Below are 56867 nucleotides of genomic sequence, written 5' to 3' on the forward strand. Positions count from 1 at the left end.
CGCTGGTTATGGACATACAATCACGACCGGCCACACATGGCACTCGGCGGCATTACGCCGATTCAGAAATTGGCCCTCGCCGCATAGCCTCTACTTCTGGTGCGCATCATTAATGGGGGGATTACCGGCGGGCTTATCGGTTTATGAAGCAACTTTGCTACGCCAAAATTGGTACTTTAAGTAATCGCTTAGGGAAATATGCCTGTGTTCGATCTCCGTCTTAATATTTCGCCTTCGTTCCATCGAAACTGTTCAATTCGGATTAAAGGAGAAATCACGGGTACGGCGACGTATGAAGCCGATCCAGCAGGCTTGCTTCCTAGCGTTGCACTTACTTTGCCGGTTGCGCGCGAGCCGATGGCTGCGCTTCGTACTAGTTGTGAACGAATGTTGGCGGCATGGGATGCGAGATGGAGTCAATTTGGTTTAGACGGAATCAGCATTGATGGTATGTTCGACTCCTCGGACTCGAAGCTACAGGAATTTTGCCTATGGAGTCCCCGCCCGGAGACTATCCCTCATATGATGCTAGCTGCTGCCTTCGATTGCTTTCCCTTCGAACATTGCATCGGAAAGGCGGGTGATCAACTCGAAATCCTGAGGAGTTACTTTGACCTGCAGCCGCCGGCCATCGTTATTGGTCATGGGCCAATGCGCCTTCGGCTTGCACCTTGGGTTCATTTTAAAGATGCAAGCGAGATCGAACATCAGGTGACGACGCTTCCTGACGACGGACAGCTTCTTGTTGATGCTTCAGGTGTGGAGCGCTTCGGTGGGGCGTTGGCCCGTATTCTTCCTGTTGAAGACCTGATGAAACGAACTGGAGTGGTAAGCTGGAAAGTTCATGTTGGCCATTTCGATGAGCTCATCCAAGCTGGTGTTGAGCCATCATTAATTGAACTCGTCCATCCTGTCCCACTTTCGCAGAAAGGAGAGCCAATCGTACTCGGCTCAATTTTAAGTTCGTCTTCGGACTTGATCCCAATCGCCAAGGCAGGCAATAAAATTGAATTAGTCCGTGCTTTCAGAAGAGAATATCCTCTGACAATTGAGCAAGCGTTGAAGGCGGCCAGAGAGCTGATGGAAATTGTCGCGCAGGCTCCTGCGCTTTGAGTTGCAGCTCGTGGCGTAACACACTGCAAAATGCTTCGTTGTAACTAATTCGCGGCGTCCGCAATGGGGCGGAAGCGGTCTCCCACTGTTCTATCATTCGCGCATGGTCATCGACTAGCGGGCGTCGCGCGCAGACGCCGCCATGGCGGCCGATGCCGATCCACTGGCGGGCGGCGTGGTCAACGGAGCCCGGCTTTGCTCATTGTTCTCCTGTACCAGCTTGGTCAACAACTCCATGAACTTGAGCTGCTCCTCGCTGGTCAGCGGCGCCAGAAGGCGCCGGCGCAGTCGTTGGGCGCCGGGGATCATATCGTCCAGCAACTGCTGGCCGGCGCGGGTGATGGTCAGCGCGCGCTGGCGGCGGTTGGTCGGAATGACCTTGCGCTCCAGCAGACCTTTTTCCTCCAGCCGCGCGCACACGGTCGCGCCGGTGGAGGTGTCGATGCCGCTGCTGGACGATAGCGAGACCTGGTCGATGCCCGGATTGCCGGCCAGGTTGCGCAGCATCGCGTACTGCACCGGCGTCAATTCTCCGCCCATCTCGTCGTAAAAAATCGAGACCGAGATCTGCTGCGCGCGGCGCAGCAAGTGCCCCGGATGCTCATATAAATTGGTTAGCGTGCTTTCGGTTTCTGGCATGGCGTATTCTCTGCTTGTGCGGCGCAATATGAAAAGAGTTGGGCCTGGGTGTTTACTTCCGCGTTTTCCGGTCTATACTTTACGATATTCAGTGCACTGAATGTTAAGCTGAAAACCAATAAGGAGACAAGATGTATCCAAAAAACACCTGGTATGTGGCTTGCACGCCCGACGAGATCGACGTCAAACCGCTGGGCCGCCAGATCTGCGGCGAGAAAATCGTTTTTTACCGTGGCGCCGAGGGCAAAGTGGCGGCGGTCGAGGATTTCTGTCCGCATCGCGGCGCGCCGCTGTCGCTGGGCTTCGTGCGCGAGGGGCAGCTGGTCTGCGGCTACCACGGCCTGGAGATGGGCTGCGACGGTAAGGTCATCAGCATGCCCGGCCAGCGCGTGCGGGGCTTCCCCTGCATCCGCAGCTATCCGGTCGAGGAGCGCTATGGCTTCATCTGGGTCTGGACCGGCGACAAGGAACTGGCCGATCCGGCCCTGATCCACCATCTGGAATGGGCGGACAATCCGGAATGGGCTTACGGCGGCGGCCTGTATCACATCCAATGCGAATACCGCCTGATGATCGACAACCTGATGGACCTGACGCACGAGACCTATGTCCACGCGTCGAGCATCGGCCAGAAGGAGATCGACGAAGCGCCGGTCAACACTCGCGTCGAGGGCGAGGAAGTCGTCACCAGCCGATATATGGAAAACATCATGGCGCCGCCGTTCTGGCGCGCGGCCTTGCGCGGCAACGGCCTGGCCGATGATGTGCCGGTGGACCGCTGGCAGATCTGCCGCTTCACGCCACCGAGCCATGTGATGATCGAGGTGGGTGTCGCGCACGCGGGCAAGGGCGGCTACGACGCCGATCCGAAGTTCAAGGCATCGAGCATCGTGGTCGACTTCATCACGCCGGAGACGGAGACCTCGCATTGGTACTTCTGGGGCATGGCACGTAACTTCAGGCCCGAGGACAAGGAATTGACGGCGACCATACGCGAGGGGCAGGGCAAGATCTTCGCCGAAGACCAGCAGATGCTGGAGCTGCAGCAGCAGAACATCCTGCGCCATCCCGACCGCAAGCTGCTGATGCTGAATATCGACGCCGGTGGTTTGCAGTCGCGTCGTCTGCTGGACCAGTGGATGGAGAAGGAGAACACGCCACGTAAGCCGGAGCAGGCGGCATGAGCGCCGACCTGCTGAACGTTCGGGTCGAGCGCCGTACCAGCGAAGCGGAGGATATCTGCAGCTATGAGCTGGTCAGCGTCGATGGTTCGCCGCTGCCGGCCTTCAGCGCCGGCTCGCATATCGACGTGCATGTGGGACCGGGTCTGGTACGCCAATACTCGCTGTGCAATCCTCCACACGAAACCCACCGCTACCTGATCGGCGTGTTGCGCGATCCAGCGTCGCGTGGCGGCTCGCAGGGCATGCATGAGAAGATCCATGCCGGAGCGGAGCTGACCATCAGCGCGCCGAAAAATCACTTCCCGCTGGTGGACGCCAAACGCAGCCTGCTGCTGGCCGGCGGCATCGGCGTGACGCCGGTGCTGGCGATGGCGGAAGCGCTGTCCGCGCAGGGCGCGATGTTCGAGATGCATTACTGCGCGCGCTCGCCCGAGCGCACCGCCTTCTGCGAGCGCATCGCGGCTTCGCCGTTCGCCGCTCAGGTGCACTTTCACTACGATAGCGGCGCGCCCGAGCAAAAGCTAGACCTCGCGGCGCTGCTGGCGGGTCTGGACCGTGGAACGCACATCTATTTTTGCGGCCCCGGGGGCTTTATCGATCACGTCAAGGCGACGGCCGCCGCGCAGAACTGGCCGGAGGCGCAGCTGCACCTGGAGTACTTCGGCGCGGTCGCCGTCGATACCGGCGGCGACAAGGCCTTCGAAGTCAAGCTGGCATCCACCGGCGCGAGTTACACTGTTCCCGCCGGAGTCACCGTGATGCAGGTGCTGCGCGACGCCGGCGTGTTTGTGGCGGCTTCCTGCGAGCAGGGCGTGTGCGGCACCTGCCTGACACGGGTTCTCGAAGGCGTGCCGGATCACCGCGATTTGTATTTGACCGAAGAAGAACAAGCTGCCAACGACCAGTTCACCCCTTGCTGTTCCCGTTCCAAAAGCCCGACCCTAGTGCTCGACCTATAAAAAACAAGAAGGAGACACCATGTCAGAGAATATCAATACGCATCGCCGTCACATCCTGCTGGGCGCGGCCGCCTTGTCCGCCGGCGTGCTGCCGGCCGTCGCCGCAGCCGCCGAGCCGTTGAAGGTGGGCCTGATCGTGCCGATGTCCGGACCGTTCGCTTCCACCGGCCGCCAGATCGAGGCCGCCGTCAAGCTGTTCATGCAGCAGAACGGCGCCACCGTTGCCGGGCGCCAGATCGAAATCATCCTCAAGGACGACGGTGGGGTGGCGCCGGACGTCACCAAACGGCTGGCGCAGGAGCTGGTCTCGCGCGACAAGGTGCAGGTGTTGGCCGGCTTCGGCCTGACGCCGCTGGCCTTCGCCGCCGCGCCGGTGGCCACGCAGGCCAAGGTGCCGATGATCGTGATGGCCGCCGCGACGTCGGTGATTCCGCAACGTTCGCCGTACATCGTGCGCACCGGCTTCACGCTGGCGCAGGTGACCGCGCCAATGGCTCAGTGGGCTGCCAAGAACAAGATGAAGACCGTGGTGACCCTGGTGAGCGACTACGGTCCCGGGCTGGACGCCGAGAAGGTGTTCATCAAGGACTTCAACGAAGGGGGCGGCAAAGTGGTCGAGAGCCTGCGCGCGCCGTTGCGCAATCCCGACTACGCGCCGTTCCTGGCGAAGGTAAAGGACTTGAAACCGGACGCGCTGTTCGTGTTCGTGCCGTCGGGCGAGGGCGCTGCGGTGCTCAAGCAGTTCACCGAGCGCGGTCTGGCCGGCGCCGGCATTCGCTTGATTTGCACCGGCGATGTGTTGGACGACGATCTGATGGCGAGCATCGGCCCGGCCGCCGCAGGTGTCGTCAGCAGCCATCACTATTCGGCCGCGCACCCGTCGGCGGAGAACAAAGCGTATGTCGAGGCGTTCGGCAAGGCGAACAAGGGGATGCGGCCCAACTTCCATTCGGTGGGCGCGTACGACGGCATGCATCTGCTCTACGCGGCGCTCAAGAAGACCGCCGGCGACAGCAACGGTGACAAGCTGCTGGCGGCGATGAAAGGCATGGAGTGGACCAGCGTGCGCGGTCCGGTCAGCATCGATGCCGGCACCCGCGATATCGTGCAAACGGTTTATATCCGCAAGGCCGAGGCCACCGGCGGCTCCTTCTTCAACGTGGAGTTCGACAAGATCGACAAGGTGCGCGATCCGGGCGTGTGATGTTTGATCCGGCCGCGCTCACAGCTCATTGAGCTGTGCGTGCAGCTCCTCGATCTTGACCAGTCGCTGGCGGCCGGCTTGGCCGGTCTTGTCGATCAATTGCGACGCCAGCACGTGGCACAGCGCCATCACCGCGGCATGATTGTCCAGCGGGGTGGCGCTGACCGTATCGCACTTCAATACCCATGTGGCGCCAAGGTCGCTGTGATTCGATGAATCGGTGATCAGCACCGTCTTCACGCCTGCCCGGCTCACGGCGGCGATCAGAGCGCCCAGTCCCGGCGTGCGCCGGCGCACGCCGAACACGATAAAAATATCGTTCGGCTGCAATCCCACGAGATACTCCGCCATCGTTTCCCCAGATACCGGAAGTAGATACACGTTGCTGCGAAACTGGATGAACTGCCAGCGCAGGTACGCGGCAAAAAAATAGTTGTTTCGTTGGCCGAACACGCGAACCTGCCGCGCCTTGGCGATTGCGGTGCCGACTTCGCCCACCTGCGCCGCCGACATGCCGGCGAAAGTGCGCTGGATGTTTTGGACGCTGGCCGACACATGGCGGTCGAACGGACCCGCATCCTTCCCTCCCTCGTCCGATTCGCGGCGATCCATCAGATACAGCGGCGAACCCCAGTCCTTTCCTTCGCGCGCCAGGCGGCGCATCTGGTCGTAATTCTCGTAGCCCAGCCGATGGACCAGCCGCGTCATCGTCGCGTTGGATACCCCCGCCATGCGCGTCACCTCCGAAGCCGAATAGCTGGCCAGCTGGCCGGGCGACTCCAGTATCACATTGGCCAGGCGTTTTTCGGCCTGCGGCAACTGGTCCAGATGCTGCTTGATGGTGGTCGAGAGGCTGTCTATGAAAGGAGTTTTTTTTGTCATTGATCGCATTCCAGGGATAAGCGCGTAAGGATCGCGCCCCGCAGCGCCAATATACACCGCCCCGGCGTTTGCGGTTGTCGGCGGAATGCGACTACGCCGCGCGTATTTCGATGCAAAGCGACAGGAAAATGTTGACGCTGGATGAAAAACAATTTTCAATGAATTGGAGGGTGAAAAAAAATTATCAGAGCTGGTCAGGGCTTGGGAAAAGAAACCAAAGGTATTTTTGTGCGTGTTGAATAAATAGGGAGGGATCAGCAATGCGGTTTTTCAAATCACTGTTTGGCCAGATCATCGTCGCAATGTGCGCGGGCATATTGCTGGCGGTGTTCTACCCGGATATCGGCCGGAGTCTCAAGCCGCTGGGCGATGGATTTATCAAGTTGATCAAGATGATCGTGCCGATGATCGTGTTTTGCGTGGTGGTGCAGGGCATTCATGGTGCCGGCGAATTGCGCAAGGTTGGACGGGTGGGCCTGAAGGCCCTGATTTACTTCGAAGTGGTGACGACGATCGCCCTGTTGCTGGGTATCGTGCTGGCTTACGTCTTCCACCCGGGAGCGGGCATGAACATCGACGCCGCCACGCTCGACGCCAGCTCGCTGACCAGCTATGTCGATAACGCCGAGGGCGTGCGCAAGGCCGGCCTGGCGGAATTCATGCTCAAGCTGATCCCGACCACCGTCGTCAGCGCCTTCACTTCCGGCGACGTGCTGCAGGTGTTGCTGTTCTCCGTGATATTCGGCTGCGCCCTGTCGATGATCGGCGAGAAGGCGCAGCCCGTGGCCACCTTGATCGACGGCCTGGCCACCGCGTTCTTCAAGTGCATGTCCTTCATCATCAAGCTGGCGCCGGTCGGCGTGTTCGGCGCGATCGCCTTCACGGTCGGCAAATACGGCATCGGTTCGCTCAAGCAGTTGGCCATGCTGGTGCTGTTGTTCTATGGCGCGGTGATCGTGTTCGTGTTCGTGATCCTCGGCGCCATCCTGCGGGCGGCGGGTTTCAACATCTTCAAGTTGATCGGCTACCTGCGCGAAGAACTGCTGATCGTGCTGGGCACAGCGTCCTCGGACAGCGTGCTGCCGCAGGTGATGCGCAAATTGAAGTTCATGGGCATCAAGGATTCCACGGTGGGATTGGTCATCCCCACCGGCTATTCCTTCAATCTGGATGCGTTCTCGATCTACCTGACGCTGGCCGCCGTGTTCATCGCGCAGGCTACCAACACCCCGCTGGCGATGGGCGATCTGCTGTCCATCCTGGCGATCGCACTGATCACTTCCAAGGGCGCGCATGGCGTGCCCGGTTCGGCCATCGTGATCCTGGCAGCGACGTTGACGGCGATTCCCGCGATTCCGGTGGTCGGGCTGGTGCTGGTGCTGTCGGTCGATTGGTTCATCGGCATCGCGCGCGCGGCCGGCAATTTGATCGGCAATTGCGTGGCCACGGTGGTGGTGGCGGTATGGGAGAAGGATATCGATCGCGAGCGGGCCCACTCGGTTTTAAATGGAAAGGAAACAGCATGAAGAAATCGTTTTTTGCGCTGGCGTTGCTGACGGTGGGCGGCGCGGTGCAGGCTCAGTCCGGAGTTACAGTTTATGGCAACATCGATCTGGGCGTATCGAAGAAGACCGGCGGCGCGTTGACCGAGGGGCGGCGAGATAACAACCGGCTTGGTTTCAAGGGCGTCGAGGATCTGGGCAGCGGCTTGAAGGCCTTGTTCCAGCTGGAGATACGCTACGACCCGGATATCGGCACTGTCGAAGGTGTATCGCGTCCGCTGTTCCAGGGGCAGAGCCGCGTCGGCCTCCAGGGCGATTTCGGTACGGTGCGGATCGGGCGTGGCTTGAGCGCCTATCAGGATTCGAACGTGGCGTTCGAGCCGTTTCGCGGCACGCCCAGCACTGCCGGCTTTGAGACCGACTTGATGGTGGCTGGCTACAACAGCCAGCCGCTCGATCCGGCCGGGTCGTCGGCGAATCGTTTTTCCAATGCGGTGTTTTATAACTCGCCGGTGCTGGCGGGGTTGCAGCTCAATGTCACCGTCGCCAGCAAGGAGGCGCTCGGCAATCCTGTGCTGATCGGGCGCGGGACGGCGGCTGCTCCGCAGTATCCGGCCAATGCGCGCTTGACCAGCAACCCGTACTCCGCGACGTTGGTGTACAAGGCTGGGATGTTCGGGGCGATGCTGGCGTCGGAACGGAATGCCGCTGAAACCCGTTTGTGGTCGGTGGCCGCTTCGGTTCAGCCAAGTCGGGATTTGAAATTGATGGCTTCTTATCAGAGCCAGGATCAGGATCACACGGTGGCCGTGAATTCGGTGACCAAGGCCTGGGTGGTGGGGGCGAATCTGGATATCGGACCTGGGACGCTGTTGGCTGGTTATGGCCGCAAGTCGCCCGACGGTGTCGTGCCAACCAAGCAAATCGGGGTGGGGTACGAATACAATTTATCGACGCGCACGTTCCTGTATGCGGATGCGTCGCAGCGAAAGGCCGCGACGTCGGTTAATTTTTACGGGGTGGGGATACACCATAGGTTTTAAGGCGCCGCCCCGTCTGGTCTAGAGCTCCGCGATGAACGCGCGGACTGTCTGGCTGAATGCTGCCGGTTGCTCGATGTAGCTCAGGTGGGAAGCCTCGCGCAGTATCTCCAGCTTTGCGTTGGGGATGCCGTCCGCCAGCGTTTGCGACATCTCGATCGGCGTTCCCTGATCCAGTTCGCCCGCGATCACCAGGGCTGGAGCCTGGATCGCCGCCAGACGCGCGGTCGTGTCGACCGTGCCGACGGCGTTGCAGCAACCGGTGTAGCCGACAGTGTCGGTCGAGACCACGCGGCGGCGGAAACGGGCCACCGTCGCCGCATGGTCGGTGCGGAAGCCATCATGGAAGTAGCGTCCCATGACGGCATCGGCGATCGCCTCGATGCCGCTCTCGTTCACCGTGGCGATGCGCTGCTTCCAGGCGTCGCGCGCGGCTTGGGGATAGCCGGATGTGGTATTGGCCAGCACCAGCGCGCGCACCAGCGCGGGATGGCGCAGCGCCAACTCCTGGCCGACCATGCCGCCCATCGACAAACCCACCCACACAACCGGTCCGGTGTCGAGCTCGCGCAGCAGCGCGGCCGCGTCGTCGGCCAGATCGGCCATCGTGTACGCCCCCGCCGGCGACTCCGAGCTGCCGTGTCCACGGTGATCATAGGCGATGACGCGGCTATCCTCGGCTAGCTGATTGGCCAATCCATCCCACATCGTCAGGTCGCAGCCGATGGCGTGGCTCAGCACCACGGTGTGGCGCGGTGCCTTGCCGTTGCGCGGATCGCGCACCGTGTAGTGCAGCGATGGGCGGGTTTTGTCACGGCTGTCGGTGCGGCCCTCGCGGCCGATGCCGGGGTGACTGGCGTTGGTGGGCGCGGCAGGTTCCAGCTCGTAGCCGATCTGCGGACCGACTTCGCGCAGGATCGCCAGCGCGTGTGTGAAAGCGGTGTTCGCCGCCGGAACACCGGCGTAGATGGCCGATTGAATCAGCACTTCCTTCAACTCGTCCGGCGTAAGGCGGTTGGCTTCGTCGCCCAGCAGCGCGGCGCGCACGTGCAGGTCGAATTCCTCCCAGCGGCCCAGGGCAATGGTGATGGAGAGGACGATGGCGCGGCGGGTTTTCTGTTCGAGGCCCGGACGTCCCCAGATCTCGTTCCAGGCGAAACGCGTGATCAGGTTCTGGAAATCGGCGTTGAAGTTGTTGGCGTTGCCGAGGGACCGGTCCACCCACGCGTCGCCCAGGATGGCGCGGCGGTTGTTGAGGCCACGTTCGAAGTCGTGGTCGATGGGATCGTAGCTCATGGTGTCTTCACTTTTGGTTGAGCGAGGCGATATCGGCTCGCAGGCTTTGCAGCTGTCGGTGTGCAAGCCGCTGTGCGGGCGCGGTGGCGGCGACCGGATCGAACAGCGTGCGCAGATGGGCCGTGTCTATGTTGGCGCGCAGCTTGTCGTCCTGTTTTACCGCTTCCTCCAGTACGTCGGCGAGGTGGCGCTGGCTGGAAAGCGCCTCGCCGGTCATTTTTTCCAGCAGCGTGTGGGCCGCCTGTTTGCCGATCGTGGCCGCCAGATAGGCAGATGCCGCCTCGGCGAACACCAGTCCTTGCAGCGCGTCGATATTGCGCAGCATGCGCGCGCTGTCGATTTGCAGGCCGGCGAAGGCGTCGTTCAGTGCTTGCAGCGCGCCGTGGGCGCTCAGGAACAGGTTGGGCCACTCGGCGAGTTCGGCCTGCCAGTTCCCCAGGCCTCGTTCGTGCTGTTGGCCCATGCTGGCCAGTAGCGCGGCCGCGTGCTGCGGCGTGCGCGTGGCGGCGGCCAGCGCGATCATCGCCGATACCGGATTGCGCTTGTGCGGCATGGCCGACGATCCGCCGCGTCCATTGCCGGATGGTTCTGCAAGTTCGGCGATCTCGCCTTGCGCCATCAGGCTTACGTCCGTGGCCAGTTTACCCAGACTGCCTGACAACACCGCCACCTCCAGGCCCAGACGCACCCACTCGTCGCGTTGCGTGTGCCAGGCGGCGTCGGCCACCTTGAGTTTCAACGCGGCGGCGACACGGCCGGCGACCGCCGGACCTTGTTCGCCCATCACCGCCAGGGTGCCGACGGCGCCGCCCAATTGCAGCTGCAGCGCGCGCGACGCGCTTTCGCGCAGGCGCAGGCGGGCACGCACGAGAGGAGCCAGCCAACCGGTCAGCTTGAAGCCGAAGCTGGTGACCTGCGCCGGTTGCATCAGCGTGCGCGCCAGCACCGGCGTCGCCAGGTGGCGCTCCGCCAGTTCCAGCAGATGTCCGGTCAGGTCGTGCAGGCCGTCGTCCAGCAGTTGCAGCGCGTCGCGCGTGGCCAGCACCATGGCGGTGTCGATGACGTCCTGGCTGGTGCTGCCCCAGTGGACCTTGCCGGCTGCCTCCGTGTCGTACAGCGCGACGGTCTTGGTCAGTTCCTTGACAAGCGGGATGGCCAGGCTGCCGGCGCGGCGGCCGGCGCTGATGATGGCGGGGATGTCGTAGAGCCGCGCATTGCAAACGCCGGCGATGGCGCGCGCCGCCGAAGGCTCCATCATGCCTTCGTCGGCCTGCGCCTGCGCCAGCGCTTCCTCGAAGCGGAACATGGCCTGCACGATGGCCGCGTCGTCAAACACGGCGATCATGTCGGTGGTGGTCAGGAAGCTGTCGAAAATCGATACACTCACTGCTGCTCCAGTTCTGGTTCAAACATAGTCGAAGAAGGCGGTTTCCTGCGCGCCCTGCATGTGGATGTTCCAGCGGTACTGTCCATCGCCGGCTTTAACCGCGAGCAGGGTGGGGCGGCGTGCCGCCGGAATTTGCTCAAGTATCGCCGATTCCGCCAGTCCGGCGTCGTCTTCCAGGAAAACGGCGGTGAACTGGTGCTTGACCAGGCCGCGCGCGAACACCGTGATGTAGGCCAGCGGCTGGCCCGGCGCCTGAGGGATGGCAGACAAGCGCAAGGTGAACTCTCCCTGGTCCCCGCTCGGCACGCGGCGGAAGCCGGCCACCGGCTGCGACGCTTCCGCGTCGGCGGCGGCTGGCTGCCAGGCCTCGATCTGGGCGTCGTTGATCGCCCCGCCGTCGCCGTCGTAGATAATGCCGCTGATGGTGACGGTGTCGACCGGCTTGGCGGCGTCGCTAAGGTCCACCGCCCATTGCCACGCCTCGTGCGAGAACGGGCCGATGGTCTGTGAGGTGGTGATTGGTTTTGCTGGATTGGTCATGTCGGTTCCCCTCAGATGCCGGTTGGCGTGGCGTCGCGGCCGCGCAGCACGATGTCGAATTCATAGCCCAGCATCTGGTCGCTGACGGTGTGCTCAAGGCTGAAGCGGGAGATCAGCCGCTGGCGCGCGGCCAGGTCCGGAATGCTTTGGAAGATCGGGTCGTACTCGAACAGCGGATCGCTGGGGAAGTACATCTGCGTGACCAGCCGCTGCGCATACACATTCCCGAACAGCGAGAAGTGGATGTGCGCCGGACGCCAGGCCTTGTCGTGGTTCCCCCATGGGTACGGGCCGGGTTTGATGGTGACGAAGCGGTAGCGGCCATCGTCGTCGGTCATCATCTTGCCCCAGCCGTTGAAGTTGGGGTCGAGCGGCGCGTTGTGCTGGTCGCGCTTGTGGCGATAGCGGCCCGCCGCATTGCACTGCCAGACTTCCAGCAGCGAGTTGCGTACCGGCTTGCCGTCTTCATCGAGCACGCGGCCGGTGACGACGATTTTCTCGCCCAGCGGTTCCGCTTCGCCGTGCGCGGTCAGGTCCATATCGTTCGGCAGCAGGATGCGCGGCGACGGCGCGATATTCTGCGTCACCGGGACGGGCGCGACGATGCGCAGCGCCGGCTGCACCGGGCCGCGTTTGACGGTGGATTTATATTCTGGATAAATCAGCTCCGGATAGACGCCGGGCGCGATCGCATCGAATTTCATTGCTGGTCTCCTGATGTTGGTGCCGTGGTTTGTTCTGTCGATGATGGTACGAAAGCGCGCATGCCGTCACAAGCCACTACTGGCGTGTTATATTCGCTATACGCACAATTTGTGCGCATATCGCCCAAATTCGCATTTTTTCTAGTCATGAGCACCGAAAACGACGTTCCAGCCAAGCGCGACATGATCGCCGGCCTCGAAAAAGGCTTGCAGGTGATCGAGGCCTTCGATCAGGAACGCGGCCGCCTGAGCATCGCCGAGGTGGCCGAGCGCACCGGCCTGACACGGGCGGCGGCGCGCCGCTACCTGATCACGCTCACGCATCTTGGCTATATGCGGCACGAGAACAAGCTGTTCTCGCTGACGCCGATGGTGCTGCGGCTCGGCCAGTCCTATCTGCACTCGGCGCGCCTTCCGCGTCTGGCGCAGCCGCTGTTGTACCGGCTCGCCTATTCGGTGGGGGAGGCGGCATCGGCCGGCGTGCTCGATCACGATCAATTGGTGTGCGTGGCGGCGGTCAGCGCCGGCCAGCTGGTTTCCGCCACCCTGCAACCAGGGACGCGGGTGCCCGCGTGGTGCACCGCGAACGGCCGCATGCTGTTGGCCAGCCTGCCGCAAGACCAGCTGGACGCATTTCTGGCCCGCGTGCGGCCGGAGCAGATCACGGAGCATACGATCGTCAGCAAGGAGCGCCTGGCGCTGGAGATCGCGCGCGCCCGCGCGCAGGGCTACGCGCTGGTGGACCAGGAGCTGGAGCTGGGACTGCGCACGATGGCGGTCCCGCTGAAGAATTTTCGCGGCGACGTGGTGGCGGCCATGAACATCAGCGTCCACGCGGCGCGCATGCCGCTCGACCAGATGGTGGAGCGCTGCCTGCCGGCGCTGATCAAGATGCAGGTGGAGCTGAACGCCTTGCTTTAGTCGTTTTTGCGGAATTCCTTGGGCGTCAGGCCCATGCGCTTCTTGAACAGGCGGCTGAAATAGGCCGGGTCCTGGAAGCCCAGTTCATAGGCGATGCTGGCGATGCTGGCGGGGACGTAGGTCAGCTTGCGGCACGCCTCCAGCATCAGCCGGTCCTGGGTGATGTCGAATGCTGATTTGCCGGACAGCTTGAGGCACAGGCGGTTGAGGCGCACCGGCGACGCCTTGAGCACGTCGGCATACTGGCCGACTTGCCACTGCTCCTTGAAGTGACGCTCCACCTCCGCCCTGAAGCGGCTGAACAATTCGAAGTCTCCCCGGCCCGACTGGTCGGCGAAACGGTGGTCCGCCTGCACCCGCACCAGCAGCAGCAGGACGGCGCGCGCCAGCCACTCCAGCATCAGCGTGTGGCCGTATTGCGGCCAGGCCGCTTCGGCCAGCAACTGCTGCAGCAGCGCCTCCAGACGCGCGCGCGCCTCCGGCAGGCCCGCCAGATCGATGGCCAGCGGCTCGACGAACAACGTCGAATACAAATCGCCCTGGGTGTCGGCCGCCGAGAAAATCACATTCTGGTCCACCGTCAGCACATAGCCCTGCGCCTCCGGCGAAAAATCGAAGCCATGCACCACCGAGGGATGGATGGTCAGCACCGCCGGACCGCGCCGCTCCCACAGCGCGTCGTTGACGCTGGCGCGCACTTCGCCGCCGAATAAAAAAAGTACCTGAAACATCCCCGGATGGGTGTGGTTGTCGATATGCCAGTCGTACATGCGGCTGCGCGTTTCGATCAGCTCTATGTGAACGAATTCGGCGTCTTCCGTGCGGGTTTGCTCGCCGTAGAGGGCAAACTTGGGGATCTCGGCGACTGTTTTTTTTGCTGGGGAGGGCATGGTATGGAATCCGGTGTTTGTCGAAATAGTACAAGTTTTATGCCGTTTCATCCATTTTTTTTAGGGCGCGGCGGCGCTACGATGGCGTCATAGATGCATCCATACCGCATTCATAACCACATCGGAGACAACCATGCGTACCCAAGTAGCCATCATCGGCGCCGGCCCGGCCGGCCTGCTGTTATCCCATTTGCTGCACCTCGACGGCATCGAGTCGATCGTCGTCGAAACCCGCTCGCGCGCAGAGATCGAGGCCACCATCCGTGCCGGCGTGCTGGAACAGGGCACGATGGATATCCTGAACGAGTCCGGCGTCGGTGAACGCATGCGCGGGCAGGGTGCGCTGCATCACGGCTTCGAGCTGGCTTTCGGCGGCAAGCGCCATCGCATCGACCTGACGGGATTGACCGGCAAGGCCATCACCGTCTATCCGCAGCATGAGGTGATCAAGGATCTGGTGGCGGCGCGCCTGGCCGCCGATGGCCAGATCCTGTTCGAGGTGAGCGAGGTGGCGCTGCACGGCGTCGACACGCTAAAGCCTTCGGCCACCTTTGTGCACGGCGGCGAGGCGCGCTCCATCGAAGCCGACTTCGTGATCGGCTGCGATGGCTATCATGGCGTCAGCCGTCCCGCGATGCCGGCGCCGGAGCAGCGCAAGAACTTCCAGCGCATTTATCCCTTCGGCTGGTTCGGCATCCTGGTCGAGTCGGCGCCGTCGTCCGAGGAATTGATCTACGCGCAGCATGATCGTGGCTTCGCGCTGGTGAGCACGCGCTCGCCGACCGTGCAGCGGCTGTACTTCCAGTGCGATCCGTCCGATCACGTCGACAACTGGTCGGACGATCAGATCTGGGCGGAGCTGCATGCGCGGCTGGAAAACCACGACGGCTGGAAGCTCAACGAGGGCAAGATCTTCCAGAAAAATATCATCGGCATGCGCAGCTTCGTGTCGACGCCGATGCAATCGGGCCGGTTGTTCCTGGCCGGCGACTCGGCACACATCGTGCCGCCGACCGGCGCCAAAGGCATGAACCTGGCCGTTTCGGACGTCAAGCTGCTGGCGCGCGGCCTGGAGCAGTTCTACAAGAAGGGTAGCGAGGAGCGGCTTGCAAGCTACACCGACGATGCGCTCAAGCGCATTTGGCGCGCCGAGTATTTTTCGTGGACGATGACGCGGCTGCTGCACACCTTCGCCGAGGCGACGCCGTTCGAGCGCGAGATGCAGCGCGCGGAGCTGGAGAATATCGTCACCTCGCGCGCGATGGCGACGGCGCTGGCGGAGAATTATGTCGGAGCGTTTTAAAACCCCACTGGCGGCAGGGTAGGAATACGAGAGGGACAGCGTAGGACTGGGATGACAAAGTGCTATGTTCCTAGCCTACATTAGGCTCCTACGCGCTCCTATGAGCTAGCGCACATAGCGGGGATATAGTGTATCCATCAGGTCGGCAACGATCTATCGGAATAAAACACACTATAAGAGGCTCGCCATGCAACAAGCTACTCACACCAAGATCTCCGGCAACACGGTAATGGCAATGCACGCAGTCACCCCGGCTGCGGCGCCATCGCCCGCCATCAGCATCATCGGCGCACAGCAAAACGAATTGCTGCGGGCCCTGTCGCGTGAGGAGCTGGTTAGCCTGTTCGACCACCTCGAACTGGTGCCCCTGGCCGCCGGCAAACACCTGTTCGACTTCGGCGACAAAATGGAATACGCCTTCTTCCCGACCAACGCCATCGTCTCGCTGCAGTACGTGACCGAGGACGGCGGCGCGACCGAGATCGCTGTCGTGGGCCGCGAAGGCGTCGTTGGCGTGTCGATGTATGAAACCGAACGCGCCAACTGCTCGGCGGTGGTGCAGAGCGCCGGTTACGGCTACCGCATCAAATCGGCCGTGCTGCGCGAGGCCTTCTTCAGCGGCGGCGCACTGGCGCAGCAGTTGATGCGCCATACCAGCGCGCTGTTCGCCCAACTGGCGCAAACGGTGGCCGGTGTCCGTCACGGCAGCATCGAGCAGCGTCTTTGCCGCTGGCTGCTGGAGCGCCTGGACCGCTCCACGTCCAATGAACTGAAAGTGACGCAGGAGATGATCGCCAATATGCTGGGCGTGCGCCGTGAGAGCATCACCTGCTCGGCGGGCAAGCTGCAGGAAGAGGGCCTGATCGAATACCGTCGCGGAACCGTCACCGTTCTGGATCGCAGCGGCATGGAGCGTCGTGCCGGCGGTTGCTACGTCGCCGCTTAATCAGCTTCGCCTCACACCTCTATTAGTGTAGGTACCTCGGCGCATGCTGGAGTTGTTCCAGTTTGCGCTGCACCAGGCAATACCAGGCCATCGCCCATCTGGACGCAAGCATCGATTCCTCCACCGTCGGCGCGGACATGGTCCGCTGAACCGCCATCATCTGGCGATGCAGTGCGCGGGCGGCGGGCGTGTGTTTGGGGGCGTTTGAAGTATCCATGGTTCTTATTGTGGCCTCCTCGCGAAACGCCGGCTGTGCGCTGTACCACGTTGGCGCTAAGCTACTTTCTCTTCTGATTTTCTTCTAAGCAAGCGCGTTTATCTTCGTTTCCCAGTCTTTTTCGGGTCTATATACTGTTTTCTCATGGTATAGGCTGCTTAATAAGGAAAAATGATGGGGAAGAGGGATTATCGGGTCGCGGCCGTGTTGTCGGTTGGCGTCATCGCCGGTGCGCAGGCGCAGAACGCGGCGCCGCCGCAGGAAGGCGACCGGATAGAAAAAGTGGAGGTTACCGCTACGCGGTCCGCCAGCGCGGTCGACGTGCAGCAGGTGCCAGCCGCGATCACCGTGCTCAAACCGGAAAATCTGACCAAATATGGACTTGGCAACCTGACCGACATCGCCGCTCTGGTGCCGGCGATGTCCGTCCAGGAGCAGGGGCCGGGCATCAACAACATCACGATGCGCGGGCTGGTTGTGCGGGGTATCGTCCCGTCCGAGGTGCAGGACGCGTCGCTGGTCGCCGTTTATATCGACGACATGCCGGTGACCTTGAAGTCCTCCAATCCGGACCTGAAGGTGCTGGATTTGGAGCGCGTGGAGGTGCTGCAAGGCCCGCAGGGCACGTTGTTCGGCGCCGGCGCGATGGCGGGCGCCGTCCGCCAGATTACCCGGAAACCCGATTTGACCGATCTTTTCGGCTCGGTGGAGGCGGTCGGCTCCAGTACATCCAAATTTGGTGGTGGAAATCACAACCTGCGCGGAATGGTCAACCTGCCGCTGAAAAGCGATGTGCTGGGACTCCGCCTGACCGCCTACACGGGGAACGATTCCGGCTATATCCGCAACCAATATAACGGCGCCATCACCAACGCCGTCTCCACCAACCAGGGACGGGCCGCTTTGCGCCTGAAGGCCTCGCGCGATCTGGTGATCGACGCCAGCGTCACCGCCTCCAACGTCAAGGCGGGTGTCAATGACGCTTATGGCGATCTGGCGCCGTACACCACCTTTGCCCTGATCCCGCAGACCAGCAACGACAAACTGCAGCTGTATAACGTCGGTGTCAGCTACGATTTGGGCGGTGCGCAGCTGGTTTCCTCGACTTCCTACCTGCATCGCGACACGCTGTACGTGACGTCGGCACAGTATCCCGCGACCGCGTTCATCTTCGGTGGACAGAATCCGCTGATGCAAGCCGCTTACACGATCGGTAACAAGGTCGAGGACTTCGCGCAGGAATTCCGAGTCAACTCCAAGGGCGAAGGACCGTTCAAGTGGACCGCCGGCGCCTTCTTCGAGAAGGGCAAGCGCGATACGCTGCAGGACGAGCCGACCGTCGGTTTCGACGCCCGTTACGCCGAGACCCGCAACTTCCCCGGCTATAACTCGCAGATCAACGAGCTGGCTTTCAATCCGGACGACTTCTTCTCGGGAGCGCAGAACACCAAATCGCGCCAGGCCGCGCTGTTCGCGGAAGCGACTTACACCATATGGGAAAAGCTGGACTTGACGGCCGGCGTGAGGCTATTCCGTGGCACGCAGGACTTCGATCTGCGTTTTAGCGGTTTGTTCGGCAATCTGGTCAACGCCACGCCGGCCGCGCCGGTTGGACAGCCGACGCTCAGCAACAGCAGCGCGACGTCGAAAGGCGCCAATCCACGCTTCGTCGCCGCCTATCGTCTCGATCCGGACCACACCCTGTACGCGTCGGCGGGCAAGGGCTTCCGCTACGGCGGCAACAACCAGCCGGTGCCTTTCAACTTCTGCGGCATCAACGCGCCGACCACCTTTGATTCGGACAGCCTGTGGAACTACGAGGTTGGCTCGAAGAACACGCTGCTCGACCACCGCATGACCTTCAACGCCAGCGCCTACGTCATCGAATGGAAGGACGTGCAGGTCTTCAACCGCCTGCCTTGCACCTACTACTTTACCCAAAACGCCGGCAAGATCCGCAGCGAGGGCCTGGAGCTGGAAACCGCCTTCAAGCTGACGCGCCGCGCATCGGTGGGACTGAGCGCGGCCTACAACCATGCCTACGCCACTCGGACCGTGGTGACCGGCATCGCGGCGCAGAACATCCCCGAAGGCAGCCGCGTGCCGTATGCGCCGCGCTTGTCGGCCACCGCGACGGCCAGTTACAGCATCCCGGTGCGTGGCACGGACGAAGTGGGCATCTCCGCCAGTTATGCTTATCGCGGCGACGCCTACACCAACTTCGCGCCGGAGCAGGGCAGTTATGCGCGCATCCCGTCGTCGAACACGGTCAACGCCACGGTGACTTACAAGACCGGGGCCTACGAGATCGGCCTGTTCGGCACGAATCTGACCAATGGCGCCAAGGTCAACGACGTCGTACCTAACACCATCGCCATCCAACCTGGTAATCTGGTGTACATGGCGCGTCCCCGAACCGTGGGTTTGCGCGTTAAAGCGAGATTCTGATGCTGAAGCAGCGGCCCTCCGAGTATATCGATGCGCGTCAGCGTGGCGAAATCGTCGCGGAACGGGGCCGCTTGCTGTGGCTGGGCGAGTGGCCGACCTGGCTGCTGATCGCCGTCATCCACGGCGGCTGGCTGCTGACGCTTGCATATTGGCGTGAAATCGGCACCGTGCCCGCCACGCTGCTGATGATCTGGTGGTGCGCCTGGTACATGTCGTTGCAACACGAACTGATACACGGCCATCCCACCCGCTGGCCAGCGGTGAACCGCCTGTTCGGCTATCTGCCGCTGGCGGTCTGGTATCCGTATGGACTGTACCGAGACAGCCACCTGCGCCACCACAACGACTTTGATTTGACGATGCCGGCGCTGGACGCCGAGAGCAATTACGTCGCGCCGGCGCGGTGGGCGGAAATGAACAAGCCTTTGCGCGCGCTGCACTGGTTTAACAAGACTTTTTGGGGACGCATGCTGGTCGGGCCGGCGCTTGCCGTCACCGGCACCTGGGCCGAGGCGGTGCGCGAACCGCTGCGCGGCGAGTGGCGCAATGTGCCGATGTGGCTGACGCATGTCGCCTTGCTGGCGGCGATGTTGTGGTGGGTGCGGTCGGCCTTCGGCGTCGAGCCGCTTTACTATCTGCTTGCAATCTCGTATCCGGCGCAATCGCTGGCGATGGTGCGTTCTTACTATGAACATCGTCCGGCTGCGGATCACAAGCAGCGCATCGTGCTCAATGAAGCGGGTTTTGTTTGGCGCGTGCTGTTCCTGAATAATAATCTGCACCTGGTTCATCACGATCTGCCTTCGGTGCCCTGGTATCTGCTGCCGCGCGTCTACAAGGCGCGGCGGCTGGCTTACAATACGCGCAGTGGCGGCTTTCATGTCCAGGGTTATGGACGGTTGATGCGCCGCTTCGGTTTCGGCGCGATCGACGCGCCGGTTCATCCCCATATGCCGGATTAGTCAAATGACCTGGACAGCCGCTCTGCCGATGTACAACGTCTCAGCGCGGCTCGGGCAGGCGTATGAGGCTTTGCTGATCACGCTGGCGGAGGAGGCCGGGCAGGTGGTTTCGCTCGAATCGCCTTCGGACTTGCCGGCGTTCTGGCGGCGGCGGGATCTGCTGCTTAGCCAGACTTGCGGCTATCCTTATATAACCCAGTTGCGTGGCGCGGTCACGCTGGTCGCCACGCCTTGCTATGATTTCGCAGGGTGCTCCGGCAGCGACTATTCGAGCGTCATCGTGGTGCGCGAGGGGGCCGAGGTCGATGTGCTGGCCGATGCGATCGGGCTGGTCGCCGTGGTCAACGATTTGAATTCCAATAGCGGTATGAATGTGCTGCGCCATGCGGTGGCGCCGCTGGCGCGGGGCGGGCGTTTTTTTGGCAAGGTGATTCAGTCGGGCAGCCATGCCGCCAGCGTGCGCATGGTGCGCCAGGGCGCGGCCGATATCGCGGCGGTGGATTGTGTCACCTGGGGGTATCTGGCGCGGGAGGATTCCGGGGCCTTGAGGGGGCTGAAGGTGCTGCGGTATTCGGTGGCGTCGCCGGGGTTGCCGTTGATCGCGGGTGGGGGTGTGGAGGAGGAACTGGTGCTGCGGCTGCGCGGGGCGTTGCTGCGGCCGACCGCGCGGTTGCGGGAGTTGATGGAGGTGCTGAGTATTCGCGCCTTCGAATATCGTGGCGATGCCGATTACGCCCGGATACTGCAGATTCAAACCGAAGCCGAGGCGGTGGGTTATCCGGGGATCACGTAGGGCGGATTAGGCGGGACGACGTAATCGGCCATGCATGCGTTTCGGTAACGCATACATGGCCGATTACGCTACGCTAATCCGCCCTACGTGTCTCCGTGGTTGATGAAACGTCGGGTGCCGGGGGACTTCACTTCGCGCCGCGCCACAACGGCACCGCCGTCGCATCCAGCTTGCGCGGCAGCAGACCCTCGCCATAAAACGCGTCGGCAATCCGTTGCTGCTCGCCCAACGCATCCTTCAGCACCAGCCTGACATCGTAGCTTCGCCGGCTGTTGGCCAATTCCACCGTCTTCGCATCCAACCCCCACGCCGGCGCCAGCAGCTCCGACGCTTCCTTCGGCGATTGCTTTACCCACTTGCCGGTCTTGCGCAAGGCTTCAAAAACCACCGCCAGCACATCCGAACGCGCCTCCGCATAGCTGGTGGCGGCAAGATAGTAGCGCTGATAGTCGGCGATATTCCGCCCGTCCGCCAAAATCTTCACCGACGACTGCCGCTGCACGCCGGCCAGGTAAGGGTCCCAGGTCACCCAGGCGGCGACGCTGCCACGCTCGAACGCCGCGCGGCCGTCGGCAGGCGTCAGGTAGGCCGGTTCGATGTCCTTGAAACGCAAGCCCGCCTTGTCCAGCGCCGCGATCAGCAGGTAGTGGCTGCCGGCGGCCTTGGTCAAGGCTATTTTCTTTCCCTTCAAATCCGCCACGCTGGTGTACGGCGCGTCGGCGCGCACCACGATCGCCTGCGCCGATGGCGACGGTGCCTCCTGCGCGAAATAGGTCAGCTGCGCGCCTGCCGCCTGCGCGAACACCGGCACCGTGTCGGCGACGTCGGCGCTCAAATCCACGCCGCCCACATTGAGCGCCTCCAGCAGCGGCAGGCCGCTGGAGAACTCGTGCCAACTGACCTTGACGCCCAGCGGCGCAAGATCCTGTTCCAGTTGGCCGCGCACCTTGAGGATGGTGAGCAGGGTGGATGACTTCTGGTAGCCGATGCGCAGCGTCGATGGTTTTTGCGCCAGCGCCGGCAAGGATGCCAGTGGCAGCAAGGATGTCAACGCAAACAGGGATAGCACGGTACGGCGGCGCGGGGTGAACATGAAGGCTCCGGAAGTTGGTTATCTTTCGATTGTAGGTCGCGTGCCGCCGGCACCGGAACGAATGGTTTCGCGTTTGGATATAGCGCCAGCAGATATCGTCCACGTAAATACATTATTCTCAAAATTCATATTTGAATATGATAAACAATTAGTTTCTACATAATTGTCCGCGTCATAAGATCGCTCCGACTTAACCAATTTGTGGAGCTAACTTATGACAGTGTCGCGTCGGAACTTCCTTGTGCAGCTTGCTGCGACCAGCGGCTACGCCGCCGCCACCGCAGCGATGACGACCTTGGGATTGGGGGCGCCGGCCATTGCGGCCGCCGGCCAAACCGCAGCGCCGCAGCTCGCCCCCGGCTCGGGGAAGGGCCTGCGCGTGCTGGTGCTGGGCGCCGGCATCGCCGGTCTGGTGTCGGCCTACGAGTTGCGCAAGGCGGGTTATGAGGTGCAGGTGGTGGAGGCGCGCGACCGTGTCGGTGGCCGCAATTGGACCATCCGCAACGGCACCCGCATCGAGTACAACGACGGCACCACGCAGACCGCCGAATTCGAGCCGGACCACTATTTCAACGCGGGGCCGGCGCGTCTACCCAGCCATCATCAGACCATCCTTGGATACTGCCGCGAGTTCGGCGTCGAGCTGGAGGCGGAGGTCAACACCAGCCGTAGCGCCTATTTTCTGCCGGATCCGGCCAAGGGCGGCCAGCCGATCCAGCTGCGCCGCGCCATCAACGACGCGCGCGGCCACATCTCCGAGCTGCTGGCCAAGTCGGTCAATCGCGGCGCGCTCGATCAGGAGCTGAGTGCCGACGATCGCGCGCGCCTGGTCGAATTCCTCAAGGTCTATGGCGACTTGACGCCGAAAGCGGAATTCAAGGGCACCGAGCGTTCCGGTTACAAGGTCTTTCCCGGATCGGCGGAGCAAGTGGGCGAGCGCCAGGAACCGTTGTCGCTGGAGGCCTTGCTCGATCCTGATCTGTGGACCTCGCTGATCTTCGATGAACTGCTGATCTTCCAGCCGACGATGCTGCAGCCGGTCGGCGGCATGGACCGCATTCCGCATGCCTTCCACGAGCGGTTGAAGGATGTCGTGCGGCTGAACACCGAGGTCAAGGCCATCCGCAACAAGCCGGCGGGCGTCGATGTGACGGTGCGCGACCGCGCCAGCGGCAAGGAGCAAGTGCTGTCGGCCGATTTCGCGATTACGACTTTCCCTTTGCCGGTGCTGGCGCTGGTCGACACCAACTTCTCGCCGGAGGTGAAAGCCGCGATCTCCGGAGTTCACTACGACACCGCCAGCAAGATCGCCTGGCAGTCGGGCCGTTTCTGGGAGACCGATACGCATATCTATGGCGGCATCTCCATCGTCAAGCACGATACGGGACTGATCTGGTATCCCAGTGGCGGCTTTCATAAGGCCAGCGGTGTTCTCGTCGGCTGCTACAACATCGGCCAGGTCGCGCGCGATTTCACCGCCCAGCCCTTGGCGGCGCAATTCGCCTCCTCGCGCGGCGTCATCGACCGTGTGCATCCGGGGCGCGGCGCCCAACTGCAACGTCCCGTCAGCGTGGCCTGGCACAAGGTGCCGTACAGCCTCGGGTCCTGGGTGCACTGGGCCACGCCGGCGGAAAAGGAATACACCTTGCTTAATAAGCCGGAGGGCCGCGTCCACTTCGCCGGCGAGTACCTTAGCCAGATCGGCGCATGGCAGGAGGGCGCCGCGCTGTCGGCCCACCATGCCATCGCCGCCATCGCACACCGCGTTGCCACCGGCGCCACCGTTGCCAAGCGCGCCGCCTGATTTTTTCACATCGAAAGAGCACACCATGAAAACCTCCGTAAAAGTACTTTTCGCAAGCCTGCTGTTGTCCACCGCCGCCGCCCAGGCGCAGCAGATCAAGCGCACGCCCATCCCGAATTCCAATTTCCCGATCTCGGTCGCGGTCACGGTGCCGGCCAATGCGGAAACCATCTATTTCAGCGGCGTGCTGCCCGACGTCGCCGACGCCGCCGCGCCGAAAGGAACGCCGGCCGCCTATGGCAGCACCGAGGCGCAGACGGCGTCGGTGCTGCGCAAGCTGCAGGCCGCGCTGGCGGCCGAAGGCCTGACCTTCGGCGATGTCGTCTCGCTGCGGGTGTTCCTGGTGGGCGATCCGAAGCTGGATAACAAGCTCGATTTCAACGGCCTGAACACCGCCTTCGGACAATTCTTCGGCACCGCCGCGCAGCCGGCCAAGCCGGCCCGCACCGCCTTGCAGGTCGCCGCGTTGCCGTTGCCCGGCGCCCTGGTGGAGATCGACCTGATTGCCGCCCGCGTCAAGCCATAACTTTTATATATACTTCAGGAGCTGAACCGCATGAATCAACCATCATCGATCCGACCACGCCTTCGTCCCGTAGCATTGGCTATTTCGCTGTTGTACGCGGCCGCGTCGCCCGCCATGGCCGCTGAAGCCGAACCCGAAGCGGCGGCGCTGGCCGCCGGCATCGTGCAGGACGTCGTCGTTACCGGCACCCGCGATATTCAGCGTTCGGCAGGGGAAAGCCTTAGTCCCATCGATGTGATCAGCGCCAAGGATTTGCAGCGCACCGGCCAGACCGATTTGCGCGATGCCCTGGTCAAGTTGCTGCCGTCGATTAACCGGCTGGCCCAGACCGGCGACGCCGCCAACCTGACCAGCGCGTTGACGTTGCGCGGGCTCAGTCCCAATCACGTTCTGCTGTTGGTGAACGGCAAGCGACGCCACACCTCGGCGAACATCACGGCGGATGCGGGTTCGCAGCAGGGCGCCACGCCGGTCGATATCGACCTGATACCGGTCAGCGCCGTCGATCACATCGAGGTGCTGCGCGACGGCGCGGCGGCACAATACGGTTCCGACGCCATCGCCGGCGTGATCAATGTCATACTCAAATCGTCCAGCCAGGGCGGCAGCGCGACCGCCACGGCCGGCGAATACTACAAGCATGACGGCTTCACGCTGGGCGGCGCGGCCGATATCGGTCTGCCGCTCGGCGCGGATGGTTTCGTGCATCTGAGCGCGGAATATCGCAGGCATGAGCACAGCATGCGCAGTGGCGCCGATGAGCGCACCGGGACCTTCGTCAACCAGACCCTTGGCGATCCGCAGATCCGCCGCGAATCGTTTGGCGCCAATGCCGGAATCGCGGTCAACAAGGACATCGAGCTGTATGCGTTCGGCACCGCCGCCCACCGGGCGGGCGGCAGCTATCAGAACTACCGGCTGCCATCGCGCCTGCCGCAGGTGCATCCGAACGGCTTCAGCCCCATCGAAACCAGCAACGAGACCGATGCCGCGCTGACGGCCGGTATCAAGGGAACCGATCTGGCGGGATGGCGCTGGGACCTGAGCGCCAGCTATGGCATCGACAATGTCAAGATCAACATGGTCGATTCCGCCAACACCGATTTGTATGCGGCCACCGGCGCCACGCCCACCAGCTTCCATCTTGCGCAGTACAAGAATATCCAGCAAAGCGCCAACGCGGACCTTGCGCGCTCGTTCGATACCGGCTTTTTGCCTTCCGCGTTGAGCGTGGCGCTGGGCGCCGAGTTTCGGAGGGAGACTTATGAGGTGGGGGCGGGTGACGAGGCGTCTTACTTCGGCAGCGGGTCGCAGGCTTTGCCTGGCCTGTCCCCGGTCAGCGCCGGCAGGCATTCGCGCAATATCGGCGCCGCCTATGTCGACTTTTCGACCAAGCTGACCAGCCAGTGGGAGGCCGAACTGGCCGGCCGCTATGAACACTACAGCGACGCGGGCAGCACCCGCAACGCCAAGGTATCGACGCGCTATGAGTTCAATCCGCGCTTCGCGGTGCGGGGCACGGCCAGCACCGGCTTCCGCGCGCCTTCGCTGGCGCAGGAGAACTACACCAGCCTTGCCGTCTCGCCCACCACCGCCGGCGGCCAGCTGGCCGTCAATTCGGAGGCGGCCCGCAAGCTGGGCGCCCTGGCGCTGCGGCCGGAGAAGTCGCGCAGTTTCAATCTTGGCCTGGTCGCCGAGCCGATAGAGAATCTGCATGTGACGGTCGACGCCTACCGTATCCTGATTCGCGACCGGATCGTCCAGGGCGGCACCTACACCGGCCAGGCGGCCATTGACGCGCTCACGGCGGCCGGCATCAGCCTGCCGAGCGGCTTGTCGTCGGTGAGCGCGAGTTACTACGCGAACGGTGTCGATACCCGCACGCAGGGTCTGGATTTTGTCGCGGGCTACCCCTCGAACCTGGGAAGCCCGGGCCGCATCGACTGGGACTTCAGCGCCAACATCAACACCAGCAAGGTGACCAAGGTCGCCAACGACGGCAATGGTCAGACCCTGCTCAACGCCCAGCAGGTTGGTTACCTGACCACGGCCACGCCCAAGAACAAGCTGATTATCGGCGGCGTCTGGACGCTGGACGACTGGAGCGTGAGTCTGCACGCCACCCGTTACGGCAAGACCGCGACCGAGGCGACTTTCTTTTCGGGACCGAATATTTATTCGACGACGGTGTTCAACCACATAGAGAACAAGCCGAAGACGCTGACCGATCTGGAGGTGCGCTACGCGGTGACGAAAAAACTGCAGCTGGCCGCCGGCGCGACCAACTTGTTCGACGTGTATCCGACCAAGGTGCCGCCGGCCAGCCGCTATCTTGGGGTGTATCAGTACGACACGGCGGCCGCGCAGATACCGTTCAACGGCGGCTATTACTATGTCAGGGCGAACTACAAGTTCTGATTAGGGGTTAATATGGCGTCTGTTTTTGCAGGGTTTAATTCAATACATGCGTCGATACTTACATGAAAATAGATGACATCAGTGCGTTCGTGGCGGTGGTGCGCAGCCAGTCGGTCAGCGCCGCGGCCGAGACGCTGGGGCTGACCCAGTCGGCGATCACGCGCCGCGTGCAAAACCTGGAACAGGAACTGGGTGTGGAGCTGCTCGACCGCAGCGTCAAGCCGCCCAAACCCAGCCTGATGGGCAAGCAGGTGTTCGAGCAATGCGGCAAGGTGCTGCTGGAAGTCGACCGACTTCGCGATCTGGTTCAGGTGGACCAGGCGCCCACCGGCGTGTTCCGCATCGGCGTCATTCAAACCATCGGCGACGTGGTGCTGCTCGAGACGCTGCAGAATCTGAACCGCACCTTCGACGGATTGCATACCGAAGTGACGTCGGGCTGGGGTTCGCAATTGGTCGAGCGGGTGGCCAACGCGGAGATCGATGCCGCCGTGGCGCTGTTCCCGGCCACGAAAGTGCTGCCCGACGGGCTGCGCGGCCGCACGCTGGGGCGCATCGAGCTGGTGATCGTCGCGCAGAAGGGCGCCATGCCCAAGCGCAGCTACAAGCTGCGCGACATTTTCAGCACCGGCTGGGTGCTCAACCCGGACGGCTGCGGTTTCCGCGCCGGCCTGGCGCGCGCGCTGATGGAGCAGGGCCTGTCGTTCAAGATCAATCTCGAGACCTTCGGCACCGATTTGCAACTGGGACTGGCCGCCAGCGGACTGGGACTGGGCCTGATGCCGCGCCCGATACTGGAGCGCAGCCGCCACCGCGCGCAGCTCGATATCGTCAACGTGGTGGACTTCAAGCCGGTGCTGGATATCTGGCTGGTGCAGCCTTTGCAGCCAGGCCCGGTGCAGCATGCGATCGATTTCTTCGCGCAGGCGGTGCAGCACGCGTTCGCCGAGGCGCCGTTGAAGGCGGTGCCCAAGGTGGCTGCGCGCTAGTTTGTAATTATTCCTGAAAATCATATATCAATAGTCGAAACAATTAGTTTTGACATAATCATTTGCTACCTATACTAGATTTCAACGGCTCGCAAAGCCTTCGAATCCTCAGCATAGGGAAGCAAAGACATGTCGGTTTCAACTCCTGCCTACGGCGGCGCGACAGCACCAGTATCGTCTTCCGATACCGCGCCCGCTAAAACCAAGCCATCCGTTCTGCTGTCTGTGTTGCGGCGCGCCGCCAGCCCGCTGGTGCTGCTCGCGCTGTGGGAAGTGGCTTCGCGCGCAGGCTACCTGCCGGAGCGCGTGCTGGCGGCGCCATCGCAGATCTTTGTCACGCTGGGCGAGTTGATCGCATCCGGTGAAATGGGCAGCAACGTGTGGGTGTCGCTGCATCGCGTTCTCACCGGCCTGTCGGTGTCGCTCACGCTGGGCACCGCGCTGGCGCTGATCGCCGGCCTGTCGCGCCAGGGCGAGGTGGCGGTCGATTCGACGATGCAGATGGCGCGCACTTTGCCTTTCCTTGGCCTGGTTCCCCTGTTCATCCTGTGGTTCGGTATCGGCGAGTTCACCAAGATCGCACTGATCGCCTTCGCCACCACCTTCCCGATGTACCTGACGCTTTACAGCGGCATACGCGGCATCGATTCCAAGCTGGTGGAGGCGGCCCGCCTGTTCGGCCTGAGCTACCCGCAGTTGATCGTCCACGTGATCCTGCCCGGCGCTTTGCCATCCTTCCTGGTCGGCCTGCGCTACTCGCTGGGCGTGAGCTGGCTGTCGCTGGTGGCGGTGGAGCAGATCAACGCGACGGCGGGCCTGGGCTACCTGATCAACAACGCCCGCGACTTCATGCGCACCGACGTGATTGTCGTCTGCCTGCTGGTCTATAGCCTGCTGGGCCTCGCCACCGATCTGCTGGTGCGCGCCATCGAACACTATGCGCTGGCCTGGCGTCCGACTTTCATCAAGGACTGAGCATGCAAACCATACAAATCGATCTGCCACGTGCCGGCATCGCCGCGCGCAACGACGGCGCTTCCAGCTTCCGTCCCGAAGCGCCGGTCGCGTCGCGCACTCCGGTGCAGGCCCGCCTGCTGAGCAAGCACTTTGGCCCGAACGTCATTCTCGACCAGCTCAATCTCGATATCCGCGCCGGCGAATTCGTCGCGCTGCTGGGCCGCAGCGGCTCCGGCAAGACCACGCTGCTGCGCGCTCTGGCGGGACTGGACCGCATCACCTCCGGCACGCTGGAGGTGCCGCAAGCCCGCGCCGCCGTGTTCCAGGAGCCCCGCCTGATGCCGTGGAAGCGCGCCTGGCGCAACGTCACGCTGGGACTGAAGATCGACCAGCCGCGCGAGCGCGCCCGCCGGGCGCTGGCCGAGGTGGGGCTGGATCACCGCGAGAACGCCTGGCCGGCGACGCTGTCCGGCGGCGAGGCCCAGCGCGTGGCGCTGGCCCGTGCGCTGGTGCGCGAACCGCAGTTGCTGTTGCTCGACGAGCCGTTTGCCGCGCTGGACGCGCTGACCCGCATCCGCATGCACCAGCTGATCCTGGCGCTTTGGCGCCAGCACCGGCCATCCGTGCTGCTGGTGACCCACGACGTCGACGAGGCGGTACTGCTGGCCGACCGCGTGCTGGTGCTGGAGAAGGGCCGCATCGTCTCCGACATCGCGATCACCCAGCCGCGTCCCCGCAGCGCCGAGCGGCCGGAGTTCCAGCGGGTCCGCGCCCAGCTGCTGCAATTACTCGGCGTTGAAACCGATGCCCCGGCTCCGGCAGCCGAGCCGGAAGTCCAGGCGCCGGTCCATACCCCATTCAACTTCAGTAACTTCTCGATCTGATCATGACCACATCCGTCCTTCGCCTGCCAGTCATCGATCCCGCCCATCAGCTGGACAGCCCGGAATTCGCCGCGCTGCTGGATAGCCTGAGCGCCGAATTCGCCGCCACCGCCGAACAGCACGATCGCGACGCCAGCTTCCCGCACCGGAATTTCGACCGCCTGCACGAACTGGGTCTGCTCGGACTGACCGTGCCGCGCGCCCTGGGCGGCCTTGGCGCCAACATGGCGCAGACGACGCGCGTGGTGGCCGCCGTGGCGCGCGGCGAGCCGTCCACCGCGCTGGTGCTGACCATGCAGTATCTGCACCATGCGTCGGGCCGGCAGTCCAAGTGGCCGCCGCATCTGCTGAAGCGTGTCGTCGAAGAGACCTTGCGCGACGGCGCGCTGATCAACGCGCTGCGCGTGGAACCGGAACTGGGCACGCCCGCGCGCGGCGGCCTGCCCGCGACCACGGCGCGGCGCACGCCGGAGGGGTGGCGCATCAGCGGTCGGAAAATCTATTCGACCGGCATACCGCGCCTGACCTGGCTGGGCGTCTGGGCCCGCAGCGACGATCCGGAGCCGCTGGTCGGCAGTTGGCTGGTGCGCCGCGACACGCCGGGAATCACCGTCATCGAAAATTGGGATCACCTGGGCATGCGCGCCACCGGCAGCCACGAGGTGGTGTTCGACGATGTGCTGGTGCCGCTCGATCACGCGGTGGAAGTTGCGCCGGCCGGCGCCGCCCCGGATCTGGATGCCTCGCTGCTGCTGTGGATGTCGGTGTTGCTGTCGGCGATCTACGATGCCGTGGCCCGCTCGGCCCGCGACTGGCTGGCCACATGGTTGGAAGAGCGCGTGCCGGCCAACCTTGGCGCGCCGCTTTCGACGCTGCCGCGCTTCCAGGAGGCGTTGGGGCAGCTGGACGCCTGGCTATTCTCCAACCGCGTGCTGATCGACGCCGCCGCCAACGGCGCGGTGCCCGCCTCGGACGCATTCCGCGTCAAATACCTGGTCACCAACCAGGCGATCCAGGTGGTGGAAAAAGCGATTGAGCTGAGCGGGAATCCGGGCCTGTCGCGCGCCAATCCGCTGCAGCGCCACTACCGCGATGTGCTGTGCAGCCGTATCCATACGCCGCAGAACGACAGCATTTTAGTCAACACCGGCAAGGCGGCCTTCGCCGCGCGCGCCGCAAAAAAAACCTCCTCGTCCGGCGTGGCCGGTATTTCATCCATCACTGCAAAGGAAGCATCATGAGCATCGAATTCATCGGCTTTAGCGCCACCCAGGAAGTATCCGAAACCGTGCTGCCGCAAGGTTCCGTCGTCAACAAGAGCTTCCTCGGCGCGGTGGCCCGCGCCCACGAATACGCCGGTTTCGACCGCGTGCTGGTGGCCCATAGCAGCGCTTCGGTGGACGGCTTCCAGGTGGCCTCCTATATCGCCTCGCAGACGCAGAAGCTGGGCATCCTGCTCGCCCATCGTCCCGGCTTCGTGTCGCCGACCCTGGCGGCGCGCCAGTTCGCCACGCTGGACCACTTCAGCGACGGCCGCCTGGCGGTCCACGTCATCAGCGGCGGTGACGACACCGAACAGCAGCGCGACGGCGACTTCCTCGACCACGACCAGCGTTACCAGCGCACCGACGAATACCTCGACGTGGTCCGTAAAACCTGGACCTCGGAAGGACCGTTCGACCACGAAGGCCCGATCTACCGCTTCAAGGGGCAGAACGCCGGCGTGCGTCCGCTGAACAACCAGCACATCCCGGTCTACTTCGGCGGCTCGTCGGAGGCTGCGATCGAAGTGGCAGGCAAGCATGCCGATGTCTACGCGCTATGGGGTGAATCGCTGGCCCAGGTGGCGGAGACGATCGGCCGCGTGCGTGCGGCCGCCGCCAAGCATGGCCGCGCCGACAAGATCCGTTTCAGCCTGTCGCTGCGCCCCGTGCTGGCGGCGACCGAGGATCAGGCCTGGGCCAAGGCCGACGCCATCCTGGCGACAGCCACGGAGAGAGTGAAGGGCAATACCTTCTTTAGCCAACGCCCGCAGCAACCGCAGAACGCCGGCTCCCAGCGCCTGCTCGATACGGCCGCGCAGGGCAGGGTGGTCGACGAACGCCTGTGGACCGGCATCGCCGCGTTGACCAAGGCGGCCGGCAATTCCACCGGCCTGGTGGGCACGCCGGAACAGGTGCGCGATGCGCTGCTCAAGTACTGGGAGCTGGGCGTGACCACCTTCCTGATCCGTGGCTTCGATCCGATCCAGGACGCGCTGCAGTACGGCCGCGAACTGATTCCCCTGGTGCGCGCGGCGGTAGCCGAGCGCGAAGCGCAGCAAGCCGGCCAGCCTTCGCGCCTGGCCGCCTGATACGGAGTAGTCGATGAGCCAAACGACCAGATTAAGGAACGGCGACATCATCGTCGCCAGCCAGTTCGACACCAAGATCAACGCGCTGCTGGCCGAGCGTACCGGCCTGGCCGTGCGCGATGTGCCACCCGGTCCGCTGACGGCGCTGCCGCAGGGCGCCGACGTCCTTTTCGCGCTGCCCGCGCCGAAAGGCCAGACGCTGTTGCAGACGCCGGCGCCGGCCGGCTGGAGCGAGGTACGCTGGGTGCAACTGGCCTCGGTCGGCATCGACTACTACCCCGATTGGCTGTTCGACGGTCCGGTGGTCACCTCCGCGCGCGGCACCGCCTCGGTGGCCATCGCGGAGTACGTGCTGGCGGCGATCTTCACGGCCGCCAAGCATATTCCGGAAATCTGGCTGGACCAGGCCAGCGACTGGCGCCGGCTGACGCTTGGCCTGGTGCAGGGGACGACCTTGGGGCTCTATGGCTTCGGCTCCATCGGCCGCGCGCTGGCGCAGCGGGCGCTGGCGCTGGGCATCAAGGTGGTGGCGCTGCGCCGTTCCGACGAGCCGTTCGGTGTCGACGGCGTCGAGCGGGTCGGCTCGCTGGATCAACTGCTGGCGCGCTCGGACCATCTGGTGCTGGCGGCGCCGTCGACCGCCGAGACGCGCCACGCCATCAGCCGGGCCTCGCTGGCCCATGCCAGGCCCGGTCTGCACCTGATCAATATCGCGCGCGGCAATCTGGTCGACCACCAGGCGCTGCTCGACGCGCTCAACGAAGGAAAGGTCGCGCTGGCGACACTGGATGTGACGGACCCCGAGCCGCTGCCGGCCGGGCATGCGTTCTACGGCCATCCGCGCGTACGCTTGTCGCCGCACATTTCGCCCAGCACCGACCAGATCGTGCCGGCGCTGATCGACAAGTTCGTGCTGAACCTGGACCGCTTCCGCAGCGGCGAACCATTGACCGACGTGGTCGACACCGCGCGCGGCTACTGAACTTACAAGGAACCATCATGAGCAGTTCATCACCACTTTACTCGGCCCCGCTGTCGCGGCCACACCTGCGCCAGGTCGGAAAAAGCACACCGCGTCCGGCGATCTACGCCGCGCCGCGCGACGCCAACGGCAGCGTTATCTTTGCCGAACCACCGCCACCGCCGACCATCGAAGGCCAGCGCCAGTACCGCAAGGAGCGGTTGGCCGTCTCCTTCCGCCTGTTCGCGCGCTATGGCTACGACATGGGCGGGGCGGGACACATCACCGCACGCGATCCGGAGTTCCCGGACCACTTCTGGGTCAATCCGGCCGGCGTCTATTTTGGCCACATTCGTGTATCGGACCTGATCCTGGTCAGCCACGACGGCAAGGTGGTCGAGGGCGACGGGCTGCTGAACCGGGCCGCGTTCGCGATCCACTCGGAGCTGCACAAGGCGCGGCCGGATGTCATCGCCGCCGCCCATTCGCACGGCCTGTATGGCAAAGCGTTCGCCGCGCAGGGCAGGTTGCTCGACCCGTTGACCCAGGATTCCTGCGCGTTCTACCAGGATCACGCGATCTTCTCGGACTTCAGCGGCGTGGTGCTCGATTCGAGCGAGGGCGAACGCATCGCCGCCACCTTGGGCCAGCGCAAGGCGGTGATCCTGCAGAACCACGGCTTGCTGACGGTCGGCGCGTCGGTGGAGTCGGCGGTGTGGCGCTATATCGCCTTCGAGAACGCGGCCCAGGCGCAGTTGTTGTCCGAGGCGGCCGGGCCGACCAAGCCGATCCCGCACGAGGTAGCGCTGCACACGGCAGGCCAGATCGGCTCCGACGCCGGCGGCTGGTTCAGCTTCCAGCCGCTGTGGGACGTCATCACGCGCGAAGAGCCGGACCTGTTCGACTAATCAAGGAGGACCATCATGTCTAGCGCCACACTGTCATTGAACGATGCGTATCTCGCAGGCCAGGCCGACCAGGTGGATGCCGCCGCCGTATCGGTCTCCCCCGGTGCCGGATTCGCCACGTCCTACCTGCAAGGAGCGGCGGCCAGGCCGGCCGGCTGGCTGCGCAGCCCCGGCGCCGCCGGCACGGTGCTGGTGCATGGCGCGGCGCTGCTGGCCATCTGGAGCTTTTCCAGCGCCGTCGTCAAAGCGCCGGCGCCGCCGCCGGTGGTGGAATTGATCCGCCTGCAGCCGGAGCCGAAGAAGGAATTGGCGCCGCCCAAACCGGAGCCTGTGAAGGAAAAACCGGTGCAGCTGGCGCCGCCCAAGCCGGTGGCCCAGCCTTTGCCGGCGCCGAAGACGGTGGAGACCTCGGCCGACAAAGCCGAGACCTACACACCGCCCGCGCCGCCGGTGCAGGCAGCGCCCATCGGACCTGTGACACCGGTGGCGCCGGCGCCCCCGCAGCCGCCGGCCCCCGCGCCGGTGGCCGCCGCCCCCAGGCAAATCAGCACCGAAGGCATTCCGACCGACTATGTGAACCAGGTCTACGCACGTATCAACAGCAATACCGATTATCCGCGCGAAGCGAAGATGCGCCGCCAGCAGGGCAAGGTCGGCTACCGCCTGACCCTCAATCCGCAGGGCGCGATGATTTCCTTCGATATCCAGTCGTCCGGCGTGGAAGCGCTGGACGAGGCGGCGCGCGACGCGATTCGGCGCGCGGCGCCATTCCCCCGGCTGCCCGATCTGGGTGGCAGCACTTATCTGCTGGCCGGGAACATCGTCTTCAAAATTAACTAGTCAAGGAAAACGCCATGAGTGCTACCCAAGTTGTCGCCCAGTCTGTTGCTCATCTATCGCCGTTGCAGCTGTTCGAGCAGGCCGATTTTATCGTTAAATCCATCATGGTGGTGCTGGTCCTGGCGTCGCTCGCCAGCTGGGGCGTCATCATCGACAAGCTGTTGCGCTTCTCGCGCCTGCGCCGCAACGCCATCGCCTGGACCGGCGCGCTGGCCGGACAGCGTTCGTTGGCGCGGCTGGCGCAGGAGCTCAAGCAAAATACGCAGGACCCATTCGCCCGCATCTACCACGCCATCGTCGACGAGTGGCACACCAGCCATCGGCAGCATTTGCATGTCGACGCGGCGGGGCGCGACAGCCTGAAGGAACGCATCAACCGCGTGGGGCAGATCAGCAGCAACGTCGAGGTGGAGCAACTGCAGAAAGGCTTGTCGATCCTGGCGACAGTCGGTTCGGTGGCGCCTTTCGTCGGTTTGTTCGGCACGGTCTGGGGCATCATGAACGCGTTCCAGGGCATCGCCGCCAGTAACAGCACCAGCCTGGCGGTGGTGGCCCCGGGGATCGCCGAGGCCCTGTTCGCGACCGCGCTGGGACTGGTGGCCGCGATCCCCGCCGTCGTCGCCTACAACCGCGCATCCGGTGATCTGAACAGCTATGCCGCCCGCCTTTCCACTCTGGTCGGATTGGTGGAGGTGCAGCTGTCGCGTCAACTGGAGGCGGGGGAGGCGCTGGTGGAGAATATCGACGCGGCGCCGGCCAAGGCCGACCGCGCGGCGCGCAACGTCACGCCGCTGGCGGCGCAGGGAGCCTGATATGGGCGTCCGTCTATCCTCAGGCCCGGCCCATCGCCCAGGTCCGGTCAGCGATATCAACGTCACGCCGCTGGTCGATGTCATGCTGGTGCTTCTGATCGTGTTCATGGTGGCGGCGCCGATGATGACGGCCGGCGTCAAGGTCGATCTGCCGACGTCCAGCGCCAAGCCGCTGGAGGAGCCGAAACCGCCTATCGTGGTCAGCATCGACGCCAGCGGCACGGTGTTCGTCAACCAGACCGCCGCCACGCCGGATACGCTGCTGCCGCTGATGGCCCAGGAAGCCGCCGGCGACAAGGAGCGCCGCATCCACCTGCGCGGCGACCAGGCGCTGGCCTACGGCCGCATCGTCAAGACCATGGGAACCCTGAACGATGCCGGCTACGCCCGCATCGCGCTGGTCTCGGAAGCGCCCGCGCCCTAAACATTCACACATCACAGAGGCTGGAAAAATGGATTCGATCACTTCGAAGGGCGACACTCGCCGTCAATTTCTGCGCCGAAGCGCGCGATTGGGCGCCGGCGCCGGGCTGGCCGCGCTGCTGGGCGGCTGGAGTAACGCCACCCGCGCGGCGGCGGCACAGTTGCGCGACACCACGCTGCGGGTGGGCACTTACAAGGGGGGCGACTCCTATTATTTTAATGAGGCGGGCGTCGCGACGATCCCCTACAAGACGGCGCTGGCTGAATTCGCGGCCGGCAACCTGATCGTCGAAGCGCTGGCGTCGGGCTCCCTGGATTTCGGCAGCATGAGCGAGATCCCTCCGATCTTCGCCGCCGCCAGCGGCGCGCCGCTGAAGGTGATCGCCGTGCTGCGCGGGGACGTCAACAACCAGGTGGTGCTGGTGCCGAAAAATTCTCCGATCACCGATCCTGCGCAGTTCAAGGGCAAGCGCATCGGTTATGCGCGTTCGACCACGTCGCACTACTTCCTGCTGCAGCTCTTGAAGGAAAACGGCCTTGGGTTCAAGGACATCCAGCCGGTGGCATTGCCGCCGCAGGACGCGTTCGCGGCCTTCAAGAGCGGTCAAATCGACGCCTGGGTGATCTACGGCCTGGTGGTGGAACTGGCCAAAAGCCAGGAGGGCGCGCGCGTGCTGCGCACGGCGGACGGCTACCTGTCCGGTAACTACGTCATCAGCACCTCGCCGCAGGCGATCGCCGATCCGCTCAAGCACGCCGCCATCGGCGATTACCTTCAGCGCGTGGCCAAGGTCTATGAATGGATCAACCGCAATCCGAAACCATGGGCGGCCAAGAGTGGGCAGCTCGCCGGCGTGCCGCCGCAGTTCTTCCTCAACCAGGCGACCCAGCGCAGCCAGCCCTACAAATTGGTGGCGGTGGACGACGCGGCGATCAAGTCGCAGCAGCAGGTGGCCGATGTGTTTTCCGATGCTGGCCTGCTGGCGCGCCGCATCGACGTCAAGCCAATCTGGGACCGCAGTTTTGCCAAGTACCTGACCTGAGTACGAAACAACCACAAAAAAACATAACGATAGAGGGAATCAACGCATGCAGCAGTATAAAAACAATCAACCAAAACTGAAGGCCCTGCGCCTGGCGCTGCTGGCGACCGGCCTGTTGGGAGGCGCCAGCGCGTTGGCGCAGACCAGCGTGGGGCAGGTGCAGGACGTGGTGGTCACCACCGGCGTGCGTGGCGAGGCGCGCACCGTGGCGGACAGCCCGGCGCCGATCGACGTGATCAGCGGCGAACAGTTGATCCATACCGGCCGCGCGGAGCTGGCCGAGGCGCTGGGGCGTCTGCTGCCGTCGTTTAACTTCGGCACCAACCAGGCCGGCGTCAACTCGGTGGTGCGGCCGGTCAGCAACCGTGGCCTGGGACCGGCCTACACGCTGGTACTGGTCAACGGCAAACGCCGTCACAATTCGGCGCTGCTGACCAACGGCGGTGGCGATACCAGCGGCGTGAACGCCATCGATCTCGATACCATTCCGCTCAGCGCCATCGACCATATCGAAGTGCTCAAGGATAGCGCGGCCGCGCAATACGGGTCGGACGCGGTGGCCGGCGTCGTCAACGTCATCCTTAAAACGGGTAACCACGGCGGCCAGGTATCGGCCAGCTACGGAGAGTTGAAGAGCGGTGCCGGCGACCTGTCCAATAAGAAGCTTGAGGGCGACGTCGGCTTCGCGCTGGGAGACGACGGCTTCGTCCACATCGCCGCCGCGCTGCGCAAGCGCGGCCAGTCCTGGAACAACTTCCCGTCAACGAACCTGGTCGCGTATTCGCCCGCATCGAATCCCAAGAACGCCACCTGGAACCGCGACGGCGCGCATAACGGCGATCCGGGCATCGAAGCCTACGATCTGGCCTTCAACGCCGAGAAGCCGTTCAACAAGGACATCACGCTGTACGCGTTCGGCACGGCCGGCACCCGCAACACCGTGGCGGGGAATAACTTCCGTCGTCCCAACGGGCTGGCGACGATAGCGCAGGTTTACCCGGACGGCTACTTCGCGCTGAATAATATGAGCGCCTTCGACTTCCAGCTGAACGCCGGCGCGCGCGGGCGCACCGCGGGCTGGAACTGGGATATCAGCACCGGCTACGGCAAGAACCGCGCCCGCCAGTACAGCAACCTGACCCTGAATCCCTCGCTCGGACCAACGTCGCCGACCAGCTTCGATAACCTGGCCGTTTATCAGTTCGAACAATGGACCACCAACGAGGACTTCACGCGCGCATTCGACATCGGCCTGAAAAAGCCGTTGCAGTGGTCGTGGGGCCTGGAACAGCGTGTCGAACGCTTCACCACCTACGCCGGCGATCCGCTGGGTTACGTCAACGGCGGCTACATCTTCAAACCCGGCGACCAGGAAGGCAATCCGAATGTCGGCAAGCCGGCCGCCGTCGGCGCGCAGGCCGGCGTGGCCTTGTCGCCGGCCGACGCGACCAGAATCCAACGCACGGTGCTGGCGATCTACAACGATATCGGTTTCTATCCGGTCGAGAACCTGTTCGTCGACGGCGCGGTGCGCGCGGAGCACTACAACGACAGCGCCGGCAACACCGCCAGCGGCAAGATCAACAGCCGCTACGACTTCTCGCCGAAGTTCGCGGTGCGCGGCACCGTCGGTTCCGGATTCCGCGCGCCGTCGCTGACGCAATCTGGCTACTCGCAGACCGACAACCGCACCAACATCAATCCCGTCAGCGGCGTGGTGGAGCCCAGCCTGTCCAAGCTGCTGCGCAACGATTCCGCGCTGGCCCGCCAGTTCGGCGCGCGCGATCTCGATCCCGAAAAGTCCGTCAACTTCGGCATCGGCCTGGTACTCAAGCCCGCGGATAACATCAACATCACGCTGGACGGCTACCAGGTCAAGGTCAAGGACCGCATCATCCGCACCGGATACATGTTCGGCCCGGCCTTCGCGCCGACGCTGATCGCCGGCGGATTGACCGGCACCGAGTGGGTGCAGTACTTCGCCAACGGGGTCGACACCCGCACGCGCGGCGCCGACCTGGTGGCCGACATCACCAGCGACTACGGCAGCTATGGACTGGTGCGCTGGGGCGCGGCGGTCAACTGGAATCGCACCAGGATCACCAATATCAAGGCCACGCCATCGGAGATCACGGCGTTGGGCGCCAATCCGGGTGGCAGCTCGGTGTGGTTCGGTTACTCGGCCGGTGGCGGCATAGGCGACCTGACCGCGACTCCGAAGACCAAGCTGATATTGTCGGCGCGCTGGTTCATCGGACCGGTGGAGGCGAATCTGCAAACCACCCGCTACGATTCCTCCACCTGGCAAACCACCGCCGATCGCGCCAGGGACTACCATTTCGGCGCCAAGTGGTTGACCGACCTCGATGTCAGCTACGCCGTCACCAAACGCGCCAAGCTGGTGGTGGGCGCGGCCAACCTGTTCGACACCAAGCCGGACCGCAACGGTCCGGGCGACGCCAACTCCGGCAGCAGCGGCTTTGTCTACGGCCCCGCGCCATTCGCGCCGAGCGGCGCCTACTACTACGGCAAGGTCACTTATGACTTCTGATCCCAATCGCATCCGGCGCTTGCTGGCGATGCTGCCGGCGGCCGCGCTGCTGGGCGCCTGCGGCAAGGCCGCCGAGTCGGGGAATTCCGGTGCTTCGGCCGCCCCGGCTCCGGTCGACCTGTCCAAGGTGACCGTGGTGCTGGGCGACCAGGTCAAGCTGCTGCGCACCAAGGCGGAAGCGGCCGGCGTGCTCAATGACGTGCCGTACAAGATCCAGTGGGCCAGCTTCCAGGGCGCCGCGCCGCTGTTCGAGGCGGTGGTCTCGGGCGATGTGGATACGGCGATGGCGGCCGATACGCCGGCCCTTGCGGCGGCGGCGGGAGGCGCGCGCGTCAAGGTGGTGGCGGCCAGCGTGTCCTCGCCGACCGGTGTGGCGATACTGGTCCCCGCAGGATCGCCCATCAAGTCGGTGGCCGATCTCAAAGGCCGCAACGTCATCGTCTCGTCGGCGCGCGGCAGCGTAGCGCATTACCTGCTGTTTGGCGCGCTGCGCGAGGCGGGGCTCAAGCCGGACGACGTCACCACCGGCTTCCTGTTGCCGAGCGACGCCGCTGTCGCCTTCTCCAGCGGGAAGATCGAAGCATGGGCCACCTTCGGCACCTACCAGGCCAACGCCGAAATCCACGGCGCGCGCGTGTTGCGCGACGGAGTGGGCATCAATTCCGGCATAGGCGTGATCGCCGCGTCGGATGCCGCGCTGGCCGATCCGGGCAAGCGCGCCGCCCTGGCCGACGTGTTGCGGCGCCTGGCGCTCTCCAACACCTGGGCCAACGCGCACCCCAAGGAGTACGCCGAAGTGTTCCAGCGGCTGACCGGTTTACCGGCCGACGTGGTCAAGCTGGTGGTCGATCGCGACCGCCCGCAGCTACGCCCGGTCGACCAGCAGATCGTCACGCAGCTGCAGCAGGTGGCCGATACATTTTTTGAAGCGAAGCTGTTCCCGCGCCGGGTCGATGCCAGTCGGCTGGTCGACACCACGCTTTTCCGGCCGGCTTAACTCCGGTTCCCATCCCCGGATCCCATCCCATATCAGGAGCATCGTCATGACTACATCACAAGCATCGCGTCAACTCAAACTCGGTTTCATCCTGCACGGCGTCGGCCCCGGCTGGGGCGACTGGCGTCATCCGGATGCCGATCCAACCGCCAGCACCAATATCGATTTCTACCTGCGGCAGGCAAAACTGGCGGAGCAGGGCAAGTTCGATTTCCTGTTCGTGGCCGACAGCGTCCACATCACCGAGAAATCCAGCCCGCACTACCTGAACCGCTTCGAGCCGCTGACCATCCTCTCGGCGCTGGCCACCGCCACCAGGAACATCGGCCTGGTGGGTACGCTGACGGTCAGCTACAGCGAGCCTTATACGGTCGCCCGCCAGTTCGCGTCGCTGGACCACATCAGCAAGGGTCGCGCCGGCTGGAACGTGGTCACTTCCTGGCTGTCGGGCAGCGCGGAGAACTACGGCAAGCCGACGCACCCGCCGCACGAGGTGCGCTACCGGATCGCCGCCGAGCATCTGCAGACCGTGCAAGGGCTGTGGGATTCGTGGGAGGACGACGCGCTGGTGCACGACAAGGCAAGCGGCCGGTTCATCGACCCTGACAAGCTGCATACCTTGCACCACCAGGGCGAGTTTTTCTCGGTGCGCGGTCCGCTGAACATCAGCCGTTCGCAGCAAGGACAGCCGGTGATCTTCCAGGCAGGCGCCTCGGAGGATGGACGCAATTTCTCGGCGCGCCATGCCGAGGCCTTCTTCACCGAGGGATCGAGCTTCGAATCGTCGCAGGCCTACTACGCGGACATCAAGAAGCGCGCCGCCGCCTTCGGCCGCCCGGCCGGCAAGCTGGCGGTGCTGCCGGCGCTGCGCGCCATCGTCGGCAAGACCGAAGAGGACGCCCAGCGCCTCTACCAGGAAGCGGTGGCGCTGGTTCGCATCGAGGACGCACTGGTGGCGCTGGCGCGCTCGTTCAACGAACATGACCTGACGCAGTACCCGCTCGACGGCCCGTTCCCGGACATCGCACAATACGGCGCCGAAAGCAACCGCAGCGCATCCGAGCGCATCATCCGCACCGCGCGCCAGGAAAACCTGACCTTGCGCGAGACCGCGCTGCGCTACGCCAGCCCGCGCAAGGAGTTCGTAGGCACCGGCGTGCAGGTGGCCAACGCGATCCAGCACTGGTTCGATGGCGGCGCCGCCGACGGGTTTATACTGTTTGAGTCGCTGCCACGCCAGCTTGACGCCTTTGTCGCCGAGGTGGTGCCGGTGCTGCAGCAGCGCGGCCTGTTCCGCCGGGACTATGAACACACCACCTTGCGCGGCAACCTCGGGCTGGACGTGCCGGAAAACCGCAACACCGCCGCCCGCCGCCAAGCCGCCTGATAGGGGTGGCTTAGATGAGGAGACTTAGATGAGTACATCATTGGGTTTTGAAACGCCGGCCCGCCTGTGGCATTTCGTCGAGGCGCTGGACTCCCTGCTGGGGCAGGGCCCCGAGGCGGACGAAACGCGCATCGTCGCGCAGGGCTCCAAATTGCTGCGCGAACTGGTCGCGCATGACGACTGGCTGCCGCAGCAGGCCGCGCTGCCGGACCCGCAGTACTATCGCCAGTATCTGCTGTACCGCGATCCGGCGGCGCGGTTCTCGGTGGTCAGCTTCGTCTGGGGGCCGGGCCAGTCGACGCCGATCCACAACCACACGGTATGGGGCCTGATCGGCCTGCTGCGCGGCGCCGAGATCTCGCAGGACTACCGCCGCCGCGCCGATGGCCTGCTTGAAAAAGTGGGCGAGCCGCAGCGGCTGGAAACGGGCGTGGTGACGGCCGTCTCCCCAACGCTGGGCGACATCCACCAGGTCTTCAACGCCTACGACGACCGCATCTCGATCGGCATCCACGTCTACGGCGCCGACATCGGCGCCGTCGATCGCAGCGTGTTCACGCCGGAAGGCGCGGTCAAGCCTTTCCGCTCCGGCTACGCCAATGCCGCCTGATCGTCCCAAACAATCCAAGGAATCCGAACGCCATGACTAAAAACCTGCTCCAAACCGGCCTGCTTGGCTTCCCTTACCGCAGCCCGCAGCAAGTGCGCGAAGACCTGCTGGCGCGACGAGAGATCGCGCTGCTCGACGTGCGCGAGGAAGATCCTCATGCGCAGGCACACCCGCTGTTCGCCGCCAACCTGCCATACGGCCGCATCGAACTTGATGCCTACGCCAAGCTGCCGCGCCGCGACGTGCCCATCGTCGTGCTGGATGGCGGCGAGGGCCTGGCGGTATCCGCCGCCAGCCGCCTGCGCCAGTTGGGCTACACCGACGTTTCGCTGCTTGCCGGCGGCGTCGCCGGCTGGCAGGCCGCCGGCGGTGAATTGTTCCGAGACGTGAATGTGCCCAGCAAAGCCTTCGGTGAGCTGGTGGAGGCGAAGCGCCACACGCCATCGCTGTCGGCGCCGGAGGTGAAGGCGCTGATCGACGGCGGCGGGGACATCGTCATCCTCGATGCGCGCCGCTACGACGAGTACCAGACCATGAGCATTCCGGGCAGTTTCAGCGTCCCCGGCGCCGAGCTGGCGCTGCGCGCGCGCGAACTGGCGCCGGACCCGAAGACACAAATTATCGTCAACTGCGCCGGCCGGACCCGCAGCATTATCGGCACGCAATCGCTGATTAACGCCGGAATTCCCAATCCGGTTGCTGCACTGCGCAACGGCACGATCGGCTGGACCCTGGCGCGCCAAAAACTGGAACACGGCCAGTCGCGAAGCTACCCGCCGGCGTCCGAAACCAACCGCCTGACAGCCGCCGCCGACGCCAGAGCGCTGGCCGATCGCGCCGGTGTCCGCCGCCTCGATTACGCGGGACTGGACCGGTTGCGGGCCGACGCCACCCGCACCACCTATCTGTTCGATGTGCGCGGTCCGGCGGAATTCCGCGACGGTCGCCTGCCTGGTTTTCGCTCCGCGCCGGGCGGCCAGCTGGTGCAGGAAACCGAACAGTTTGCGCCGGTGCGCGGCGCGCGCATCGTGCTGGCCGATAGCGACGGCGTACGCGCCAACCTGACCGCGCACTGGCTGGCGCAGATGAACCACGAGGTCTACGTGATCGACGGCCTGCAGACCGCCGACTTCAACGTGACGGAGGCATGGACCGACGAACTTCCGCCGCATCCGGAAGTACGCGAGATCGGCACGGAGGCCCTTGCGCAATGGCTCGCCGACGCGCCGGAAGAGACGGTGCTGCTGGACTTCACCTCCGGCGTCAATTATCAAAAGCGTCATATTCCGGGCGCCTGGTTCGCGCTGCGCTCCGAATTGCCGGCGGTCGTATCGAAGCTTTCGCCCGGCGCCAAACGCTATGTGCTCACCTGCGGCAGCAGCCTGCTGGCGCGCTATGTCGCCGGCGACGTGCGCGCGCTAACCGATCTGCCGGTGCATGTGCTCACCGGCGGAACTTCGGCGTGGGCCGCCGCCGGACTGCCGCTGGAAGAGGGGCCGACCCGTCTGGCGTCGCCGTTGATCGACCGATATCGCCGTCCATATGAGGGCACGGACAATCAGGACGAGGCCATGCAGGCCTATCTCGATTGGGAGTTCGGACTGGTCGAACAGCTCGGCCGCGACGGCACGCACGGGTTCGTGGTGGTTTAACTAATCTTCCTTGTAACAAGCGCAACGCAATGCGTCACTTAATGGATGCATGCGTTGCGTTTTGGTTGCGGCGCAGCGTAAATTTCCTCATTGTTGTCGTGTGGTAACAGGGTTCCGGTATACTTAAATGTGGCCGAGCAATAATCGAATCTTTTAACACTTTTATGAGAAAAGTCACCATGACTATTACCAAGCGCTTGATTCTGACCCTGTCATTGGCGCTGCTGGCGCTGATCTTTGTCGGCTTCACCGGACTGAATCAACTGTCGCGCGCCCAAGCGCGGCTGGACCTGGTGCAAACCCGTTTAGACCCTAGCATCGCGGGCCTGAACGAGGCCAAAGGCTACCTCGCGGACAGCCGCCTGGCCGGCTACCGTCTTTCGGTATTCTCCAACCTGACCGATAAAACGGCGCTGGACAAGGCGTACAACGACGCCCATGCCAAATTCGACACGGTCATCGCGACCTACGAAAAAGAACGCATCTTCGACGAGACCGACCGCAAGCTGCTGGAGGCGGACAAGGCCAACATGGCGGCCTATCGCCAGGCGCTGATTCCGTTCCTGGCCGGCGCCCACGCCGGCGACATGGATGCGGTGCGCGCCACGCTGATGCCCGGCACGCCGCTGGCCCTGACGGCCGGCGCGCTCAAAAAAGGCTTCGACGACCATATCGCCTACAACAACAAGCTCAGTGACGATATCCGCACCGAGAGCACCGCCGCCTACACGTTCGCGTTCCGCCTGATGCTGTCGGTGATCGTGCTTGGCCTGCTGGTGACCGGCGCGCTGGCGTGGCAGCTCTACAGCATCATCAAGAACAGCCTTGAAAGCATTCGCAGCACCCTGGTCAACGTCAGCCAGTCGCTGGACCTGACCCAGAAAATTCCGGTCCAGCGCATGGACGAAATCGGCCACACCGCCGTCGCCTTCAACAAGCTGCTGGAGCAGATCGCCGGCGTGATCGACACCGTGCGCGCCGCCACCAGCGCGGTCGGCACGGCTTCGCAGCAGATCGCGTCGGGCACCGGCGACCTGTCGAACCGCACCTCGTCGCAGGCCGCCTCGCTCGAGGAAACCGCCGCCAGCATGGAGCAGTTGACGTCCACCGTCGGCCAGAATGCCGACAACGCGCGCCAGGCCAACCAGCTGGCGCGTTCGGCGTCGGACGTCGCGGCACAGGGCGGCAGCGTGGTCGAACAGGTCGTCGTGACCATGGGTTCGATCAACGAATCGTCGCGCAAGATCGTCGACATCATCTCGGTCATCGACGGCATCGCCTTCCAGACCAACATCCTGGCGCTGAACGCGGCGGTCGAGGCGGCGCGCGCCGGTGAACAGGGTCGCGGCTTCGCGGTCGTTGCGACCGAAGTGCGCAACCTGGCGCAGCGTTCGGCGGCGGCGGCCAAAGAGATCAAGGCGCTGATCGACGACTCGGTAGAGAAGGTTGGCTCCGGCACCAAGCTGGTCGAGCAGGCCGGTTCGACGATGAACGAAGTCGTCTCCAGCATCAAGCAGGTGACCGACATCGTCGGCGAGATCAGCGCCGCCACGCAGGAGCAGAACGAAGGCATCGCCCAGGTGCATCAGTCGATCACGCAGATGGACGAGACCACGCAGCAGAATTCGGCCCTGGTGGAGCAGACCGCCGCAGCCGCGCAAACCCTGCGCGACCAGGCGGACGCACTGGAGCGCGTGGTCAGCGCGTTCACGATCGGCGTGCAACAGGCCAGCTACACGCCGCCGGCACGTCCGGCCGTGCGCAGCGCGCCCGTGGCGAAGAAGCTGCCTCCGAAGCCAGTGGTGAAGGCCGCCGCCAAGCCGCTGGCATCGCCGGTGCAGAAGGCCAAGACCACCGCCGCCGCAACGTCGAGCGGGGAGTGGGAAGAGTTCTGATTTGGCGGCCGACGTGATTTTGTAACCCGGGCTACAATCTGGAACCAATGTTCTGGAGGGTAGCCATGAATCACAATCGCTTAGGAAAATCAGGTTTGCGCGTGCCGGAGCTCAGTTTTGGCACGGCGACTTTTGGAGGAGGCAATGACTTCTTCAAAGCCTGGGGCAGCACCGATGCCGGCGGCGCTTCGCGCCTGATCGATGTTTGCCTTGAACACGGCGTGTCGATGTTCGACACCGCCGACGTCTATTCCGATGGCTTGGCCGAGGAAGTGCTCGGGCAAGCCATCAAGGGCAAGCGCAACCGCCTGCTCATCTCCACCAAGGTCACTTTCCCCACCGGCGACGGCGCCAACGATTTCGGCTCCTCGCGCCAGCATTTGATCGCCTCCGTCGACAAGTGCCTGCACCGCCTGGGCGTCGAACATATCGACCTGCTGCAGCTGCACGGCCAGGACAATAACACCCCGGTCGAAGAGACGCTGTCCACGCTGGACCAGCTGGTCCGCGAAGGCAAGGTGCGTTACATCGGCGGCTCCAATTTCTCCGGCTGGCACATGATGAAATCGCTGGCGGTGTCGGACCGCTACGGCTATCCGCGCCACGTCGCGCACCAGATCTATTACTCGCTGCTGAACCGCGACTACGAATGGGAGCTGATGCCGCTGGCCGAGGACCAGGGCGTCGGCGCGATGGTCTGGAGCCCGCTGGGCTGGGGCAAGCTGACCGGGAAGATTCGGCGCGGACAGCCGGCCAAGCCGGGCACCCGCGCGCACGATATCGCCGGCACAGGCCCGCATTTCGAGGAGGAGCGCATGTTCCGCATCGTCGATGCGCTCGACGTGGTGGCCGAACAAACCGGCAAGACCGTGCCGCAGGTGGCGCTGAACTGGCTGCTGGGGAAGAAGACCATTTCCAGCGTCATCATCGGTGCGCGCGACGAACAGCAACTGATCGATAACATCGGCGCCACCGGCTGGCGTTTGAGCGCGGAACAGAATGCGTTGCTGGAAGCGGCCAGCGACGTGTCGCCGGCATATCCGGTGTGGCACCAGCGCGGGTTCCCGATGCTGAACGAACGCGCGGGCTGATTAGAAGGTCTTGATCAGCGTCGCCCGCAGCGAGCGCGATTCGATGGGATGGAAGTGGATGTCGGTCACCGGCTCCGCTTCGCCCTTCAACTGCGAGGCGTAGTAGTAATCGATGGCGGAATCGCGGCGATTGGTCAGGTTGAACGCCTCCAGTTCCAGCGACAGGTCCTTGCCGATCTTCCAGCCTATCCGGCCGTTCAGGGTCATGCTGGAATTGGAACGTACGCTGTTGTCCTCGATCAGAGGACGCGGACCGAAGTAGCGCAGCTTCAGCGATCCGGAAAACGCGCCGCCATCATCGACAGTCACCGCCAACTGGCCGGTGCCTTCGATCGCACCGGCGATGCGGTTGCCTTCCGGCGCGTCGCCGCGTGCGCGCGCACGCGCATAGGCCAGGTCCAGATCGACCGACAGCCATTTCAGCGGCTTGTAGTAATTCGAGAATTCCACGCCGTAGCGACGGCTCGGCGGGCCCGCCTCGGTGGCGCCGGCGTCGCCGACAAAGGTCAGCTCGGAATCGAAATCCAGGCGATAAAACGACAGCGACGATTGCAGGCCTGGCAGCCAGGCGCTGCGCGCACCCAGCTCCATGCCGCGCGAACGCACCAGCGGCGAGACCTTGTCGGCCGCCAGTCCGGTCTTCGGATCGATGGTGATCGTGGTGCCGCGCGCATCGTTGCTGTGGAAGCCGGTGCCGATATTGGCATATAGTTCGGCCGTCTTCCACGGTCCATAGATAAGGCTCAGACTGGGGCTGACCAGCCGGTCGTTCGCGGTACCGGAGTTGGCCGCCAGCTCGCTGCCGACATCGAAGCGGTAGCCGTCGACACGCGCGCCGGCCACCGTCCGCCATGCGTCGTTCCAGCGGGTGCTGTTCTCGATGAACAGCCCGGCGCTGGACTCGACGATGTGGTCCTGGCGCGTGGTGGAGACGCGTTGGCGCGCCTGCGTGTTATACAAACCATTGAAGATATTATCGTTCTGCAGTTGCAGGCCGATGGTGGTTTCGCTGTTCCAGCCGTCGCCGTGCTGGTGCCAGCTGTGGCTTGCGTTCAGGCCGCTGGTCACGCGCTTGTCCGGCTGCGCGAACTGGTCGCCGCGCACCGGATCGTCCATGAAGTAGGTGAAGTTCGAGAACAGATCCAGCTGGTTGGCGATGATGTAGGCGTTGACCTTGGAGGAGCTGTCCTGGGTCGTGCGGCGCCACGCGCCCGAGAGGCTGTAGCGGTGTGCCTCGCCGCCGTCGGTCGGGTCGATGGCGCCGTAGCGGCCGATCCGTCCGTCCCGCACCGCGCGCAGCGGAATCTGGTCGGTGGCGTTCCAGTCCGCGCGGTAGGCCATCAGGCTGACATTGAAGCCGTTATTGGCATAGCCTTCGCTGTAGCGCAGCACCGCGTTGACCTTTTGGTAGTTGTCCGGATTTTCGTACGGGCCGTCGTTGTGCAGCACTTCCAGCGCGTACAGCAGGCTGCCGCGCGGCAGTTCGACGGAGTCGGCGAGCAGCGCGCGGCCATAGCCGTTCTGGCCCGCCGACACGCTGGCAAGGCCCTGCGTCAGGCGGTTGGCGTACACCACCGACGCCGCGCCGGCGGAGGCGAAGTCGCCTTCCCCGGCGGAGTAGGGCCCTTTTTTGTAGTCGAGCCGCACCGCCAGTTCCGGGATCAGGAAATTGAGATCGGTCCAACCCTGGCCGTGCGCGTGGCTGCGCTGGTTGACCGGCATGTCGTCGACCGTGGTGCGCAGGTCGGTGCCGTGGTCCAGATTGAAGCCGCGCAGGTAGAACTGATTGGCCTTGCCTTCGCCGCTATGCTGGCTGACGATCAGGCCGGGCGTCGCCTCCAGCAGTTCGCCGGGACGGTAGACGGTGCGCGCGGCCAGCTCCTTTTGCGATACGCTGCCGGCGCTGGCGGCATCGGCCAGGCCAAGCTGGTTGGCACGCGAACCATCGATGGCCACTCTTTGCAGCAGGTCGTCGGCGTGGACGGGGGAATGGAGGGCGATCGCCGCCAAGGCCACGGGGACCAGCCGCTTAGCGGGCGGTTTGATCGATGCTGTCTTGATCGAAAATAAGGGTTTGGATGGCGCCATCTGTCTGCAGGTTCACTGTGTTCTTTTGCGAAGGCAGGAAGTCTATCAGCAGGGCGTTATGAATGCGAGTGCCGGCTTTGAGTTTGGTGCCGGCGATCTCCTGGAAGATGACGACGCTGTCGGCGTCGGCCTTCACGCCGACCCATTGCAGCGGCAGCGGTTTGTTATCCGGACCGGCAAGACGGAACTGCTTTTCAACGTAGCGGCGCAGCGGCTGTTCGCTGTCCGCCTGGCCCAGATCGAAACTACGGCCGTATAGATTAGTGAGCAAGGTGGAGACATCGTGCGACGTGTAAGTGTGCACGATCTCCGTGTTGCCGGTGCGGTCGTTGTAGCTGATATCGGCTATGCCCATGTGAAAATTATGGGCGCCGGCCGCCGTGCTGGCGAGTGCCAGCACCAGTACAGCGGCGGCCAACGAGCGTAAGGCGCGCAGCGTCATTCGCCCGCCGCGTCCTTGCCGCCGTCTTCTTTGGACTTGTCGCCCTTGCCCTTGAGCGGCGTATTAAAGTCGCGCATCAGGTTGTTGCGGTCCCGTTCGGTCTTGAACAGCTCCACGCGCGACTGCGTCAACTTGCGCGGCCAGGCGTTGTTGCTGGTGTCGATATCGGCGGTTTCCCAGTACGGGTCCTGCGTCAGGCCGACCATCGGCTCGTCGGTGACGATCAACTTGGTGATCTTCTTCGGCGAGTAGCGCCATACTTCGGCCGGAACGCGCTCGATGTACTTCTTGCCGCTCTTGAGTTCAATCTCCAGCACCAGCGGCATGACCAGGCCACCGATGTTCGAGAAGTCCACCAGGTAGAGGTGCTTGCCCTGATCCAGCAGCTTCTTCTCCCACGGCTCCAGCTTCTCGATCTCTTCGGCATAGCTGTTGCGGTCCTTGTTGGTGACGGTGAATTCGTCATGCTCGTTGTAGAAGTCCTTCAGCTCCGGATGGCTATCCAGGCGCTTGGGCATGGCCTTGTTCAACTGCTGCGACACCGAAATAGGCTCCGCCTCTTTCTGCGCCTTTTTCCAGGCTTTTTCCTTTTCCGGGTCCTTGGTGCTCACGCCGTATTCGCTGATGCCGTCGACGCTGATGTCGACCGCGTCGGTGGTGTAGAACCAGCCGCGCCAGAACCAGTCAAGGTCGGTCCCGGAGGCGTCTTCCATGGTGCGGAAGAAATCGGCCGGGGTGGGGCGCTTGAACTTCCAGCGGCTGGCGTATTCCTTGAACGCGTAGTCGAACAGCTCACGTCCGAGGATGGTCTCGCGCAGGATGTTGAGCGCGGTGGCCGGCTTGGCGTAGGCGTTGTTCCCGAACTGGAGCAGCGACTCCGAGTTGGTCATGATCGGCACCTGGTTCCGGCTGCGCATGTAGTCGACGATGTTGCGCGGCTCGCCGCGGCGCGACGGGTAGTTTTGTTCCCACGCCTGCTCGGCCAGATACTGCACGAAGGTGTTCAGGCCTTCATCCATCCAGGTCCACTGGCGCTCGTCGGAGTTGATGATCATCGGGTAGTAGTTGTGGCCCACCTCGTGGATGATCACGCCGATCAGGCCATACTTGGTCTGCTGCGACCAGGTCAGCGCGCCGGTCTTCTTGTCCTTGGTCGGACGCGGACCGTTGAACGAGATCATGGGGTATTCCATGCCGCCCACCGGGCCGTTGACCGAGATCGCCGCAGGGTAGGGATAGTCGAAGCTGTACTTGTTGTACTGCTCGATGGTATGGATGATGGCCTGGGTGCTGTACTGGCCCCACAGTGGATTGCCTTCCTTCGGATAGTACGACATCGCCATCACGTTGGTGCCGTCCTTCTTGTAGCCCTGCGCGTCCCAGATGAATTTGCGGCTCGATGCCCACGCGAAGTCGCGCACGTTGGCGGCCTTGTAGTGCCAGGTTTTGGTGGCGGTGCTGACCGACTTTTCGGCCTTCTCCGCTTCCTCCTGCGTGACGATGAGCACCGGCTTGGTGGCGGTCTTCGCCTTGGCCAGGCGGTCGCGCTGCGCCGCGCTCAGTACCTCGCCGGGATTCTGCAGGTCGCCGGTGGAGGCGACCACGTGGTCTGCCGGCACGGTCAACTGGACGTCGTAGTCGCCGAATTCCAGCGTGAACTCGCCGGCGCCGAGGAACTGCTTATGCTGCCAGCCCGTCACGTCGTAGTAGGCCGCCATGCGCGGGAACCATTGGGCGATTTCGAACAGGTCGTTCTTGTCTTCCTCGAAGCTCTCGTAGCCGGAGCGGCCGCCGAGCACTTTCTGCTCGTTGATGTTGTAGGACCAGTCGATATTGAAGGCGTAGCTCTGGCCCGGCTTCAAAGGCGCCGGCAGGTCGATACGCATCATCGTGCGGTTGATGACGTATTTCAGCGGCTGGTCGCCGGCGCTCACGCTCTTGATCTTGAAGCCGCCGTCGAAGTCGCGGCCCGCCAGCACGCCGCGCAGACCTTCGAACTTGTAGCCGTCGTCCTGCGTCGGCGGCTTGGCCCAGGCCTCGCGCGACGGCTGCGTCATCATCAGACGGGCGTCGGAATCTTTTTTGTAGATGTTCTGGTCCAGCTGCACCCACAGGTAATTCAGCGTGTCGGGAGACTTGTTGTGGTAGCGGATTTGCTCGCTGCCGGTGAGCGAACGTTTGGCTTCGTCCAGCGTGGCGCGGATGGTGTAGTCCGCGCGCTGCTGCCAGTAGGCGGCGCCGGGGGCGCCGGAGGCGGTGCGGTAGGTGTTGGCGCTGGGTAGAATCTCGTCCAGTTGGCGGAACTTGTCATCGAAAGGTTCCGCCGCGAATGCGGACACCGTAAAGCAAATGGCGACGAGGCCGAATGTTTTGCGCATATTCTGTGTTCCTGATCTTTACCAGAAGAAAAGGAACTAGTGTATAGCAAGTTTTCAAAGTATCACCGGCAGATACAATAAAATACAATCGATGATACGGTTTATATTATTTACGCAAACCGCTCCCGCCGCCGCCTGTTTTGGTCAGTGTTTTTTTTGCATCTCGGCGTCCTGGAACTGGAAGCGGGCGTCGTCGGTGGCGGTGACGGCGCGCGGGGTCGCGTCCAGGTGCATCAGGCGGGAACCCGCGCCGCTGCTGGCCTGCGGCCATTCCGGCAGGCCGGCACCATTCGGATTGCCGGTCTTGATGAAGTTGGCGAAGTAGCCTTGCATCAGGGCCGACAGCGCGCGGTCCTCGGCGGTCCATGAATACACTTTATTCCCGTTCAGGTTGCCCAATGCGTACTCGATTTCGGCCGAGTGGGCGGCGCCCGGGTCGCCGGGACGCGGGCGGCTGTAGTAATAACGATACACCGGCTTACCGCTGGTGCGGGCGTGCGTGTCGATCCATTTCCAGGTGCCGTAGACGATGAAGCCGTCGCTGGCCAGGTCCGTCGCAGCCTGTTTCACGTCGCCCGGGTAGGCGATGCGCGCGGCGCCGGCCTGGTCGCCGTAGAATTTTTTCAACGCGGCGTTGAAGTTTTCCTCGGTTGGCTCGGTGTCGCCCAGCACCCGCTTATAGTCGCTTTCGTGCGAGTTCCAGCCGGCCAGCAGCGGCACCTTGGCCTGTTCGCCGGCGGCGTACATCGCGCCCGGCGCGCGCGGCAGGACGTAGCCGTCCTGTGTCGCGCTGAACCACGGCGCGCCCGGCTGGCGCAGCGTTTCGAGCAGCTGCTGCGCCGGCAGCGCGCGCAGCGCGGCCAGCGTCGGCGCGCCGATTTTTTCCGCGAAGGCGGCACCGGTTTTTTCGGCTTCGGCCAGCGGTGGAGGAGGGTGGACTCCGAGCAGCGAGCCGCTTTCGCCGATGGCGCCGGCGATCAGCCCCTTCGACAGCGGCGTGATCATCTGCGCGCTGACCGACCACGAGCCGGCCGATTCGCCGGCGATGGTCACGCGCGACGGGTCGCCGCCGAAGGCCGCGATATTATTCTTGACCCATTTCAGGGCCGCCGCCTGGTCCATCAGGCCGTAGTTGCCGGATGCCTTGTCGGGCGATTCGGCGCTCAGTTCCGGGTGGGCCAGGAAACCGAAGACGTTAAGGCGGTAGTTGACGGTCAGCGTGACGATGCCTTTGGTGGCCATGGCTTCGCCGTCGTAGCGCGGCTCGGAGCCGTCGCCGGCTGCAAAGCCGCCACCGTAAAAGTACACCAGCACCGGCAGCTTCTCTTTTGGCGATTTGGCCGGCGTCCAGACGTTAAGATACAAGCAGTCCTCGCTCACGCCATCGGAGCGGAACACCATGTCGCCGAATAATGGCAGCTGCATCGCGCGCGGGCCGAAGTGGTCCGCCTTGCGCACGCCTTTCCACTTTTGCGCCGGCTGCGGCGCCTTCCAGCGCAAATCGCCGACCGGCGGCGCGGCGAATGGGATGCCTTTGTACGATGCCACGCCGGACGCCTCCAGCGTGCCTTGCACCACGCCGGTGGCGGTGGCGGCGCGCGGCGCGCTGGCGGCCGTCGCGTAGGCGGTGAGGAAAGAGGTGAAAACGCCGGAGGCGATCAGCAGCAAACCGAATTTATTCATGTCTTTTTTGGCCAAAAAGGAAGGAGTGGCAACTATAGCTGGAAGCCCTTCCATTGGCGACAAATTTCCGATTGGCGGCCGTTAGGCTACGGTGCGATAGCGAACATACATTGCGTATGGGCATTGTTAGGATGGCTTATCGAACTCATCATTAACGAGGCAAACATGGCAAACGCAAATCAAGTACTGGTCGTCGACGACAACATCGATGTGGTGGAGTCGTTATCGGCGCTGCTGCAGTGCCACGGCTACGAGACGTCGGCCGCGCATAACGGTTACGAGGCGTGCGACTCGGTGCGCGACGCGATGCCGAAGGCGATCATCATGGATCTGGGGATGCCCTGGATGGATGGTTTTGGGGCGGTGCGGGCGATTCGGCGCATGCCGGGGACGCAGGCCTTGCCGATTATCGCGTTGAGCGGCTCGGCCGACAGCGAGTCGGCGCGCAAGGCGATGGCGGCCGGCTTCAGCCACCATTTTTCCAAGCCGCTCAATTTCGAGCATTTGAATCAGTATCTCGCCAGTCTGAATTAAGAGTCTGAACTAGCGCAGGGTCTCGGTCAGCACGCGGCCTTCGGCGCCGGCCGGCGGACGCACACGCAGGATGTTGGCCAGCGTCGGCGCGATGTCGACCACTTCCGCGTACTGGCCGTAATTACCCGGCTTGACCCAGCGCTTGCCCATGATCAGCAGCGGCACATTGGTGTCATACGCGTACGGCGAACCGTGCGTGGTGCCGGTGTCGCCGTAGCCGAAATACCAGTATGGCTTGGTGGTCACCATCAGATCGCCCGACGATTCACGGTTCCAAGCGCGGCGCATCAAGGTGGCGATGCGCGTGCCTTGCACGGCGCCGCTCTCGAACTGCGTGCGCGTGAACACATCGGCGATGCCCTTCTGCTGCAGCAGGAATTGCGCGGCGGCGTTTTCCACGTCCGCGCGACGCAGGCCGCTCTTGTCGATCTGCTCGTAGTCCAGGTGGATGTTAGGCAGCGACCACGCGGTCAGCAGCTTGGCGCCGCCGAATTTGTCCGACAGGTGCTTCCCCAGATCCTTCATCAGCTGATCGCCCTTGATACGCTGCGCGTCCAGATGACGCGACTGCGAGAATTCGGCCGTGTTGGCGAATCCATGGTCGGCCGTCAGCACCACCAGCACATTGTCCATGCCCACCCGCTTGTCCAGATAGCTGAAGAACTGCGCCAGCATGCGGTCGACCCGCTGCAGGTGGTCGTGCGACAGTTTGCTCTCCGGGCCGAAGGCGTGGTTCACATAATCGTGCGCCGACAGGCTGATGCCCAGCAGGTCCGGCACGCCGGCAGGGTTGCGGCCGAGGTTTTCGCCTTCGATCGCGGCCTGCGCGAAGTCCAGCGTCAGCTGGTCGAGGAACGGACCGGTTTTCAGGTTGTTGTAATAGCCGGCGTCGATTTGGCCGCTCTCGCTATAGTAGGTGTACGGCAGGCGGTTGTGACCCCCCGGCTTGGCGGGGGTCAGCTCCTCGCTGGCGTCGCCGGCGTACGCCGCTTCCGGCAGCAGCGGCGCCCACGCCTTGCCGTAGTAGCGGTCCTGCGGCTTGGCTGCCTGGTACGCCTGCACCCAGGCCGGATGCGACTTCATATAGAAGGTGCTGCTGGCGAAATTGCCGGTCTGTTCCATGTACATGTACGCGGTGCCGGTTTTACCCGCCAGCAGAATCGCGCCGCGGTCCTTGCCCGAGACGGCGACCACTTTACTGCGGTCGCCCGTGGCGTAGCGCAGCTGGTCGCCCAGCGTGTCGACCCGCAGCTTGGTCGGCGCGGTGCCGTCGCTCGGATCGGTGTGCTCGCCGATGTAGGTGTAGTTGGTGTCCTCGGTGCAGTAGACCGATTTTTTTGTGACCGGATCGATCCAGTTGTTGCCGATGATGCCGTGGACGTAGGGGTAGGCGCCGGTCAGCACGGCGCTATGGCCGATCGCGGTGACGGTCACGCCGTGCGCCTGGTGCGCGTTGCTGAACGATGCGCCCTGGTCCAGCAGACGGCGGAAGCCGCCCTCGCCGAATTGGTCGCGGTAGCGCTGCACCTGTTCATTCGGCAGCCCGTCGACCACCAGCACCACGACCAGCTTGGGCTGGGCGGCGGCGGTGGCTTTGGGGGCCGGCGCGGCGATGGCGCCGGCGTGCAGGGCGAAACAGGTAGTCGCGATCGCGAGTACGGGCAGGGACAGTTTCTTCGTCATGTTGGTTCGTTGTCTGGTGGGAGAGTTAGCAAAACCGCATAGTTATCATGCGCCCCGATATGCTACATGATTCTTATGACTATGACATGACAGGATTGAAGGCCGGTCTATAGCGATTCGCGTATATACGAAATGCCGGCACGGTCGTAGACGGCGTAAATCGTATTGAGCATATTGCGCAGTTCTTCCGAAGTGTCCATCTTGCGGACGCTGAACATGACCGGAGATACCGCGTGGCGGTCGGTGAGGGCGCGGTAGGCGACGTTGTTGCGCTTCATGCCCTGCACGCTGTCCGGCACCACGGCCACGCCTTCGCCGGCGGCGACCAGGCCGATGGCGATCTGCAGCTCGCGCACCTCCATGATCTTGTGCGGCAGGATGGAGCGCTCGCTGAACACGGCCAGCACCTGGTCGGCGAAGCTGGGGCGCGGCGCCTTGGGATAGATGATCAGCGTTTCCATCAGCAGATCCACCAGGCTGAGAGGGGTGTCCGATAGCGCCAGCGGATGCCCCGCCGGCAGCGCCACGATCAGCCTTTCCTCGCGCAGCACGATGCGGCGGATATTCGGGTCTTCGCTCTTCACACGGCCGAAGCCGACGTCGATGGTGCCTTCCTTCAGCGCCTTCAGCTGCTGCATCGTCGTCATCTCGTGAAAAGTCACTTCCACCGTTGGGTACTGCTCGCGGAAGTGCCGCACAATGTCCGGTAAAAGGCCGTACAGGGTGGAGGCGACAAACCCCATCGACAGCGAACGGTCGACCTTGCCCACCCTTTGGGTCATGGTTTTGAGCTCGGCCGCCTTGGCCAGCAGCTCCTGCGCGTGGGCGTGGAAGAAGGTCCCGGCCTCGGTCAGGCGCAGCGGGCGCGATCCCTTTTCGATCAATTCCACCCCCAGTTCCTCCTCCAGTTGCTGGATTTGGCGGCTTAGCGGCGG

At 63.7% G+C, this 56867-nt stretch carries 49 protein-coding genes (1 of these 49 running past the window's edge); 35 read left to right on the plus strand and 14 right to left on the minus strand.

Annotated elements, in window-relative coordinates; genetic code table 11:
* Both MRBLMU1_RS09670 and MRBLMU1_RS09675 read left to right on the plus strand, forming a co-directional pair.
* Window positions 1–87: integrase core domain-containing protein (locus tag MRBLMU1_RS09670; RefSeq protein ID WP_161051113.1), on the plus strand; the 87-nt coding region annotated here is incomplete at its 5' end.
* Window positions 88–204: 117 nt separating this feature from the next.
* A complete protein-coding gene (locus MRBLMU1_RS09675) occupies window positions 205–1113 on the plus strand; it encodes a hypothetical protein (protein ID WP_363500169.1) in 909 nt (302 codons plus the stop codon).
* A gap of 114 nt (window positions 1114–1227) precedes the next feature.
* On the opposite strand, the gene MRBLMU1_RS09680 is transcribed toward MRBLMU1_RS09675, so the two are convergent.
* On the minus strand, window positions 1228–1752 hold the full coding sequence (locus MRBLMU1_RS09680) for a MarR family winged helix-turn-helix transcriptional regulator (RefSeq protein ID WP_363500172.1): 525 nt from the start codon (window positions 1750–1752) through the stop codon (window positions 1228–1230).
* A 131-nt stretch (window positions 1753–1883) separates the two neighbouring features.
* Here MRBLMU1_RS09680 and MRBLMU1_RS09685 point away from each other — a divergent pair, with 131 nt between their 5' ends.
* From MRBLMU1_RS09685 to MRBLMU1_RS09695, 3 genes are read left to right on the plus strand one after another with little or no spacing between them, the layout of a single operon-like run.
* Window positions 1884–2936 carry an aromatic ring-hydroxylating dioxygenase subunit alpha gene (locus tag MRBLMU1_RS09685; protein WP_363500175.1) on the plus strand — a complete coding sequence of 351 codons (1053 nt, stop codon included), beginning with the start codon at window positions 1884–1886 and terminating at the stop codon, window positions 2934–2936.
* Window positions 2933–3895, plus strand: coding sequence for a PDR/VanB family oxidoreductase (locus MRBLMU1_RS09690; RefSeq protein ID WP_363500178.1), 963 nt, complete (start codon window positions 2933–2935; stop codon window positions 3893–3895). The genes MRBLMU1_RS09685 and MRBLMU1_RS09690 overlap by 4 nt, the downstream gene beginning before the upstream one ends.
* Before the next feature lie 19 nt (window positions 3896–3914).
* The gene (locus MRBLMU1_RS09695; RefSeq protein ID WP_363500181.1) at window positions 3915–5099 is read left to right on the plus strand and encodes an ABC transporter substrate-binding protein; all 1185 of its coding nucleotides are present in this window, start codon (window positions 3915–3917) and stop codon (window positions 5097–5099) included.
* Window positions 5100–5117: 18 nt separating this feature from the next.
* On the opposite strand, the gene MRBLMU1_RS09700 is transcribed toward MRBLMU1_RS09695, so the two are convergent.
* The gene (locus MRBLMU1_RS09700; protein WP_363500184.1) at window positions 5118–6242 is read right to left on the minus strand and encodes a MurR/RpiR family transcriptional regulator; all 1125 of its coding nucleotides are present in this window, start codon (window positions 6240–6242) and stop codon (window positions 5118–5120) included.
* On the opposite strand from MRBLMU1_RS09700, the gene MRBLMU1_RS09705 reads away from it, so the two are divergent.
* Both MRBLMU1_RS09705 and MRBLMU1_RS09710 read left to right on the plus strand, forming a co-directional pair.
* Window positions 6242–7507, plus strand: coding sequence for a C4-dicarboxylate transporter DctA (locus MRBLMU1_RS09705; RefSeq protein WP_363500187.1), 1266 nt, complete (start codon window positions 6242–6244; stop codon window positions 7505–7507). The genes MRBLMU1_RS09700 and MRBLMU1_RS09705 overlap by 1 nt on opposite strands.
* Window positions 7504–8526, plus strand: coding sequence for a porin (locus MRBLMU1_RS09710; protein WP_363500190.1), 1023 nt, complete (start codon window positions 7504–7506; stop codon window positions 8524–8526). The genes MRBLMU1_RS09705 and MRBLMU1_RS09710 overlap by 4 nt, the downstream gene beginning before the upstream one ends.
* A gap of 18 nt (window positions 8527–8544) precedes the next feature.
* On the opposite strand, the gene pcaD is transcribed toward MRBLMU1_RS09710, so the two are convergent.
* Genes pcaD through pcaH form a run of 4 tightly spaced genes read right to left on the minus strand, consistent with a single transcriptional unit; the run spans window position 8545 to window position 12450 of the window.
* A complete protein-coding gene (gene pcaD, locus MRBLMU1_RS09715; RefSeq protein WP_363500193.1) occupies window positions 8545–9819 on the minus strand; it encodes a 3-oxoadipate enol-lactonase in 1275 nt (424 codons plus the stop codon).
* A gap of 7 nt (window positions 9820–9826) precedes the next feature.
* Complete coding sequence (locus MRBLMU1_RS09720; RefSeq protein WP_363500196.1) at window positions 9827–11206, minus strand: lyase family protein; 1380 nt, start codon at window positions 11204–11206, stop codon at window positions 9827–9829.
* 18 nt (window positions 11207–11224) lie between these two features.
* Complete coding sequence (locus MRBLMU1_RS09725) at window positions 11225–11746, minus strand: protocatechuate 3,4-dioxygenase (RefSeq protein ID WP_363500199.1); 522 nt, start codon at window positions 11744–11746, stop codon at window positions 11225–11227.
* 11 nt (window positions 11747–11757) lie between these two features.
* A complete protein-coding gene (gene pcaH / locus MRBLMU1_RS09730) occupies window positions 11758–12450 on the minus strand; it encodes a protocatechuate 3,4-dioxygenase subunit beta (protein WP_363500202.1) in 693 nt (230 codons plus the stop codon).
* Window positions 12451–12597: 147 nt separating this feature from the next.
* Between pcaH and MRBLMU1_RS09735 the strand changes: the two genes are divergently transcribed.
* Window positions 12598–13371: an IclR family transcriptional regulator domain-containing protein gene (locus MRBLMU1_RS09735; RefSeq protein WP_363500205.1), complete on the plus strand. Its 774-nt coding sequence runs from the start codon at window positions 12598–12600 to the stop codon at window positions 13369–13371.
* Here the strand turns inward: MRBLMU1_RS09735 and MRBLMU1_RS09740 are convergent.
* Window positions 13368–14261, minus strand: coding sequence for a helix-turn-helix domain-containing protein (locus MRBLMU1_RS09740; protein ID WP_363500208.1), 894 nt, complete (start codon window positions 14259–14261; stop codon window positions 13368–13370). The genes MRBLMU1_RS09735 and MRBLMU1_RS09740 overlap by 4 nt on opposite strands.
* Before the next feature lie 133 nt (window positions 14262–14394).
* Between MRBLMU1_RS09740 and MRBLMU1_RS09745 the strand changes: the two genes are divergently transcribed.
* The 5 genes from MRBLMU1_RS09745 to MRBLMU1_RS09765 all read left to right on the plus strand — a co-directional run bounded on the left by MRBLMU1_RS09745 (window position 14395) and on the right by MRBLMU1_RS09765 (window position 20930).
* Complete coding sequence (locus tag MRBLMU1_RS09745; protein WP_363500211.1) at window positions 14395–15564, plus strand: 4-hydroxybenzoate 3-monooxygenase; 1170 nt, start codon at window positions 14395–14397, stop codon at window positions 15562–15564.
* Window positions 15565–15751: 187 nt separating this feature from the next.
* Window positions 15752–16510 (plus strand): Crp/Fnr family transcriptional regulator, encoded by a 759-nt coding sequence (locus MRBLMU1_RS09750; protein WP_414646055.1) that lies wholly within the window; start codon window positions 15752–15754, stop codon window positions 16508–16510.
* 388 nt (window positions 16511–16898) lie between these two features.
* Entirely contained in the window at window positions 16899–19175 is a 2277-nt protein-coding gene (locus MRBLMU1_RS09755; RefSeq protein ID WP_363500214.1) for a TonB-dependent receptor, read from the plus strand.
* A complete protein-coding gene (locus MRBLMU1_RS09760) occupies window positions 19175–20137 on the plus strand; it encodes a fatty acid desaturase (RefSeq protein WP_363500217.1) in 963 nt (320 codons plus the stop codon). Before MRBLMU1_RS09755 ends, MRBLMU1_RS09760 begins: the two co-directional genes overlap by 1 nt.
* Window positions 20138–20141: 4 nt before the next feature.
* Complete coding sequence (locus MRBLMU1_RS09765; protein ID WP_363500220.1) at window positions 20142–20930, plus strand: phosphate/phosphite/phosphonate ABC transporter substrate-binding protein; 789 nt, start codon at window positions 20142–20144, stop codon at window positions 20928–20930.
* A 127-nt stretch (window positions 20931–21057) separates the two neighbouring features.
* Here MRBLMU1_RS09765 and MRBLMU1_RS09770 read toward each other — a convergent pair whose 3' ends face one another.
* Window positions 21058–22023, minus strand: coding sequence for an aliphatic sulfonate ABC transporter substrate-binding protein (locus MRBLMU1_RS09770; RefSeq protein WP_363500223.1), 966 nt, complete (start codon window positions 22021–22023; stop codon window positions 21058–21060).
* Between the two features lie 214 nt (window positions 22024–22237).
* On the opposite strand from MRBLMU1_RS09770, the gene MRBLMU1_RS09775 reads away from it, so the two are divergent.
* The 21 genes from MRBLMU1_RS09775 (at window position 22238) to MRBLMU1_RS09875 (ending at window position 47124) form a co-directional block, all read left to right on the plus strand.
* Window positions 22238–23827 carry a flavin monoamine oxidase family protein gene (locus tag MRBLMU1_RS09775; protein ID WP_363500226.1) on the plus strand — a complete coding sequence of 530 codons (1590 nt, stop codon included), beginning with the start codon at window positions 22238–22240 and terminating at the stop codon, window positions 23825–23827.
* A 25-nt stretch (window positions 23828–23852) separates the two neighbouring features.
* Window positions 23853–24353 carry a RidA family protein gene (locus MRBLMU1_RS09780; RefSeq protein ID WP_363500229.1) on the plus strand — a complete coding sequence of 167 codons (501 nt, stop codon included), beginning with the start codon at window positions 23853–23855 and terminating at the stop codon, window positions 24351–24353.
* A 30-nt stretch (window positions 24354–24383) separates the two neighbouring features.
* Window positions 24384–26771, plus strand: coding sequence for a TonB-dependent receptor plug domain-containing protein (locus MRBLMU1_RS09785; RefSeq protein ID WP_363500232.1), 2388 nt, complete (start codon window positions 24384–24386; stop codon window positions 26769–26771).
* 62 nt (window positions 26772–26833) lie between these two features.
* A complete protein-coding gene (locus MRBLMU1_RS09790; protein WP_363500235.1) occupies window positions 26834–27760 on the plus strand; it encodes a LysR family transcriptional regulator in 927 nt (308 codons plus the stop codon).
* A 129-nt stretch (window positions 27761–27889) separates the two neighbouring features.
* Complete coding sequence (locus MRBLMU1_RS09795) at window positions 27890–28735, plus strand: ABC transporter permease (protein WP_363500238.1); 846 nt, start codon at window positions 27890–27892, stop codon at window positions 28733–28735.
* A gap of 2 nt (window positions 28736–28737) precedes the next feature.
* Entirely contained in the window at window positions 28738–29601 is an 864-nt protein-coding gene (locus MRBLMU1_RS09800) for an ABC transporter ATP-binding protein (protein ID WP_363500241.1), read from the plus strand.
* 2 nt (window positions 29602–29603) lie between these two features.
* A complete protein-coding gene (locus MRBLMU1_RS09805; RefSeq protein ID WP_363500244.1) occupies window positions 29604–30842 on the plus strand; it encodes an acyl-CoA dehydrogenase family protein in 1239 nt (412 codons plus the stop codon).
* Window positions 30839–31954 carry an LLM class flavin-dependent oxidoreductase gene (locus MRBLMU1_RS09810; protein WP_363500247.1) on the plus strand — a complete coding sequence of 372 codons (1116 nt, stop codon included), beginning with the start codon at window positions 30839–30841 and terminating at the stop codon, window positions 31952–31954. The genes MRBLMU1_RS09805 and MRBLMU1_RS09810 overlap by 4 nt, the downstream gene beginning before the upstream one ends.
* 13 nt (window positions 31955–31967) lie before the next feature.
* Complete coding sequence (locus tag MRBLMU1_RS09815; RefSeq protein WP_363500250.1) at window positions 31968–32936, plus strand: D-isomer specific 2-hydroxyacid dehydrogenase family protein; 969 nt, start codon at window positions 31968–31970, stop codon at window positions 32934–32936.
* Window positions 32937–32953: 17 nt separating this feature from the next.
* Window positions 32954–33823, plus strand: coding sequence for a class II aldolase/adducin family protein (locus MRBLMU1_RS09820; protein WP_363500253.1), 870 nt, complete (start codon window positions 32954–32956; stop codon window positions 33821–33823).
* Between the two features lie 15 nt (window positions 33824–33838).
* Entirely contained in the window at window positions 33839–34663 is an 825-nt protein-coding gene (locus MRBLMU1_RS09825) for a TonB family protein (protein ID WP_363500256.1), read from the plus strand.
* 14 nt (window positions 34664–34677) lie between these two features.
* Window positions 34678–35475 carry a protein TolQ gene (gene tolQ, locus MRBLMU1_RS09830; RefSeq protein WP_363500259.1) on the plus strand — a complete coding sequence of 266 codons (798 nt, stop codon included), beginning with the start codon at window positions 34678–34680 and terminating at the stop codon, window positions 35473–35475.
* A gap of 1 nt (window position 35476) precedes the next feature.
* Window positions 35477–35899 (plus strand): ExbD/TolR family protein, encoded by a 423-nt coding sequence (locus MRBLMU1_RS09835; RefSeq protein ID WP_363500262.1) that lies wholly within the window; start codon window positions 35477–35479, stop codon window positions 35897–35899.
* Between the two features lie 28 nt (window positions 35900–35927).
* Window positions 35928–36941: an ABC transporter substrate-binding protein gene (locus MRBLMU1_RS09840; RefSeq protein ID WP_363500265.1), complete on the plus strand. Its 1014-nt coding sequence runs from the start codon at window positions 35928–35930 to the stop codon at window positions 36939–36941.
* 46 nt (window positions 36942–36987) lie between these two features.
* Window positions 36988–39492 carry a TonB-dependent receptor plug domain-containing protein gene (locus MRBLMU1_RS09845; RefSeq protein ID WP_363500268.1) on the plus strand — a complete coding sequence of 835 codons (2505 nt, stop codon included), beginning with the start codon at window positions 36988–36990 and terminating at the stop codon, window positions 39490–39492.
* Window positions 39482–40489, plus strand: coding sequence for an ABC transporter substrate-binding protein (locus MRBLMU1_RS09850; protein WP_363500271.1), 1008 nt, complete (start codon window positions 39482–39484; stop codon window positions 40487–40489). Before MRBLMU1_RS09845 ends, MRBLMU1_RS09850 begins: the two co-directional genes overlap by 11 nt.
* 46 nt (window positions 40490–40535) lie before the next feature.
* Window positions 40536–41876, plus strand: a complete 1341-nt coding sequence (locus MRBLMU1_RS09855) for an LLM class flavin-dependent oxidoreductase (protein ID WP_363500274.1) — start codon at window positions 40536–40538, stop codon at window positions 41874–41876.
* A 28-nt stretch (window positions 41877–41904) separates the two neighbouring features.
* The gene (locus MRBLMU1_RS09860) at window positions 41905–42486 is read left to right on the plus strand and encodes a cysteine dioxygenase (protein WP_363500277.1); all 582 of its coding nucleotides are present in this window, start codon (window positions 41905–41907) and stop codon (window positions 42484–42486) included.
* 32 nt (window positions 42487–42518) lie between these two features.
* Window positions 42519–44138 (plus strand): rhodanese-related sulfurtransferase, encoded by a 1620-nt coding sequence (locus tag MRBLMU1_RS09865; protein WP_363500282.1) that lies wholly within the window; start codon window positions 42519–42521, stop codon window positions 44136–44138.
* A 179-nt stretch (window positions 44139–44317) separates the two neighbouring features.
* Window positions 44318–46033, plus strand: coding sequence for a methyl-accepting chemotaxis protein (locus tag MRBLMU1_RS09870; protein ID WP_363500285.1), 1716 nt, complete (start codon window positions 44318–44320; stop codon window positions 46031–46033).
* A 65-nt stretch (window positions 46034–46098) separates the two neighbouring features.
* A complete protein-coding gene (locus MRBLMU1_RS09875; protein ID WP_363500288.1) occupies window positions 46099–47124 on the plus strand; it encodes an aldo/keto reductase in 1026 nt (341 codons plus the stop codon).
* Here MRBLMU1_RS09875 and MRBLMU1_RS09880 read toward each other — a convergent pair whose 3' ends face one another.
* From MRBLMU1_RS09880 to MRBLMU1_RS09895, 4 genes are all read right to left on the minus strand, one after another.
* The gene (locus MRBLMU1_RS09880; RefSeq protein WP_363500291.1) at window positions 47125–49212 is read right to left on the minus strand and encodes a TonB-dependent receptor; all 2088 of its coding nucleotides are present in this window, start codon (window positions 49210–49212) and stop codon (window positions 47125–47127) included.
* Entirely contained in the window at window positions 49154–49654 is a 501-nt protein-coding gene (locus MRBLMU1_RS09885) for a DUF6702 family protein (RefSeq protein ID WP_363500294.1), read from the minus strand. The genes MRBLMU1_RS09880 and MRBLMU1_RS09885 overlap by 59 nt, the downstream gene beginning before the upstream one ends.
* Entirely contained in the window at window positions 49651–52032 is a 2382-nt protein-coding gene (locus MRBLMU1_RS09890) for a M1 family metallopeptidase (protein ID WP_363500297.1), read from the minus strand. Before MRBLMU1_RS09890 ends, MRBLMU1_RS09885 begins: the two co-directional genes overlap by 4 nt.
* 144 nt (window positions 52033–52176) lie before the next feature.
* Window positions 52177–53715, minus strand: coding sequence for a carboxylesterase/lipase family protein (locus tag MRBLMU1_RS09895; RefSeq protein WP_363500300.1), 1539 nt, complete (start codon window positions 53713–53715; stop codon window positions 52177–52179).
* Window positions 53716–53880: 165 nt separating this feature from the next.
* Here MRBLMU1_RS09895 and MRBLMU1_RS09900 point away from each other — a divergent pair, with 165 nt between their 5' ends.
* Window positions 53881–54249 carry a response regulator gene (locus MRBLMU1_RS09900; RefSeq protein ID WP_363500303.1) on the plus strand — a complete coding sequence of 123 codons (369 nt, stop codon included), beginning with the start codon at window positions 53881–53883 and terminating at the stop codon, window positions 54247–54249.
* A gap of 9 nt (window positions 54250–54258) precedes the next feature.
* Here MRBLMU1_RS09900 and MRBLMU1_RS09905 read toward each other — a convergent pair whose 3' ends face one another.
* Entirely contained in the window at window positions 54259–55932 is a 1674-nt protein-coding gene (locus tag MRBLMU1_RS09905) for an alkaline phosphatase family protein (RefSeq protein WP_363500306.1), read from the minus strand.
* A gap of 107 nt (window positions 55933–56039) precedes the next feature.
* A protein-coding gene (locus MRBLMU1_RS09910) for a LysR substrate-binding domain-containing protein (RefSeq protein ID WP_363500309.1) crosses the window boundary here: on the minus strand, window positions 56040–56867 show its 3' portion. It continues 87 nt past the right edge of the window; 828 of the gene's 915 nt are visible here — the last part of the coding sequence; its start codon lies beyond the right edge, outside the window; its stop codon occupies window positions 56040–56042.

It is taken from the genome of Burkholderia sp. LMU1-1-1.1, assembly GCF_040675865.1.
Lineage (GTDB): Bacteria > Pseudomonadota > Gammaproteobacteria > Burkholderiales > Burkholderiaceae_D > Rugamonas.

Excerpts from the sequence above, each read along its gene's own strand:
- MRBLMU1_RS09695 (WP_363500181.1), top strand. The coding sequence starts at position 3,915 with ATGTCAGAGAATATCAATACGCATCGCCGTCACATCCTGCTGGGCGCG.
- MRBLMU1_RS09750 (WP_414646055.1), top strand. The coding sequence starts at position 15,752 with ATGCAACAAGCTACTCACACCAAGATCTCCGGCAACACGGTAATGGCA.
- MRBLMU1_RS09755 (WP_363500214.1), top strand. The coding sequence starts at position 16,899 with ATGATGGGGAAGAGGGATTATCGGGTCGCGGCCGTGTTGTCGGTTGGC.
- MRBLMU1_RS09705 (WP_363500187.1), top strand. The coding sequence starts at position 6,242 with ATGCGGTTTTTCAAATCACTGTTTGGCCAGATCATCGTCGCAATGTGC.
- MRBLMU1_RS09810 (WP_363500247.1), top strand. The coding sequence starts at position 30,839 with ATGAGCATCGAATTCATCGGCTTTAGCGCCACCCAGGAAGTATCCGAA.
- MRBLMU1_RS09680 (WP_363500172.1), bottom strand. The coding sequence starts at position 1,752 with ATGCCAGAAACCGAAAGCACGCTAACCAATTTATATGAGCATCCGGGG.
- MRBLMU1_RS09795 (WP_363500238.1), top strand. The coding sequence starts at position 27,890 with ATGTCGGTTTCAACTCCTGCCTACGGCGGCGCGACAGCACCAGTATCG.
- MRBLMU1_RS09815 (WP_363500250.1), top strand. The coding sequence starts at position 31,968 with ATGAGCCAAACGACCAGATTAAGGAACGGCGACATCATCGTCGCCAGC.
- MRBLMU1_RS09885 (WP_363500294.1), bottom strand. The coding sequence starts at position 49,654 with ATGACGCTGCGCGCCTTACGCTCGTTGGCCGCCGCTGTACTGGTGCTG.
- MRBLMU1_RS09890 (WP_363500297.1), bottom strand. The coding sequence starts at position 52,032 with ATGCGCAAAACATTCGGCCTCGTCGCCATTTGCTTTACGGTGTCCGCA.
- MRBLMU1_RS09775 (WP_363500226.1), top strand. The coding sequence starts at position 22,238 with ATGACAGTGTCGCGTCGGAACTTCCTTGTGCAGCTTGCTGCGACCAGC.
- tolQ (WP_363500259.1), top strand. The coding sequence starts at position 34,678 with ATGAGTGCTACCCAAGTTGTCGCCCAGTCTGTTGCTCATCTATCGCCG.
- MRBLMU1_RS09710 (WP_363500190.1), top strand. The coding sequence starts at position 7,504 with ATGAAGAAATCGTTTTTTGCGCTGGCGTTGCTGACGGTGGGCGGCGCG.
- MRBLMU1_RS09840 (WP_363500265.1), top strand. The coding sequence starts at position 35,928 with ATGGATTCGATCACTTCGAAGGGCGACACTCGCCGTCAATTTCTGCGC.
- MRBLMU1_RS09800 (WP_363500241.1), top strand. The coding sequence starts at position 28,738 with ATGCAAACCATACAAATCGATCTGCCACGTGCCGGCATCGCCGCGCGC.
- MRBLMU1_RS09860 (WP_363500277.1), top strand. The coding sequence starts at position 41,905 with ATGAGTACATCATTGGGTTTTGAAACGCCGGCCCGCCTGTGGCATTTC.
- MRBLMU1_RS09905 (WP_363500306.1), bottom strand. The coding sequence starts at position 55,932 with ATGACGAAGAAACTGTCCCTGCCCGTACTCGCGATCGCGACTACCTGT.
- MRBLMU1_RS09845 (WP_363500268.1), top strand. The coding sequence starts at position 36,988 with ATGCAGCAGTATAAAAACAATCAACCAAAACTGAAGGCCCTGCGCCTG.
- MRBLMU1_RS09855 (WP_363500274.1), top strand. The coding sequence starts at position 40,536 with ATGACTACATCACAAGCATCGCGTCAACTCAAACTCGGTTTCATCCTG.
- MRBLMU1_RS09740 (WP_363500208.1), bottom strand. The coding sequence starts at position 14,261 with ATGCCCTCCCCAGCAAAAAAAACAGTCGCCGAGATCCCCAAGTTTGCC.
- MRBLMU1_RS09825 (WP_363500256.1), top strand. The coding sequence starts at position 33,839 with ATGTCTAGCGCCACACTGTCATTGAACGATGCGTATCTCGCAGGCCAG.
- MRBLMU1_RS09780 (WP_363500229.1), top strand. The coding sequence starts at position 23,853 with ATGAAAACCTCCGTAAAAGTACTTTTCGCAAGCCTGCTGTTGTCCACC.
- MRBLMU1_RS09685 (WP_363500175.1), top strand. The coding sequence starts at position 1,884 with ATGTATCCAAAAAACACCTGGTATGTGGCTTGCACGCCCGACGAGATC.
- MRBLMU1_RS09875 (WP_363500288.1), top strand. The coding sequence starts at position 46,099 with ATGAATCACAATCGCTTAGGAAAATCAGGTTTGCGCGTGCCGGAGCTC.
- MRBLMU1_RS09725 (WP_363500199.1), bottom strand. The coding sequence starts at position 11,746 with ATGACCAATCCAGCAAAACCAATCACCACCTCACAGACCATCGGCCCG.
- MRBLMU1_RS09745 (WP_363500211.1), top strand. The coding sequence starts at position 14,395 with ATGCGTACCCAAGTAGCCATCATCGGCGCCGGCCCGGCCGGCCTGCTG.
- MRBLMU1_RS09785 (WP_363500232.1), top strand. The coding sequence starts at position 24,384 with ATGAATCAACCATCATCGATCCGACCACGCCTTCGTCCCGTAGCATTG.
- MRBLMU1_RS09770 (WP_363500223.1), bottom strand. The coding sequence starts at position 22,023 with ATGTTCACCCCGCGCCGCCGTACCGTGCTATCCCTGTTTGCGTTGACA.
- MRBLMU1_RS09790 (WP_363500235.1), top strand. The coding sequence starts at position 26,834 with ATGAAAATAGATGACATCAGTGCGTTCGTGGCGGTGGTGCGCAGCCAG.
- MRBLMU1_RS09760 (WP_363500217.1), top strand. The coding sequence starts at position 19,175 with ATGCTGAAGCAGCGGCCCTCCGAGTATATCGATGCGCGTCAGCGTGGC.
- MRBLMU1_RS09805 (WP_363500244.1), top strand. The coding sequence starts at position 29,604 with ATGACCACATCCGTCCTTCGCCTGCCAGTCATCGATCCCGCCCATCAG.
- MRBLMU1_RS09870 (WP_363500285.1), top strand. The coding sequence starts at position 44,318 with ATGACTATTACCAAGCGCTTGATTCTGACCCTGTCATTGGCGCTGCTG.
- MRBLMU1_RS09900 (WP_363500303.1), top strand. The coding sequence starts at position 53,881 with ATGGCAAACGCAAATCAAGTACTGGTCGTCGACGACAACATCGATGTG.
- MRBLMU1_RS09690 (WP_363500178.1), top strand. The coding sequence starts at position 2,933 with ATGAGCGCCGACCTGCTGAACGTTCGGGTCGAGCGCCGTACCAGCGAA.
- MRBLMU1_RS09850 (WP_363500271.1), top strand. The coding sequence starts at position 39,482 with ATGACTTCTGATCCCAATCGCATCCGGCGCTTGCTGGCGATGCTGCCG.
- MRBLMU1_RS09895 (WP_363500300.1), bottom strand. The coding sequence starts at position 53,715 with ATGAATAAATTCGGTTTGCTGCTGATCGCCTCCGGCGTTTTCACCTCT.
- pcaH (WP_363500202.1), bottom strand. The coding sequence starts at position 12,450 with ATGAAATTCGATGCGATCGCGCCCGGCGTCTATCCGGAGCTGATTTAT.
- MRBLMU1_RS09865 (WP_363500282.1), top strand. The coding sequence starts at position 42,519 with ATGACTAAAAACCTGCTCCAAACCGGCCTGCTTGGCTTCCCTTACCGC.
- MRBLMU1_RS09880 (WP_363500291.1), bottom strand. The coding sequence starts at position 49,212 with ATGGCGCCATCCAAACCCTTATTTTCGATCAAGACAGCATCGATCAAA.
- MRBLMU1_RS09820 (WP_363500253.1), top strand. The coding sequence starts at position 32,954 with ATGAGCAGTTCATCACCACTTTACTCGGCCCCGCTGTCGCGGCCACAC.
- MRBLMU1_RS09765 (WP_363500220.1), top strand. The coding sequence starts at position 20,142 with ATGACCTGGACAGCCGCTCTGCCGATGTACAACGTCTCAGCGCGGCTC.
- MRBLMU1_RS09735 (WP_363500205.1), top strand. The coding sequence starts at position 12,598 with ATGAGCACCGAAAACGACGTTCCAGCCAAGCGCGACATGATCGCCGGC.
- pcaD (WP_363500193.1), bottom strand. The coding sequence starts at position 9,819 with ATGAGCTACGATCCCATCGACCACGACTTCGAACGTGGCCTCAACAAC.
- MRBLMU1_RS09835 (WP_363500262.1), top strand. The coding sequence starts at position 35,477 with ATGGGCGTCCGTCTATCCTCAGGCCCGGCCCATCGCCCAGGTCCGGTC.